The 55,751-nt window shown below is 64.0% G+C and carries 52 protein-coding genes and 2 tRNA genes (2 of these 54 cut by a window edge); 31 read left to right on the forward strand and 23 right to left on the reverse strand.

From position 1 onward, the window contains the following. Positions 1-1,493 carry the 5' portion of an amidase gene (locus IB234_RS04780; RefSeq protein ID WP_192314682.1) on the reverse strand. Its footprint begins 217 nt before the window's first position, so 1,493 of the gene's 1,710 nt are visible here — the first part of the coding sequence; it begins with the start codon at positions 1,491-1,493; the stop codon falls past the left edge of the window. Between the two features lie 228 nt (positions 1,494-1,721). After that, positions 1,722-2,459 carry a sulfite exporter TauE/SafE family protein gene (locus IB234_RS04785; protein ID WP_192314685.1) on the reverse strand — a complete coding sequence of 246 codons (738 nt, stop codon included), beginning with the start codon at positions 2,457-2,459 and terminating at the stop codon, positions 1,722-1,724. A gap of 87 nt (positions 2,460-2,546) precedes the next feature. Between IB234_RS04785 and IB234_RS04790 the strand changes: the two genes are divergently transcribed. Further along, positions 2,547-3,467, forward strand: coding sequence for a LysR family transcriptional regulator (locus IB234_RS04790; protein WP_192314688.1), 921 nt, complete (start codon positions 2,547-2,549; stop codon positions 3,465-3,467). Between the two features lie 189 nt (positions 3,468-3,656). Here the strand turns inward: IB234_RS04790 and IB234_RS04795 are convergent, their stop codons facing one another. Next, positions 3,657-3,938: a hypothetical protein gene (locus tag IB234_RS04795; protein ID WP_225580236.1), complete on the reverse strand. Its 282-nt coding sequence runs from the start codon at positions 3,936-3,938 to the stop codon at positions 3,657-3,659. A 327-nt stretch (positions 3,939-4,265) separates the two neighbouring features. On the opposite strand from IB234_RS04795, the gene IB234_RS04800 reads away from it, so the two are divergent. Both IB234_RS04800 and IB234_RS04805 read left to right on the forward strand, forming a co-directional pair. Next, entirely contained in the window at positions 4,266-6,641 is a 2,376-nt protein-coding gene (locus IB234_RS04800; RefSeq protein WP_318651972.1) for a hybrid sensor histidine kinase/response regulator, read from the forward strand. A gap of 12 nt (positions 6,642-6,653) precedes the next feature. Then, a complete protein-coding gene (locus tag IB234_RS04805; protein WP_318651973.1) occupies positions 6,654-9,008 on the forward strand; it encodes a TonB-dependent receptor in 2,355 nt (784 codons plus the stop codon). Between the two features lie 497 nt (positions 9,009-9,505). On the opposite strand, the gene IB234_RS04810 is transcribed toward IB234_RS04805, so the two are convergent. The 11 genes from IB234_RS04810 to IB234_RS04860 all read right to left on the reverse strand — a co-directional run bounded on the left by IB234_RS04810 (position 9,506) and on the right by IB234_RS04860 (position 18,943). Next, positions 9,506-9,581: transfer RNA gene (locus IB234_RS04810), tRNA-Thr, on the reverse strand. Between the two features lie 345 nt (positions 9,582-9,926). Continuing rightward, positions 9,927-11,132: a methyltransferase gene (locus tag IB234_RS04815; RefSeq protein ID WP_192314694.1), complete on the reverse strand. Its 1,206-nt coding sequence runs from the start codon at positions 11,130-11,132 to the stop codon at positions 9,927-9,929. Between the two features lie 70 nt (positions 11,133-11,202). Then, positions 11,203-11,892 (reverse strand): ABC transporter permease, encoded by a 690-nt coding sequence (locus tag IB234_RS04820; RefSeq protein ID WP_192314697.1) that lies wholly within the window; start codon positions 11,890-11,892, stop codon positions 11,203-11,205. Next, complete coding sequence (locus tag IB234_RS04825) at positions 11,892-12,584, reverse strand: ABC transporter permease (protein ID WP_192314700.1); 693 nt, start codon at positions 12,582-12,584, stop codon at positions 11,892-11,894. Before IB234_RS04825 ends, IB234_RS04820 begins: the two co-directional genes overlap by 1 nt. 56 nt (positions 12,585-12,640) lie before the next feature. Next, entirely contained in the window at positions 12,641-13,393 is a 753-nt protein-coding gene (locus IB234_RS04830; protein WP_192314703.1) for an ABC transporter substrate-binding protein, read from the reverse strand. An 11-nt stretch (positions 13,394-13,404) separates the two neighbouring features. Next, positions 13,405-14,178, reverse strand: coding sequence for an ABC transporter ATP-binding protein (locus IB234_RS04835; protein WP_192314706.1), 774 nt, complete (start codon positions 14,176-14,178; stop codon positions 13,405-13,407). Between the two features lie 267 nt (positions 14,179-14,445). Then, positions 14,446-15,096 (reverse strand): DedA family protein, encoded by a 651-nt coding sequence (locus IB234_RS04840; protein ID WP_192314709.1) that lies wholly within the window; start codon positions 15,094-15,096, stop codon positions 14,446-14,448. 92 nt (positions 15,097-15,188) lie between these two features. Then, positions 15,189-15,264 (reverse strand) — tRNA-Phe (locus IB234_RS04845). Positions 15,265-15,387: 123 nt separating this feature from the next. Continuing rightward, complete coding sequence (locus tag IB234_RS04850; RefSeq protein WP_192314712.1) at positions 15,388-15,660, reverse strand: oxidative damage protection protein; 273 nt, start codon at positions 15,658-15,660, stop codon at positions 15,388-15,390. Continuing rightward, entirely contained in the window at positions 15,657-16,724 is a 1,068-nt protein-coding gene (gene mutY / locus IB234_RS04855; RefSeq protein ID WP_192314715.1) for an A/G-specific adenine glycosylase, read from the reverse strand. Before mutY ends, IB234_RS04850 begins: the two co-directional genes overlap by 4 nt. Continuing rightward, a complete protein-coding gene (locus IB234_RS04860; RefSeq protein WP_192314718.1) occupies positions 16,721-18,943 on the reverse strand; it encodes an AsmA family protein in 2,223 nt (740 codons plus the stop codon). Before IB234_RS04860 ends, mutY begins: the two co-directional genes overlap by 4 nt. 250 nt (positions 18,944-19,193) lie before the next feature. Between IB234_RS04860 and IB234_RS04865 the strand changes: the two genes are divergently transcribed. Beyond that, complete coding sequence (locus IB234_RS04865) at positions 19,194-20,411, forward strand: sterol desaturase family protein (protein ID WP_192314721.1); 1,218 nt, start codon at positions 19,194-19,196, stop codon at positions 20,409-20,411. On the opposite strand, the gene IB234_RS04870 is transcribed toward IB234_RS04865, so the two are convergent. After that, entirely contained in the window at positions 20,408-20,806 is a 399-nt protein-coding gene (locus IB234_RS04870; protein WP_192314724.1) for an acetyl-CoA sensor PanZ family protein, read from the reverse strand. The genes IB234_RS04865 and IB234_RS04870 overlap by 4 nt on opposite strands. A 148-nt stretch (positions 20,807-20,954) precedes the next feature. On the opposite strand from IB234_RS04870, the gene hisB reads away from it, so the two are divergent. The 8 genes from hisB (at position 20,955) to IB234_RS04910 (ending at position 26,767) form a co-directional block, all read left to right on the forward strand. Next, positions 20,955-21,548, forward strand: coding sequence for an imidazoleglycerol-phosphate dehydratase HisB (gene hisB / locus IB234_RS04875; RefSeq protein WP_192314726.1), 594 nt, complete (start codon positions 20,955-20,957; stop codon positions 21,546-21,548). Then, entirely contained in the window at positions 21,549-22,187 is a 639-nt protein-coding gene (hisH, locus tag IB234_RS04880; RefSeq protein ID WP_192314728.1) for an imidazole glycerol phosphate synthase subunit HisH, read from the forward strand. Next, the gene (locus tag IB234_RS04885; RefSeq protein ID WP_061902555.1) at positions 22,188-22,445 is read left to right on the forward strand and encodes a DUF2164 domain-containing protein; all 258 of its coding nucleotides are present in this window, start codon (positions 22,188-22,190) and stop codon (positions 22,443-22,445) included. A 37-nt stretch (positions 22,446-22,482) separates the two neighbouring features. Further along, entirely contained in the window at positions 22,483-23,220 is a 738-nt protein-coding gene (hisA, locus tag IB234_RS04890) for a 1-(5-phosphoribosyl)-5-[(5-phosphoribosylamino)methylideneamino]imidazole-4-carboxamide isomerase (protein WP_192314730.1), read from the forward strand. Positions 23,221-23,231: 11 nt separating this feature from the next. Beyond that, entirely contained in the window at positions 23,232-23,990 is a 759-nt protein-coding gene (gene hisF, locus IB234_RS04895; RefSeq protein WP_192314732.1) for an imidazole glycerol phosphate synthase subunit HisF, read from the forward strand. Between the two features lie 101 nt (positions 23,991-24,091). Continuing rightward, positions 24,092-24,826, forward strand: a complete 735-nt coding sequence (locus tag IB234_RS04900; RefSeq protein ID WP_192314734.1) for a substrate-binding periplasmic protein — start codon at positions 24,092-24,094, stop codon at positions 24,824-24,826. A gap of 257 nt (positions 24,827-25,083) precedes the next feature. After that, positions 25,084-25,839, forward strand: coding sequence for a substrate-binding periplasmic protein (locus IB234_RS04905; RefSeq protein WP_192314736.1), 756 nt, complete (start codon positions 25,084-25,086; stop codon positions 25,837-25,839). A 169-nt stretch (positions 25,840-26,008) separates the two neighbouring features. Continuing rightward, a complete protein-coding gene (locus tag IB234_RS04910) occupies positions 26,009-26,767 on the forward strand; it encodes a substrate-binding periplasmic protein (protein WP_412547902.1) in 759 nt (252 codons plus the stop codon). Between the two features lie 282 nt (positions 26,768-27,049). On the opposite strand, the gene IB234_RS04915 is transcribed toward IB234_RS04910, so the two are convergent. The 3 genes from IB234_RS04915 to gpmI form a co-directional block, all read right to left on the reverse strand. Further along, positions 27,050-28,357 carry a S41 family peptidase gene (locus tag IB234_RS04915; RefSeq protein ID WP_192314741.1) on the reverse strand — a complete coding sequence of 436 codons (1,308 nt, stop codon included), beginning with the start codon at positions 28,355-28,357 and terminating at the stop codon, positions 27,050-27,052. A 41-nt stretch (positions 28,358-28,398) separates the two neighbouring features. Beyond that, positions 28,399-29,643: a murein hydrolase activator EnvC family protein gene (locus IB234_RS04920; protein WP_192314744.1), complete on the reverse strand. Its 1,245-nt coding sequence runs from the start codon at positions 29,641-29,643 to the stop codon at positions 28,399-28,401. A gap of 250 nt (positions 29,644-29,893) precedes the next feature. Next, positions 29,894-31,429, reverse strand: coding sequence for a 2,3-bisphosphoglycerate-independent phosphoglycerate mutase (gene gpmI, locus IB234_RS04925; protein ID WP_192314746.1), 1,536 nt, complete (start codon positions 31,427-31,429; stop codon positions 29,894-29,896). 139 nt (positions 31,430-31,568) lie between these two features. On the opposite strand from gpmI, the gene IB234_RS04930 reads away from it, so the two are divergent. From IB234_RS04930 to secB, 3 genes are read left to right on the forward strand one after another with little or no spacing between them, the layout of a single operon-like run. Then, on the forward strand, positions 31,569-31,982 hold the full coding sequence (locus IB234_RS04930) for a rhodanese-like domain-containing protein (protein ID WP_192314749.1): 414 nt from the start codon (positions 31,569-31,571) through the stop codon (positions 31,980-31,982). 1 nt (position 31,983) lies between these two features. Further along, on the forward strand, positions 31,984-32,238 hold the full coding sequence (gene grxC / locus IB234_RS04935; RefSeq protein ID WP_192314752.1) for a glutaredoxin 3: 255 nt from the start codon (positions 31,984-31,986) through the stop codon (positions 32,236-32,238). 36 nt (positions 32,239-32,274) lie between these two features. Then, complete coding sequence (gene secB / locus IB234_RS04940) at positions 32,275-32,751, forward strand: protein-export chaperone SecB (protein WP_192314755.1); 477 nt, start codon at positions 32,275-32,277, stop codon at positions 32,749-32,751. 46 nt (positions 32,752-32,797) lie between these two features. On the opposite strand, the gene trmL is transcribed toward secB, so the two are convergent. Further along, a complete protein-coding gene (trmL, locus tag IB234_RS04945; RefSeq protein ID WP_192314758.1) occupies positions 32,798-33,259 on the reverse strand; it encodes a tRNA (uridine(34)/cytosine(34)/5-carboxymethylaminomethyluridine(34)-2'-O)-methyltransferase TrmL in 462 nt (153 codons plus the stop codon). A 92-nt stretch (positions 33,260-33,351) separates the two neighbouring features. On the opposite strand from trmL, the gene IB234_RS04950 reads away from it, so the two are divergent. Both IB234_RS04950 and IB234_RS04955 read left to right on the forward strand, forming a co-directional pair. Further along, positions 33,352-33,894 carry a hypothetical protein gene (locus tag IB234_RS04950; protein WP_192314761.1) on the forward strand — a complete coding sequence of 181 codons (543 nt, stop codon included), beginning with the start codon at positions 33,352-33,354 and terminating at the stop codon, positions 33,892-33,894. Between the two features lie 471 nt (positions 33,895-34,365). After that, a complete protein-coding gene (locus IB234_RS04955; protein WP_192314763.1) occupies positions 34,366-35,097 on the forward strand; it encodes a substrate-binding periplasmic protein in 732 nt (243 codons plus the stop codon). On the opposite strand, the gene IB234_RS04960 is transcribed toward IB234_RS04955, so the two are convergent. From IB234_RS04960 to IB234_RS04970, 3 genes are all read right to left on the reverse strand, one after another. Then, on the reverse strand, positions 35,078-36,331 hold the full coding sequence (locus tag IB234_RS04960; RefSeq protein WP_192314784.1) for a diguanylate cyclase domain-containing protein: 1,254 nt from the start codon (positions 36,329-36,331) through the stop codon (positions 35,078-35,080). The two genes, IB234_RS04955 and IB234_RS04960, sit on opposite strands and share 20 nt — an antisense overlap. A 12-nt stretch (positions 36,332-36,343) precedes the next feature. Further along, on the reverse strand, positions 36,344-37,717 hold the full coding sequence (dbpA, locus tag IB234_RS04965) for an ATP-dependent RNA helicase DbpA (RefSeq protein ID WP_318651974.1): 1,374 nt from the start codon (positions 37,715-37,717) through the stop codon (positions 36,344-36,346). A 70-nt stretch (positions 37,718-37,787) separates the two neighbouring features. After that, positions 37,788-38,675 carry an acyltransferase gene (locus IB234_RS04970; protein WP_192314787.1) on the reverse strand — a complete coding sequence of 296 codons (888 nt, stop codon included), beginning with the start codon at positions 38,673-38,675 and terminating at the stop codon, positions 37,788-37,790. Positions 38,676-38,808: 133 nt separating this feature from the next. On the opposite strand from IB234_RS04970, the gene IB234_RS04975 reads away from it, so the two are divergent. The 5 genes from IB234_RS04975 (at position 38,809) to creB (ending at position 43,398) form a co-directional block, all read left to right on the forward strand. Further along, positions 38,809-40,053, forward strand: coding sequence for an HD-GYP domain-containing protein (locus IB234_RS04975; RefSeq protein WP_192315572.1), 1,245 nt, complete (start codon positions 38,809-38,811; stop codon positions 40,051-40,053). Between the two features lie 225 nt (positions 40,054-40,278). Further along, complete coding sequence (locus tag IB234_RS04980; RefSeq protein WP_192314790.1) at positions 40,279-40,422, forward strand: hypothetical protein; 144 nt, start codon at positions 40,279-40,281, stop codon at positions 40,420-40,422. Continuing rightward, on the forward strand, positions 40,419-41,249 hold the full coding sequence (locus IB234_RS04985; protein ID WP_192314792.1) for a hypothetical protein: 831 nt from the start codon (positions 40,419-40,421) through the stop codon (positions 41,247-41,249). Before IB234_RS04980 ends, IB234_RS04985 begins: the two co-directional genes overlap by 4 nt. 118 nt (positions 41,250-41,367) lie before the next feature. Next, the gene (locus IB234_RS04990; RefSeq protein ID WP_192314795.1) at positions 41,368-42,480 is read left to right on the forward strand and encodes a PEP-CTERM sorting domain-containing protein; all 1,113 of its coding nucleotides are present in this window, start codon (positions 41,368-41,370) and stop codon (positions 42,478-42,480) included. 231 nt (positions 42,481-42,711) lie between these two features. Further along, on the forward strand, positions 42,712-43,398 hold the full coding sequence (creB, locus tag IB234_RS04995) for a two-component system response regulator CreB (RefSeq protein ID WP_192314798.1): 687 nt from the start codon (positions 42,712-42,714) through the stop codon (positions 43,396-43,398). A 108-nt stretch (positions 43,399-43,506) separates the two neighbouring features. Here the strand turns inward: creB and IB234_RS05000 are convergent, their stop codons facing one another. Beyond that, entirely contained in the window at positions 43,507-47,319 is a 3,813-nt protein-coding gene (locus IB234_RS05000; RefSeq protein ID WP_192314801.1) for a BTAD domain-containing putative transcriptional regulator, read from the reverse strand. A 253-nt stretch (positions 47,320-47,572) separates the two neighbouring features. On the opposite strand from IB234_RS05000, the gene creC reads away from it, so the two are divergent. From creC to IB234_RS05045, 9 genes are all read left to right on the forward strand, one after another. Then, complete coding sequence (gene creC, locus IB234_RS05005) at positions 47,573-48,997, forward strand: two-component system sensor histidine kinase CreC (protein WP_192314804.1); 1,425 nt, start codon at positions 47,573-47,575, stop codon at positions 48,995-48,997. A gap of 81 nt (positions 48,998-49,078) precedes the next feature. Further along, positions 49,079-49,342, forward strand: a complete 264-nt coding sequence (locus IB234_RS05010; RefSeq protein WP_192314807.1) for a hypothetical protein — start codon at positions 49,079-49,081, stop codon at positions 49,340-49,342. A 7-nt stretch (positions 49,343-49,349) separates the two neighbouring features. Continuing rightward, positions 49,350-50,348: a hypothetical protein gene (locus IB234_RS05015; RefSeq protein ID WP_192314810.1), complete on the forward strand. Its 999-nt coding sequence runs from the start codon at positions 49,350-49,352 to the stop codon at positions 50,346-50,348. Positions 50,349-50,437: 89 nt separating this feature from the next. Further along, entirely contained in the window at positions 50,438-50,872 is a 435-nt protein-coding gene (locus IB234_RS05020; protein ID WP_192314813.1) for a CBS domain-containing protein, read from the forward strand. A gap of 115 nt (positions 50,873-50,987) precedes the next feature. Further along, positions 50,988-52,988, forward strand: coding sequence for a transketolase (gene tkt / locus IB234_RS05025; RefSeq protein WP_192314816.1), 2,001 nt, complete (start codon positions 50,988-50,990; stop codon positions 52,986-52,988). Positions 52,989-53,034: 46 nt separating this feature from the next. After that, positions 53,035-54,081, forward strand: coding sequence for an erythrose-4-phosphate dehydrogenase (gene epd, locus IB234_RS05030; RefSeq protein WP_192314819.1), 1,047 nt, complete (start codon positions 53,035-53,037; stop codon positions 54,079-54,081). Between the two features lie 24 nt (positions 54,082-54,105). Continuing rightward, positions 54,106-55,266: a phosphoglycerate kinase gene (locus IB234_RS05035; RefSeq protein ID WP_192314823.1), complete on the forward strand. Its 1,161-nt coding sequence runs from the start codon at positions 54,106-54,108 to the stop codon at positions 55,264-55,266. Positions 55,267-55,373: 107 nt separating this feature from the next. Next, a complete protein-coding gene (locus IB234_RS05040) occupies positions 55,374-55,568 on the forward strand; it encodes a hypothetical protein (RefSeq protein WP_192314827.1) in 195 nt (64 codons plus the stop codon). 33 nt (positions 55,569-55,601) lie between these two features. Beyond that, positions 55,602-55,751, forward strand: partial view of an MliC family protein gene (locus IB234_RS05045; protein ID WP_192314830.1) — the 5' end (the start) only. Its footprint extends 162 nt past the window's final position; 150 of the gene's 312 nt are visible here — the first part of the coding sequence; it begins with the start codon at positions 55,602-55,604; the stop codon falls past the right edge of the window.

Raw genomic sequence — 55,751 nt, forward strand, 5'->3', positions numbered from 1 at the left:
ACACCATTGCTCCACGCGATGTCGGCAGATGCCGGATTGACGTCCGCATCCGCCGGGCCGACATCGGCCACGGTGGGGAACAGCACGGCGTCGAGCCTCAGATCGTCCATCCAGTCTTCCAGGTCCAGCTTGCGGGTCTGCTCCAGGCCGCGCAGGCCATCTGGCAGTGTCTCGATCTGGTCCCAGGTCTTCAGACCGCGCTGGGCCATATTCACGTACTCGTCCATACCCGCGGCCAGGTCATCCTCGCGGTTCGGCAACGTGCCGGGGTCGTGCGGGAATATCTGCGGGCCGTCGACGTCGGCCAGACGGTTCAGCCTGGGGTCGTTATTGGCCCGCAGGAAATCGTCGAACGCCCAGCCCGATAGCTCCCACAGCTCGTCGTGCAGGAACTCCCTGGAAACGATGCCGCGGTTGAACACGGTCGGGGCGCCAGGGCGATCACCCTCGCAGTTGGATACCAGCGGGAAATCCACCTCGACCACCTCGGCGCCGGCCGCCTCCAGGGCCTGGCGAGTGGCCTCCCAGAGGGCGATGACCGAGGCGCGGGTGTGGATGCGCTGGCCGGTTGGACCGCCGATGCCGGGTTTCTCGCTGGTGCCGGCCAGTTCATCCTTGTTGATGAACATGCGTGGTACGCCGAAACGCTTGCCCTTGAGGGCGTCGGGCTGCGCGGCGAGGTCGAGGTAGGACGCCGGGCGTATCTCGGAAGCCCTGGGGATCGGTACCCAGGGTTGCAGGCGCCAAAGATCGCCACGGCTGTCGGGGTCGTCGGCCACCACCACGTCGAGCACCTCCAGCAGGTCGGCCATGGTCCGCGCGTAGGGCACCACCACGTCCATGGTCGGTGTCAGTGGCCAGTTGCCGCGTACCGAGATCACTCCGCGCGACGGGGTGTAGGCGCACAGACCGTTGTTCGAGGCCGGGCCGCGGCCGCTTGACCAGGTTTCCTCGGCCAGGCCGAAGGCCGAGTAGCTGGCGGCGGTGGCGGTGCCGGCACCATTCGACGAGCCAGAGGCGAAGGGCGCGGTCAGATAGGCAGCGTTGTACGGGCTCTCGGCACGACCATAGACACCGCGTTGCATACCGCCGTTGGCCATGGGCGGCATATTGGTCTTGCCCAGGCAGATGGCACCGGCGGCACGCAAGCGCTCAATGGTGAAGGCGTCGCGCTGGGCAACCAGGTCCTTGAAGGCAGGGCTGCCGGATGCGGCAGTGAGGCCCCTGACCAGATAGCTGTCCTTGGCGGTGTAGGGAATGCCATCCAGCGGGCCGAGGGTCTCGCCGCGGGCGCGGCGGGCATCCGAAGCCTCGGCCTCGCGCAGCGCCTCGGTGTTGCGCACCACCACGGCATTGAGCCTGGTGGTTGTATCGGGGCCGTCGTAGGCATTGATCCGGGTAGCATACGCCTGGACCAACTCGACCGCCGTGGTGTGGCCGGATTCGAGTGCTGCACGCAGCTCGGCGATGGAGACTTCGGTGACTTCGATCATGTCCTCAGCTCCTTTCGGCTAGGATGGGTGAGGGAGTCAGTCGATTTCAGGGCTTTCATGTCGGTCTTCTCGCTGGGCGGCACCGCATGCCGGCCGGATAATCCGGAGCGGTGCTGATGAGTTTCACGGGCGCACTGGCGCCGCAGAACCCTATGATGCCGCGTATCGGAAGCCGCGCCTATGGTGCTCGACCCAGGCGGGGTCCCAGGCTGACGAGGGTAGAGCCACTCACAGAAAAGGGCGCGAGATCAGCTCCAGACCCAGCAGCAACAGCAGTGACAGGAAGCATCGGCGAAAGAGCGCAGGGCTGATTTTCGCTCGGATCCTCTGTCCGAACATCATTCCCACCAAAGCGGGAGCGATGGCCAACGCCGAGACGCCCAGTTGCTCAGTATCCAGGGAGCCGTGGGCGGCCAGGCCAAACGCGAGGGCGACGGTCGATACGGTGAACGACAGGCCGAGCGCCTGCACCAGTTGATCCTTGCCCAGGTTCAGTGCCTGCAGGTAGGGCACCGCCGGGATGACGAATACGCCAGTGGCGCCGGTGAGAACACCGGTCAGCAAACCCGCGATGGGGGAGAGCCAGGTCTCGGCCCTCCTCGGTATGTGCAAAGTAGGTGCCGCCAGTGCATAGATGGCGTACGCAACCAGGCATGCACCTAGCGCGAGCCCTGACCACTGCCCATCGACCTTGGCCATGAAGCCCGCACTGCCGAGTGTGCCTAGTGCTATCCCTGCCATCATCGGCCACAGGCGATACAGCGTCTGCAGGGCGCCGGGGCCGGCCAGCAACTGCCACACATTGGTGACGAAGGATGGAACCACCAGCAATGCTGCGGCGCTGGCGGGTGCCATCAGGCTGCCTAGCAATGCCATGGCCAGGGTGGGAAGGCCCATGCCTGTGATGCCCTTGACCAGGCCGGCAGCCACGAAGATCAGCAGGATGCTCACGATGTATTCATTCATGCCTCCATTGGAGCTGGCACCTGTACCGGTGCACAATGCGGTTTTCTCGCTTTAGCCTTCGGCATTTCCGAAGGCCAGGAGTAGCTGGTGCGGCTGGATGTAGCGGATCTTCGGCTCTTTCTCTGCATAGTCGATGCCGGGAGCATCACGCGTGGTGCATCCGACGCGAACCTTTCACTCGCCTCCGCCAGCGAGCGGCTGCGCAATATCGAGGTCGATGCGGATGTCCCGCTGCTGCGTCGCCACCCACGCGGCATTGCGACCACTGAGGCGGGAGAGGCGCTGGCGCACCATGCTCGTCTGATCCTTCGCCAACAAGCTCTGCTTCGAGGCGAGCTGGCGGCCTTTGCGGCCGGAGAGCGCGGCACGCTCCACCTATATGCCAATACCTCGGCGCTGACGAGCTTCCTGCCTTCCCGGCTCGCGCCGTGGCTGGCCGAGCGGCCCGGACTGCATGTCGAGCTGAAGGAGCGGGCCAGTAACGAGATTGTTCGAGCTATCGGCGCAGGCCTCGCCGAAGCCGGCATCGTTTCCGACGCCGTCGAGGCTGCGGGGCTGCGGCTGGAGCCCGTGGCCAAGGATCATCTGGTGCTGATCGCGCCGCCCGGGCACCCCGTCGTTCGCCTGGGCTGTGCCCGCCTGGCCGATCTACTCGGCGAAGCATTCGTCGGCATGTCTCCCGGAAGCGCGCTGCAGGATCATCTCGATGAGCATGCGAGGTCGGCTGGCCGACCGCTGCAGTTGCGCATTCGCATGAAAACCTTCGAAGGCCTGTGTGAAATGGTCGCTCAAGGCGTGGGCCTCGGTATCGTTCCGCAGGGTATCGCCCTTCGCTACCGGCGTCGCTACGGCTACCAGGTACTGACCCTGGACGAGGAGTGGGCACGCAGGCGCCTGTGCCTGTGTTTCCGTGACTGGGACACCCTGGCGCCGCCCATGCAGAGCCTGCTTGCCTGCTTGTCTGGCCGTCGCCCTGCAGGCCTCAGGGCGCAAACCCGTCCGTCATGATCCGATGGCTTGCAGGCTGAGCCATCCGACGATGAAGAAGAACACGGCCCCGAGGAGGGCAAGAATGAGCATCATGTCCGTGTCTCGATATTGAGCTGCCTCGTGCAGTGACACCTGGAGCGGCCTTCAAACGGCATTGTGTCGTGGTTGGCGCAGACCGATCCGAGGCGATGTCCATGGGGCTGCCGCTCAGTGCTGCTCATGCGATTTCTCCGCGTAGGGCGGATATTGATCGCCCGGTGCTCTTCGCTGCTCCAGCGGATTGGAGTCCGTATCCGGGATGCGAGGGGGCGTCGGCGGATCTATCTGTGGATCGGTCAGGTCGGGAGAGTCCGGGTCGAAATCCAGCTCTCCATCGGGTCGAGTGGGCTTGTCGTGAGCCTTGTGCGGGTAACCGCACAAACCCTTATCATCGTGCACCTGAATATGGTGCCAGCTTGCGCTTCGGGTGTTTTCAGGGTGCGATTTCATGATCGTCTCCGCTGCCGGCCGTTGGCTTCATCGGGCCGCCGTTCGGTATCCGTTTTCCGAGCCGTTTCCGCCTCGGCTGTTTTCGTAGAAAGGTTCGAGCTTGGATTTGTCTCTCCCGAAACCCTCGATGGTCCTGGGCGGCGCTCTGTCGGGGCGTGTCTTTGGCTGTCTGCGCGCTACGGGGTTTCTCTGCGTCGCCCTTGAGTGGATGCCCGGAGGCGCAGGAAGGTTTCAGTCAATTGGCTCGTGCTCGATCTCCCCGGATGCTGGGGGCCAGCCTCTCCGGCAATGGGCCGGGAAGAAGTGCGAACGTGCAGGGGGACCGTGGTGAGGCAATATCTGCAGTGGCTACTGCTGTCGCTCGGGTTGCTGCTTGCCACCTGCGTGACCGCGTCGCCCACCTGTGACACGCAGGAGTTGTCGCTGGCGGACCACACCCTCGCGCTCGAGGACCCGACGGCTGGGCTGACAGCCGACGAGGTGCTCGCCTTGCCTGACAGCGCCTTCACTCCGGCCAGCCAGCAGGCGCTGCCGCCTCGCTACAGTCACTCGGCATTCTGGCTGCGCATACACCTGCAGGGCGCCGCCACGACCTGCAAGCGATGGATGACGATAGGTGACTCGCGCCTGGCCGATATCCAGGTCTACGTGCGTCAGAACCAGGCCTGGCAGATCATGCAGGCCGGCAGCGAATACCCGTTGGCGCAATGGCCCACCCCATCGCGACAGGCCATCTTTCCTCTCGAGCTGCCGGCGTCGGAGGAGCTGACGGTTCTGGTGCGAGTGGCTAGCGAAACGTTGATCATCATCGCCCCTCGGCTCTGGTCGGAGCAGGGGCTGCTCGCTCATCGCCAGACCAGCTACATGGTTGATGGCATGACGCTGGGCATCACCCTGCTGATGGTGCCGTTCAGCTTCGTCGTTGGCTGGATTCTTCGCTCGCGACTTCTGGTCGCTCATGCGTCATCCGTGCTCTGCTACGCGATGCTGGTCAGCGCGGTGAACGGCTATCTCATCTATCTGCCCGGCCTGCTGCCGTGGTCATGGGAGCTGATATGGTCGCTGAGCATGGTGCAGTACACCCTGTTCCTGGCCTATATCCGCGTGCTGCTGCAGGTGCGGCAGCTACCTCCCGCCTGGGGCGTGGCCTATAGCCTGTTCCTGGTCACGATAGTCGCCTGCTATTTCTGGATGTGGGTGGATAATCTGGTCGGTCGCGAGCTGTTCGACCAGGTTCGCAAGTTTTCCTACCTACTCATACCCGCCACTCTACTGGCCGGATGGCGATACAGGCTTGGATATAGCTGGCTGGTCTATCTGGTGTGTGGTCTGCTCATGCTGCAGGGACTCCTTCGGATGCTGGAGCTGGCGGGCATGCCCTGGCAGAGTGCCGACGACAAGTTGAGCCTGGGTTCCACCCTGCCGGGACTGTTGCTGCTGGCGTGTACGCTGATCATGGAGGTCAGTCGGGTTCGCGCGCGGGAGCGCCGTGCTCTCGCCGATCTGGACGGCCAGCAGAGGGCCGAGCATGAGCGGCTGGAGAGTACCGTTGCCATGCGAACGCGACAGCTGCGCGATTCGCTGCATGCTCGCAGCCTGCTGATGGCACGTATCAGCCATGATCTGCGCTCGCCGCTGGTTAGCATCGTCAACTACGCGCGGCTCCTGCCGAAGGATCTGCCCCAGGACTATCCGCGCCGAATAGAGCGCAGCGCCAGCCGGCAACTCGAGCTGATCGATGAGCTGCTGGAGTTCTCGCGCAGCGAACTGCATCAGCTGGAGATAGTTCTGGCGCCTGGCTATCTGTGGGGCTTCCTGCGCGAGATCGAGGAGGAAGGCGGGTTCCTGGCGGCGCAGCAGAACAATCGCTTCGAGTCGCGCCTCGACCCGTCGTTGCCGACGCTGGTGCAGGCCGACTTCCGTCGCTTGCGCCAGATACTGATCAACCTTCTGGCAAACGCTGCCAAGTTCACTCGTGACGGCCGGATACTGTTCGAGGTTCAGAACCTCGACTGCAATGGCGATGCCGTGCGCTTGCGCTTCGGCGTGCGGGATACGGGGATCGGCATTCCCGCGGATGAGCGCAAGCATCTGCTGCAACCCTTCTGGCGCGGGCGTGAAGCGGAGCGCTTCTCCGGAACCGGACTGGGGTTGTCTACCGTCAGCGAACTCCTGCAGCAGATGAGCAGCTGCCTTTCCGTGGACGAGTCGTTGTCTGGGGCAGGCTTCAGCTTCGAGGTGCAGTTCGCGCTCGCCCGTGAGGAGGACCTCGATGTTTCGTTCGACGAAGGCCCCGAGGTTCGGGTGAGCGGCTTCGGCCGCCATGTGCTGCTGGTGGACGATGTCGAGCAGAACCGCGAATGGCTGAGCGATCTGCTTGGTGGCTATGGCTTCGATGTCACGTCGATGTCCAGCGCCGCCGACGCTCTGGACGTCCTGCAGGACAGCGATATCGACCTGCTTGTCACCGACCAGGCGATGCCAGGCATGGATGGCTGGGCTCTGTTGGATGTCGCCCGGCAGCGGTGGCCGTCGTTACCTGTGCTGCTTTATTCTTCCGCGCCGCCGATGCGGCCGCCGGAGTATCCGAGCGATCTGTCGTTCGACGCCGTCCTGCTTAAGCCCTCCGATGCCGCCGAGCTGCTTATGACCGTTGAGCGGGTCGCTCCGGCGCGCATGTTGGCGATGGGGGACGATTCATGACGGAGGTTGAGCGTGGCTTGGGGTAATGGTTTCGGATGGTTAGGCGGCGCCTGTGCCCTTCTGCTGTCCTGTCCTGGGATCGCGCAGGCTGAGCAGAGCCCTGCCGAGAGGGCGCCGGCGGCGCTGGTGCTCGACGAGGTGACGGTCAGTGCACGCCATCGTGAAGAGAACGCCAGGCAGGTTCCCATCGCACTCGACGTGCTGGATGGTGCGCAGCTGAACGATGCCGGCATCTTCCGTATCGGCGACATGCAGCAGCGGGTCCCGAGCCTGCTGGTGTCCGCCCCCAACGAGCGATACACCAGCTACGGCATCCGCGGCCTTGGTTCCAGCTCGTTCAACGATGGTATCGACGGCAGCGTCGGGGTGTTTCTCGACGGCGTCTATCTGGGGCGTCAAGGCATGTCGCTCTCCGACCTCGTCGATCTCGAGAGGGTCGAGGTGCTGCGAGGGCCTCAAGGGACTCTCTACGGCAAGAACACCTCCGCTGGTGCGATCAATATCAGTAGCCGGGCGCCCACGTTCGAGCCGGAGGGGAACGCCGAGGTTTCGGCTGGCGAATATGGCCTGCGCCAGTACCGCGGTACGGTTTCCGGCCCGCTGGTCGATGGCGTGCTGGCGGGTCGCCTGACCGGCTACGACGTCGAGCGCGACGGGCTGGTTGACAATGTGTATGACGGCAACGACCTGCGCGACCAGAACCGCCAGGGCGGACGCGGGCAGTTGCTGTGGACGCCGAGTGACGATTTCAGTGCGCGGCTGATTGGTGAATATGCCTGGCAGGACGAGCACTCCAACGTGTTCACCACCAGCAACCGCAGTGCGTCCACGATCAGTCGTACGGCGTTCCTCGGCTACCGGCAGTTGCCTATCGATCCCTATGGTCGCCAGGTGCGGCAGGACGAAATGAATACCATCAAGACGCTGCAGACCGGCGTCACGCTCGAACTCAACCGTGTGCTGGATGGTGGGGCCACGCTGACCAGCATCAGCGGCTACCGGGACTGGACATACGATGCCGATCAGGATGGTGACGGGACGGCGTTGTCCATCGCCGAGAACGTCTCCGTAAGACTCCCCAACCACCAGTTCAGCCAGGAACTGCGACTTGCCGATTCGCCCAGCGAGCATCTCGACTACGTGGTGGGTCTCTATTACCTGCGCCAGAAACTGAATCGTGAGGTGGTCGCGCGCTTTGGCAAGGATGCGGCGGGTTTTTTCCTGGGTGACCGGCCGGAGATCGCGCTGTTCGGCATTACGCCTGAGATGATCCCCGCATCGTTGCTGGAGGGGGCGCAGCAAACCTTCGATGGAGAACAGCTTACGGACAGTCGTGCGTTATTTGGCCAGGCCACCTGGCATGCTACAGATCGCTTGGCTATCACCCCCGGGCTGCGTTACAGCCGTGATCGCAAGGAAGGCTGGCTTTCGCGCAGTGTGTCGGGGCTCGCGCCACTGGGGAGCGATCTGGTTTCACAAATCGGTGGCGCGTTACTGCGTGATACCGCGCTCGGTACTGAGTACTACCGCCGCGATGCGCTCGAGGAAAACAACCTATCGGGGCAACTGGCAGTCAGCTATCAGCTCCGTGCCGATCTGCTCGGCTATGTCAGCTGGGCACGCGGCTACAAGGCCGGAGGGATCAATCTCGATGTCGTTGGTCCCAGCGTTCAGCCGACATTCGATGCGGAGCAGGTCACCTCGATCGAGGTCGGTTTCAAAAGCCACTTCTGGGACGAGCGGGCCACACTCGATATCGCTCTATACCAGGCCGATGTCGACGATTACCAGGCGCTGACCAACCGCGCTCCGGTGAATGAATACGCACCGCCGATACGTGACAACCTGATCAACGTGGGGCAGGTCAGGCTGCGCGGCATAGAACTGGACGGCCTGTTGCGAGCCAGCGAGCGTGTCGACCTGCGCATGGGCATTGCCTGGAGCGATGCGCGTTACAGGGATTTTCCCAATGCTCCCTGTTCTCCGAGCAGCGCAAAGTGGTCATGCGATTTCGAGGGCAAACGGCTGTTCAACGCACCCGAGTGGAGCGTTACCGCTGGAGCGGACTATCGACACCCGCTGGAGTACGGGCTGGAGCTGTTCGGCGCCATGGATTACAGCTTCCGCAGTGGCTACTACGGCACGCTTGAGGGAGGAGAGGGCAGCTATCAGCCTTCGTACGCCCTGACCAATCTGCGCCTCGGGCTGCGTCGCAATGATAGGCGCTGGGAGGCGGAAGTCTGGGCCCGCAACCTGTTCGACGAAGACTATGTCACCGCCGTATATGCCCAGCTTGCCGCTGGCGACTACGGCGTGCTCACGGGCGATCCGCGCAGTCTCGGGCTGACGCTGCGTACCCGCTGGTAAGGCTCCTTCGGCAAGCTGTTTGCTGTTGCCTGGCGTTCAGGGATTGATTTGGCCAGGCTTGCCAATCATCAGGGCAAAACTCTTCCGAGTTGACCATCTCCAGCAGAGCCGACTGTAGGCTTGGGTGGCGCCGGCGCTTGTCCAGCAACTCCGCATGGCCTAGGTCGCGGTGCAGCAGCAGTCTCCCCAGTTGGGCTAACTTGCCGAAGTTGAGCCTCTTGTTCGGATAGTGTTCGTCATAGAGTTTTTCCAGCGCGACTAGAACTGCCATGGGCACACTCGTTGGCAAGACCGAAAAACGACTTGGCAGAATAGAAGAAGTGTCCCCGATCAGCGACCAATCATTGGGCCTAGGCTGCGGAGGTGTCCCCGCGCTTAACGAACACAGGTGCCTGCACTGAGCTGTGCGTCTGTGCGTCAGATGGTCGGCATGCCCCAACACATCTACTGTCCAGAAATGAAAAAAGGCCCGCATTGCTGCGAGCCTTTCATTCATATGGTGCCGGCACCAGGAGTCGAACCCGGGACCTACTGATTACAAGTCAGTTGCTCTACCAGCTGAGCTATACCGGCGAAGGGCTGCCATTATAGCCATTGCTTTGGTTCTGTAAACCGAGTCCTAGTTTAATGATGAACAGGCCCGGATTTGCAGCCGCTGGCGGGAGCCTGTAACCGTGGCTGGAAGGGGCATGGGTATCAGCAGATCTATCTTTATGCACAAAACGGAGCATGGCGAATTCGTCTTGTACGATTTCTGTGCGCCTTGTCCGCTTTTTTTTATAACACGTTGTTTTGTATGTTTTTTTTTGTGTTGATCAATAAATGGGCAGTTTCGGAAGGGCCTCGAACGGCCTGCTCTGCAGCGAGTTCTGCAGAAACTGCGCACAGAGTTATCCACAGCTTTTGTGGATGAGCGAATCAGCTTCGTTCGGCCAGTAGAAGCAGGTTGCGCGGAGTCAGGCTGCGCGGGCAGAAGGTGCCCAGGCGAACCCGATAACCCTGTTCCTCCAGATACAGGGCCCGATCCAGCAGCAGCCACATTTCCAGTGGCCGGCGGAATAGACCTCGGACCAGTTCTAGGTTGCGAACTTCGGCCAGGCGTCGCCAGCCAGCCGCTTCCAGAGTATGCCAGTCGATGTCGCCGTGGAGTTTGATGCCCTTCAGTTCGGCCAGGTCGCGGCAGTAATCGGAGAAGTCTTTGTTCAGCCAGCTGATCGGCAGTGAGGGCGTCGGCAGGTATTCGTCCGGGCTTCGCTGCTGACGCTGCAACTGGTCGAAGGCCAGTCGCCAGGCCATGGAGTGGTCGCGCTGGCGGCGCTGCCGCTGACCGGCGGTGACGGTCTCCGCCATGGGGAGGCGGAGATCGTCCAAGGACAGCCGCAGCGGCGAATGCTGCGCAGGCATCGACAACGGCTGGTAGTGGCTGTGTCCGGTGCGGTTGTAGCAGCAGGGTGCGATGGCCAGTTGGGTGCAGCCAGCTGCACTCGCTAACTGCATCAATCGCACGTGCAGGTCGCCACAGGCGTGAAGGGCCACGGGGCTGTGTCCTGCACTCAGGTGGGTGGCGGCATCATCGTCCAGAACGTCCTGCAGCATATGCTGCACGCCCATATGGAGACGCTCGCTCAATCGCTGGCCTGCGGCGACCAATTGCTCGTCGTACTCCAGGCAAGTCAGTTGTTGCCCGCCTTGTGCCAGCAAGCGGCCCAGGTGGCCTTTGCCAGCGCACCAGTCCAGCCAATGGTTCGGTACTTTCTGGAAATGCAGGCGGCTGGCGAAGGCTTCGATCTGCTGCCACTTGCGGCCTGGCACGTCGACGTCCAGTCGTGCGTGTCGTGCACCCAGCTCGTGAGCAGGCAGCTCGCCGACGGCCGCCAGCGTGGCTGCGCTGGCGGCCAGCTCTCGAAAGGGATAGGGCGCTTGCAGGTGTTCCGGGTGATTGTGTTCCGCCTCGGCCTGTTCCAGGCTGCGTCCGCGCAACCAGGCGCCCAGCTCGGGATGCTTCGTTTCCCAGGGCAGGACCGGGTTGGAAAATGGCTTGGGGCGCCACAGCTCCTGATGGGTGACGAGAAAGTCGTCCAAGGCCTGGAAGCGTTCGCGCAGGGCGGGGCCGGTGAGGATCATGGCTGTGAAGGCTGGGAGAGATACGGCACATTCTATCCCCCTCCCGCTGCGGGAGAGGGAAAGAGGTGAGTCAGCGACCCTGGCAGGCGTCGACGCGCAGTTTGCGCTCCAGCAGTTTGAAGGCGCGCACCATCACGTAGGCGATGACCAGGTAGAAAATCCCGGCAGCGAAGAATATCTCCACCGGCAGGTAGGTGCGGGCGATGATCGTGCGCGACATACCGGTCAGCTCCAGCAGGGTCACGGTGCTGGCCAGGGCGCTGGCCTTGAGCATCAGGATCACTTCGTTGCTGTAGGCCGGCAGGCCGATGCGCGCGGCGCGCGGAAGGATGATGTAGAGCATCGACTGGGCGCGCGACATGCCCAGCGCCCGGGCTGCTTCGATCTCGCCTGGCGGCACGGCCTGAATGGCACCACGCAGAATCTCGGCAATGTAGGCAGCGGTGTGCATCGTCATGGTGATGACGGTGCACCAGTACGGGTCGCGCAGGTAGGGCCAGAGCGGCCCCTGGCGCACCGCGTCGAACTGAGCCAGGCCGTAGTAGACCAGAAATAGCTGTACCAGCAGCGGCGTGCCGCGGAAAAAGAAAATGTAGCCATAGGGCAGGGCGCGCACGTACCAGTGGCGCGAGGCGCGCGCGATGCCCATGGGCAGGGCGAGGATCAGGCCGGCCAATACGGCGATGGCGACCAGTTCGACGGTCAGCCAAGCGCCTTCGAGCAGCCTGGGCAGGTACTTGTAGATCACTTCCCAGTTCATCAGGTGCTCCGGACGAAGCCGCGACTGGCGCGCTTCTCGAGGAAGTGCATGCCGATCATGGCAATGATGGTCAGGCTCAGGTAGATGAACGCAGCGACCACATAGAAGGTGAAGGGCTCCTTGCTGGCGGTCACGGCGATCTGCGAGCGACGCATGATCTCCTCGAGACCGATCACCGAGACCAGCGCGGTGTCCTTCATCAGGATCATGAACAGGTTGCCTAGGCCGGGCAGGGCGATGCGCCACATCTGTGGAAGGATCAGCTTCCAGAGGACGCGTCCCTTGGACAGGCCCAGGGCCATCCCGGCCTCACGGTGGCCCTTGGGAATCGCCAGGATGGCGCCGCGGAACACCTCGGTGGCGTAGGCGCCGAAGCACAGGCCGAGGGCGATGGTGCCGGCGGCGAACGGGTTCAGTTCCAGGCTGCCGACACCGAGGAGCTCACCGAGGGCAGCCAGGCCCTGGACAGTGCCAAAGTAGATCAGCAGTACCCAGAGCAGCTCGGGAATGCCGCGAACGATGGTCGAATAGGTGCCGCCAAGCCATTGCAGCGGCTTGTGCGACGAAGTCTTGGCCAGTGCGCCGAGCAGTCCCAGCACCAGGCCGAGGGCGAGGGCGGACAGGGCCAGCTGGATGGTCACCAGCGTGCCGGCGACAAGGGCGGGGCCGAAGCCGTGCAGGTCGAAGATCATGGGAGGCTACTGCAGAGGACGGCCGCCGCCGGTGAGGGCGGCGGCGGTCGGACGCATCAGTAGATGCTGAACGGGAAGTACTTGTCGTTGATCTGCTTGTAGGTACCGTCTTCGACGATGGCCTTCAGCGCGGTGTTCAGCTTCTCGCGCAGCGGGTCACCCTTGCGCACGGCGATGGCGATCTTGTCGTTGTCGAACACAGGCTCGCCCTTAAACTCGAAGTCCTTGCCGGCGTCGCTCTTCAGCCATTCCCAGTTGACGAACTTGTCGGCCAGCACGCCGTCGAGGCGGCCCGAGGACAGGTCGAGGTAGGCATTTTCCTGGGTGTCGTACAGCTTGATCTCGACGGTGTCGGACATGTTGTCCTCCAGCCAGGTGCCGGCGATGGTGGCGCGCTGGGCGCCGATCACCTTGCCTTTCAGGCTGGCTTTGTCGGCCTTGAAGTCGGAGCTCTTCGGCGCGATGAACTGCAGCTTGTTGGTGTAATACGCGTCGGTGAAGTCGACGGCAGCCTGGCGCTCTTCGGTGATCGACATGGAGGCCGCCAGGAAGTCGAACTTCTTGGCGTTCAGGGCCGGGATGATGCCGTCCCAGTCAGAAGTGACCACTTCGCACTCGGCGCCCATCTTGGCGCACAGGGCCTGGGCGATTTCGACGTCGAAGCCACCGACCTTGCCACTGGCGTCGATCAGGTTGAAGGGTGGGTAGGCGCCTTCGGTACCGATCTTCAGTTTGTCAGCGGCCATGGCCTGGGTACCGAAAGCCAGAGTGGCGACGGCGGCCAGCAGGATCTTCTTATAGTTCTGCATGCGTGTTGCTCCTAGTGATTGCTGGACATGAATTGTTTACAGCGAGCCGACTGCGGGTTGTTGAACACCTGCTCGGGTGATCCCTGTTCCTCCACCAGACCCTGGTGGAGGAAGACCACTTCACTGGACACCTGGCGAGCGAAGTTCATCTCATGGGTGACCAGCAGCATGGTGCGGCCTTCGTCGGCCAGCGCGCGGATCACGTTAAGCACTTCCTGTACCATTTCCGGGTCGAGTGCCGAAGTTGGCTCGTCGAACAGGATCACTTTCGGCTGCATGGCCAGAGTACGAGCGATCGCGGCGCGCTGCTGCTGGCCGCCGGAAAGCTGATTCGGATAGGCATGGCGCTTGTCGGCGATGCCGACTTTGGCCAGCAGCGCCTCGGCCACCTCGGTGGCTTCGGCACGACTCTGGCCCAGCACACGACGGGGCGCCTCTATGATGTTGTCGAGGATGGTCATGTGCGGCCACAGATTGAAATTCTGGAACACGAAGCCGATCTCGCTGCGCAGGCGATTGATCTGCTTGTTGTCGGTCGCGATCAGGTCGCCGTTCTTCGCGGCCTTCAGCTTGAGCTCTTCACCGGCGACGAATATCTGCCCTTCGTGCGGGTTTTCCAGCAGGTTGATGCAGCGCAGGAAGGTCGACTTGCCGGAACCGGAGGAGCCGAGGATGGAGATCACGTCGCCGTCGCGCGCGGTCAGCGAGATGCCCTTGAGCACTTCGAGTTCGCCGTAGCGTTTGTGCAGGTTGCGGATTTCCAGCGCGGGCGTTGCCTCGGCCATGGGGTGTCCTCTTGTTATGCGGATGCGCTCCGGCTACTGGCCGCCTTCCTAGCGTGCGGCTGAACCTAGCATAGCGTCGGCGGAGCGCCAAGCAGGGTTCCGGCGCCGCTTGCCGCGGCCGCGGCGAGTTGTCGCATCATGACAGTTGTGTGTCGCGCCCAAACAAAAAAGCCCGATGCGCGGATCGGGCTTCAGTCAGGGTGGCCGGATCATTTGTCGGCCGGATCGGAGTTTACTGGACTCACCGTTTCGGGTGAAGTCCGAAGGTCAGGCGCCTTGCGATGCCCTTCGGCGATGGCGGATGACCTCGATTACGCCCGGCAGGATCGAAACGAAGATGATTGCCACGATCAGGTAGTGAAGATTGCTCTGCACCACCGGCAAGTTGCCGAAGAAGTAGCCGGCGTAGCTGAACAAGGTGACCCAGACGACCGCGCCGATCACGTTGTAAGCGGCGAAGCGGCGGTAGGGCATGTGGCCCATGCCGGCGACGAAGGGGGCGAAGGTGCGCACGATGGGTACGAAGCGAGCGAGGATGATGGTCTTGCCGCCGTGCTTGTCGTAGAAGGCCTCGGTGACTTCCAGGTAGCGGCGACGGAAGATCTTCGAGTCCGGGTTGGCGAACAGTTTGGCGCCGAAGAAGCGGCCGATGCTGTAATTGACCGCGTCGCCGAGGATGGCGGCAATGATCAGCAGCACGACCATCAGGTGTACGTTCATCGTGTCCTGGGTGGCGATGGCGCCAGCGACGAACAGTAGCGAGTCGCCGGGCAGGAAGGGCGTCACCACCAGGCCGGTCTCGCAGAAGATGATCAGGAACAGGATGCCGTAGATCCACGGCCCATAGGCGGCGGTCAGCTCCGCCAGATGGCGGTCGATATGCAGGATGAAGTCGATGACAAGCTGGATGAATTCCATCAGGGCTCCACTCGCCGAAGCGTGGGCGCGATTCCTGCGCCGTAGATAGCAAAAACCCCTGAGACCTTGCGGAATCAGGGGTTTCTATATTTTGGTGCCCAGAGACGGAGTCGAACCGCCGACACGGGGATTTTCAATCCCCTGCTCTACCAACTGAGCTATCTGGGCAACGGGGCGCAATTAAACGGATTTGAACGGGTAGTGTCAAGCGAGGGAATGAAAAAATTTCAGTACAGACGGGCTGTTACGAGTATTCGGGGTGGCGCGGGCCGTTTTCGGCCCGCATCCGCATCATGCGCTTGGTGGCACGTAGCCGTCGGCTTTGGCGTAGTCCTCGCCGGAGAGGAATTTGTCCATCTCGGCCTGGAGGAACTTGCGGTCCTCGGCATTCATCATGTTCAGTCGGCGCTCGTTGATCAGCATGGTCTGATGTGCCTGCCATTCGTCCCAGGCCTTCTTCGACACGTTGTCGTAGATGTCCTGGCCCTTGGCTCCGGGGTAGGGTGGGCGGTCGAGGCCAGGCAGGTCTTCGTTGTACTTGCGGCAGTGGATGGTGCGGCTCATGGCTGTTCTCCTGCATTCAGTGCTTCCGCTGCTCGCTTGAGGAGCTTCTTCACCGGGGCGGCCAAGCCCAGGCGTGGCGGGCTGGCGAGGTTATACCAGAGCCAGTCGCCCTCGGCCATGACGTGGCCAGCCTGGTCCACGCGAATCAGCCAGGGCTCGATGGCCAACTGGAAATGGCTGAAGGTGTGTGTGAGTCCGCCCAGCTCATGGCGCTCGCCGACTCGCAGGGCGTGTTGGCTGACCAGCGGCTCGAGACCATCGAGGTCATCCAGCTCCGGCAGGCTCCACAGGCCGCCCCATAGTCCTGCGGACGGGCGGCGGTAGAGCAGGATGGCGCCCTCGTGGTTAGCCAGCAGTGGCATCAGTGTGCGCTTCTGCGGCAGTGCCTTGCGTGGCTTGGATTCGGGGAAGTCGGTCTCGCGACCCAGCAAGTGCGCGCGGCAGCCGTCGCGCACCGGGCACAGCAAGCAACTCGGCTTGCTGCGGGTACAGAGGGTGGCGCCCAGGTCCATCATCGCCTGGGTGTAGTTGTTGACCCGCTGGTGCGGGGTCAGTTGCTCCGCCAGTTGCCAGAGCTGATCAGCAATCTTGGGCTCGCCCGGGTGGCCGTGCTGGGCCTTGTAGCGGGCCAGCACGCGCTTGACGTTGCCGTCGAGGATCGGTGCCCGCAGACCCATGCTCAGGCTGGCGATGGCGCCGGCGGTGGAGCGGCCGATGCCGGGTAGCTCGGCGAGCTGCTCGACCGAGCGCGGAAACTCGCCGCCATGTTGCTCCACCACCGTCTTCGCCGCCTTGTGCAGGTTGCGTGCGCGGGTGTAGTAGCCAAGGCCGGTCCACAGGTGCAGCACCTCGTCTTCCGGCGCCTCGGCCAGCGCCTGTACGGTCGGCAGAGCTTCCATGAATCGATCGAAGTAGCCGAGCACGGTGCTGACCTGGGTCTGCTGCAGCATGATCTCGGAGACCCATACCCGATACGGGGTGATGCCCTGTTGCCAGGGCAGATCCTTGCGGCCGTGCAGGTCGTACCAGGCCAGCACTGCACCATTGAACTGTTCGGGGCTCATCGGTTGAACAGGCCCTTCAGCGCGTCCTTGAGTTCCGGGGTCACCTTGTCGCCGAGCTTCTCTTCCAGCTTCTCGCTGAGCTTGTCGCCGGCCAGCTTGGTGGCGATCTTGCCTAGGCCGTCCTTGTCGAGGCGACAGGCCTTGGCGCCCATCTCCAGCGGACCGCGGCAGCGCAGCGGCCACTCCAGGCCGACATAGCGCTCGTTGACCTGGCAGGCCGGGTCCGGCATGGCGCCTTTGTCGCCCTCGATAACGATACCGACGCGATAGTCCATGCCCAGCACTCGCAGATCGAGGTCGCCGTCACCGTTGACTGTCAGACCGGGGATGCGTGCCTTGAGGTCCGGGTTGCTGGCCACCCCATTGGTGAACTTCAGGTTGCCCTGCAGCTCCTCGAAGGGTGTGTCCATACTGCGCGGCTCTCCGGAGAGCGATTTGCGGTTGAGGGTGGCAATGCCCTGGCACAACTGCTGTTCGAGGTTGGCGTCGACCAGCACGCCATCGCTCAGGCTGAAGCTGGCGGTGCCGTTGAGGGCGTCGATCCAGGCCTTCTGGCTGTTGCCCTGGGTGCGCAGATCGGCGCTCAGATCCAGCTGGCCACGCACTGGGGGCTTCTCGCCGCGTGCCTCGAGCAGCTTCTCCACCGGGATGCGCTTGAGCTGTTTGCTGGCGGTCAGCAGCGGTACGGCCGGGCGTGTGTCGAGTTGCGAGCGTGCGGCGAATTCGCCGCCGTATAGGTCGCCACGCAGTTCCTGCAGGTCGAGCAGGCCGCCCTTGGCAGAGGCCTTGAGGGCAGCGCTCTCGATCGGCAGTTTGCTCAGGATCAACTGACCGAGACTGATGTTCGCTTGCACATCGAGCTTGCGCAGGCTTTCCAGCGGTAGCACCGGCTCGCTGCTCCAGGCCTGTAGGGTCGGTGCGTTTGGCAGAGGGGTACTGCCGCTGCTGCCGGCAGCGGCGACTGCCTCCTTGACCTCGTTCTGGCGTGCCTTGCCGGCCGAGGCCTCCTTGCTCTCCGGAGGCAGGTAGCGGTCGACATCAAGCTTGTCGCCCTTGAGCTGCAGGCGTATTGCCTGCTTGGCGAAGTCGCTGACCGCCAGGCTGCCGGTGAAGGCGCTGTCGTCCAGTTTCAGACTCAGGTCGTTGAAACTCAGGCTATTAGTGGTGCCAGCCAGTCGGCTGGACATTTCGACACGGGACAGGGTGCTGGTATCGCGCATGGCTGGCAGGGCCACGCCGAGGCCTTCCAAGAATTCGCGGAGATTGAACTGGGCCAGCGAGAGATTGCCTTCCAGTTGCGGGTTTTTCTCCAGGTCACGTAGCTTCAGCTCGCCAAGGACCCGCAGCTGGTTGGCGGATAGTTTGATTCCGGTCCACTCGGCCACCTGCGCGGATTGGTCGACCAGCAACTGGCCCTGACTGGCGAAGGTCAGGGTCTTGCCGTTGAGCGGCTCGCCAGAGGCCTCACCGGCCAGCTTGATGTCCTGTAGCTGGTAGCGCTTGAGGTCGCGATCGAAGCGCAGCAGACCTTGAAGTTCGGTCTTGGCGCGCAGCACCGGCTGGTTGGTGCCGAGGAATGCCAGCAGCTTGACCGGGATGTCCGCGCCCTCGCGGATGGCGCCGGTGGACAGCTCGATGCCCTCGGCGCTGAATTGCTTGCCGCTCTGACCGTCCTGATAGTCGACGCGCGAATTGCTGATCGTCAGGCTGTCGATATCCAGCTTGACCGGCTTGCCACTCTCTTCGGTGGTCTGCGCGGTGGTTGCGTTCGGCTCGGCCGGTGCGGTCGGCGCAGGTTCGCTCGATGCGGGTTTGGCGGGCTGGCCGACGCCTTCCCAGTTGCTGCGGCCCTTCTCGTCGCGCTGCAGGGTCAGATCGAGACCGTCGACGCGGATGTCGCTCATCTGCACTTCCTTGTACAGCAGCGGCAGTACGCGTACCGACAGGCCGAGCAGGCGCAGATTGGCGAAGGGTTTTTCCGGGGTGTCGGCACTAGCCAGGGTGGCGTCGGTCAGCTCCAGGCCGAGCCAGGGGAACAGGCTCCAGCCGATATCGCCGTTGAGTTTCAGCTCGAGATTGGCCTTGTCGCGGGCCAGTTGCTGGATCTCGTCCTTGTAGTCGTTGGGATCGAATAGATGGGTCAGGGCGAAGCCGAGGCCGACGAGGATCAGCAGCAGTCCGAGAAATACCAGACCCAGGATTTTGCCAAAGGCTTTCATGGACCAGTCCTTGTGAGGGTTCTTCATGTAGGGGCGGGAGTATACCGCCGCCGGGCTTGCGGCGAGCGCCAGGTTGGCGTCGGGCCGGCCGCGTTCGGCAGGGCTTTGGATGGTCAGGTCGACGAGCGGTTCCCCTGATACCGGAGACGCCCGCCCGTGGCGCGCGGAGAAAGCCGATTTGGCAGCGGCGGCCCATCCATCTGGGCGGCAGAGAGGTAGGCTGCTCACATAACTACAAGGATAGGTCTTGATGAATATCGTCGTGATGGCCGTGCCGCTGTACATCCTGCTGATGCTGCTGGAGCTTGCCTATGAGCGCTGGAGCGGTCGCCACACTTATCGCCTGGCCGACGCCACCACCAGCATCAACACTGCAGTGCTGCGCGTGCTGCTGGAGGGCCCGCTGCGCCTGCTGCTGGTGATCCCCTACGCCTGGCTGTACGAGCATGCGCGGTTGTGGACGCTCGACCCGAGCTCGCCTTGGACCTGGCTGCTCGGCTTCATCGCGGTGGACTTCTGCTTCTACTGGGCGCACCGCAGCCTGCATCGCTACAACCTGCTGTGGGGTGCGCATCAGCCGCACCATTCCAGCGAGGACTTCAACCTCTCCACCGCGCTGAGCAAGGGCGCCTTCCAGACCGCCTTCGACTGGCCCTTCTACCTGCCGCTGGCGCTGCTCGGCCTGCCGTTGCCGCTGTTCCTGGTGTTGCTCGGCGCGCAGCTGGTCTACCAGTTCTGGATTCACAGCCAGCATGTCGGGCGGCTGGGAATTCTCGAGTGGTTTATGGTCACGCCGACCAATCACCGCGTGCACCATGGCCAGAACGATCGCTACATAGACCGGAACCACGGTGGCGTATTCCTGATCTGGGATCGCCTGTTCGGCACCTATGCCGACGAGGACGAGCCGGTGCGCTACGGCGTGACCACCCCGGTGCGCACCTTCGACCCGATCCGCCTACAGTTCTCCTGGTGGCGCCTGCTCTGGGCCGACGCCGTGGCGACCCGCTCCTGGTGGGACAAGCTGCGCCTGTGGTGGATGCCCACCGGCTGGCGCCCGGCGGATGTGGCCGAGCGGCCCTGGCCGAAGATGGGCGCGGACAAGTTCGACTGCATCTATCCGGCTGGTCTGAAGTGGTATGCCTTCGTCCAGTTCGTGGCGATCAACGCCATGGCTCTGTGCTACCTGGCGGCGGTCAAGCGCGCCGAGCTGTGGCAGGCGCTGCTGCTTGTGCCGCTGGTGCTGGCCGGCTGCGTCGGCCTCGGTCTGCTGTTCGAGGGCAAGCGCGCCTTGTGGAAGGTGGAGGCGGGGCGCCAAGTGGTGATGGCGAGTGCGGCGCTGGCCTGGGCGCTGTGGCTGGCGCCGCAGCAACTGGTCGTGGGGCTCGGGCTGGTGGGGCTGTGTCTGGCCAGCCTGCTGTGGCTGGTCTGGTTGGCGGCCAGGCCGCAGCTGGCGCAGACGTCCTAAAGGCTATCCAGCGGCAGGCCGGTGCGTGCAGCCAGGGCCTGGCTTTCCAGATGATCCTTCGGCGCTGCCAGGCGCAGCGGCTTGCCGGCCTCGGACGCCAGGCGCTTGGCTTCGTCGAGGATGCGCCGGGCCACGCCGCGCTTGCGGGTGACCTTGCGCACGCACAGGTGCGACAGGTGCCAGCAGTCTTCGCCGCGCACCAGCAGGGCGGCGCCGAGCAGGCGGTCGTTGAAGCGCCCGGCGATCAGCTTGCCGTGGCCTATGCCATCGGCAAGCAAGGCGTCGACGCTGGCGTAGGGCTCAAGCAGCCAATCCGGCGCGTCGGCGTAGACCTTGCCCAGGTCGGTGTGGTCCTGGGTGGACGGGCGGCTGACGATTTCGACCAGAACGGGCATGGTGATTCCTCGCAAGAGCAGGCTGCGCAGTGTAAGGCCGAGTCGATTACACCGATAGCCACGGCTCCGACCACCGCCGGTAGCCGTGAAAGCCACGGCCCGCCTATAATGGCGGCCTTTTCCCGTGAGCAGCCTTGGAGCTGGAGAGATGGCCGAACGTACGGCGTCCGTCGAGCGCAACACCCTGGAGACCCAGATCAAGGTCTCGATCAACCTGGATGGTACTGGCAAGGCCAAGTTCGATATTGGCGTGCCGTTCCTCGAGCACATGCTCGACCAGATCGCCCGTCATGGCCTGATCGACCTGGACATCCATTGCAAGGGCGACCTGCATATCGACGACCACCACACCGTGGAAGACGTCGGCATCACCCTCGGCCAGGCCTTCGCTAAGGCCGTCGGCGACAAGAAGGGCATGACCCGCTACGGCCACTCCTATGTCCCGCTGGACGAGGCGCTGTCGCGCGTGGTGATCGACTTCTCCGGCCGTCCCGGCCTGCAGATGCACGTGCCGTTCACCCGCGCGGTGGTTGGCGGCTTCGACGTGGACCTGTTCCAGGAGTTCTTCCAGGGCTTCGTCAATCATGCCTTGGTGTCTCTGCATATCGACAACCTGCGTGGCAGCAACACCCACCACCAGATCGAGACCGTATTCAAGGCCTTCGGCCGCGCCCTGCGCATGGCCGTCGAGCTGGATCCGCGCATGGCCGGGCAGATGCCGTCGACCAAGGGCTGCCTGTAAATGCAGACAGTTGCAGTAATCGACTATGGCATGGGCAACCTGCACTCGGTGGCCAAGGCTCTGGAGCACGTTGGCGCCGGGCGAGTCATCGTCACCAGCGACGCCAATGTGATCCGCGAGGCCGACCGCGTGGTGTTCCCCGGCGTCGGCGCGATCCGCGACTGCATGGCCGAGATCAAGCGCCTGGGCTTCGATGAGCTGGTACGCGAAGTCAGTGTCGATCGCCCGTTCCTCGGTATCTGCGTCGGTATGCAGGCCCTGCTGGAGCGCAGCGAGGAGAACGGCGGCGTCGACTGCATCGGCCTGTTCCCCGGCCAGGTGCGCTTCTTCGGCAAGGATCTGCATGAAGACGGCGAGCACCTGAAGGTGCCGCACATGGGCTGGAACGAAGTCGCCCAAGTGGTCGATCACCCGCTCTGGCACGAGATTCCGGACAACGGTCGTTTCTACTTCGTGCACAGCTACTACATCGAGGCCGGCAACCCGGCGCAGGTGGTTGGTGGCGGTCACTACGGCAAGGATTTCGCTGCGGCGCTGGCCGATGGCTCGCGTTTCGCCGTGCAGTTCCACCCGGAGAAGAGCCATACCCATGGCCTGCAGTTGCTGCAGAACTTCGTCGGCTGGGATGGTCGCCGGTAAATGAGCCGGGGCAAGAAGGTCGCGCTGCTGGAGCTTGAGGGCGGTCAGCAACAGGCCGCGTTGCAGGTGCTGAAGAACTTCCTGGAAGACCGTTTCGAGCTCGAGCTGGGCTCGTTCGAGGTGCAGGAAGTGCTCGACCTGATCGGCCGCGAGATCGCCCCGCACTACTACAACAAGGCGATTGCCGATACGCAGGCCCTGCTGGCCGAGCGTTTCGCCAGCCTGGAAAGCGATTTGTGGGCGCTCGAGAAGAGCTGACCCATCTACGAATTCACGATTTGAGCAGGTTCACGCGATGCTGATTATCCCCGCTATCGATCTCAAGGACGGCGCCTGCGTACGTCTGCGCCAGGGCCGCATGGAAGACTCCACCGTGTTCTCCGATGACCCGGTGAGCATGGCTGCCAAGTGGGTCGAGGGCGGCTGCCGTCGCCTGCACCTGGTCGACCTCAACGGCGCCTTCGAAGGCCAGCCGGTCAACGGTGAGGTGGTTACCGCCATCGCCAAGCGCTACCCGAGCCTGCCGATCCAGATCGGTGGCGGCATCCGTACCCTGGAAACCATCGAGCACTATGTGCGCGCCGGCGTCAGCTACGTGATCATCGGTACCAAGGCGGTTAAAGAACCGGAGTTCGTCACCGAGGCGTGCAAGGCCTTCCCGGGCAAGGTCATTGTCGGCCTGGACGCCAAAGACGGCTTCGTCGCCACCGACGGCTGGGCCGAAGTGTCCAGCGTGCAGGCCACCGACCTGGCCAAGCGCTTCGAGGCCGACGGTGTGTCCGCCATCGTTTATACCGACATCGCCAAAGACGGCATGATGCAGGGCTGCAACGTCGAGGCCACCGCAGCCCTGGCCGCCGCCAGCAAGATCCCGGTGATCGCCTCCGGCGGCATCCACAACCTCGGCGATATCGAGAAGCTGCTGCTGGCTCGTTCGCCGGGCATCATGGGCGCCATCACCGGTCGCGCGATCTACGAAGGCACCCTGGACGTCGCCGAGGCCCAGGCCTTCTGCGACTCCTATAAAGGCTGAGGGCTGCTGACATGGCGCTGGCGAAACGCATCATTCCTTGCCTCGACGTGGACAACGGCCGCGTGGTCAAGGGCGTCAAGTTCGAGAACATCCGCGACGCCGGCGACCCGGTGGAGATCGCCCGCCGCTACGACGAGCAGGGCGCCGACGAGATTACCTTCCTCGACATCACCGCCAGCGTCGACGGGCGCGACACCACCCTGCACACGGTGGAGCGCATGGCCAGCCAGGTGTTCATCCCGCTCACCGTCGGTGGCGGCGTGCGTACCGTGCAGGACATCCGCAACCTGCTCAATGCCGGTGCCGACAAGGTATCGATCAACACCGCTGCGGTGTTCAACCCGGAATTCGTCGGCGAAGCCGCCGCGCGTTTCGGCTCGCAGTGCATTGTCGTCGCCATCGACGCCAAGAAGGTTGCACCGGGTCGCTGGGAAATCTTCACCCATGGCGGGCGCAAGCCGACCGGCCTGGATGCCGTGGCCTGGGCCAAGAAGATGGAGGACCTCGGCGCCGGCGAGATTCTGCTGACCAGCATGGATCAGGACGGCGTGAAGAGCGGCTACGACCTCGGCGTGACCCGCGCCATCAGCGAGAGCCTGAGCATCCCGGTGATCGCCTCCGGCGGCGTCGGCAACCTCGAGCACCTGGCCGCCGGCATCCTCGAAGGCAAGGCCGATGCCGTGCTGGCTGCCAGCATCTTTCACTTCGGCGAGTACAGCGTGCCGGAAGCCAAGGCCTATCTGGCCAGTCGCGGTATCGTGGTGCGCTGAGCCAGGTGTGCGCGAGATGCTAACTGCCGCTGCGCTGGCCGGCTAGAATATCGGGGTTAGTTCGCCGCCGGCGAACCCCCTTTGTTCGACAAGGAGTCTCTATGCTGCTCCCCAGGCTGCTGGCCCTGTTCCTGCTGTTGGTCGGCACCACTCAGGCGCGCGCCGAATCACTGGTGCTGCTCACCGAAAACCTTCCACCCTTCAACATGGCTGTCAGCGGCGGCAACTTCGCGCGTGACGACGGCATCAGTGGCATCAATGCCGAAACCACTCGCCTGATCTGCCAGCGTGCCGGCATCGAGTGCCAGCAGATCCTGCGTTTCCCTTGGGAACGGGTCTACACCCAGGCTCTGAGCGAGGCTGGCTACGGCCTGTTCTCGGTTGCCCGCACGGTCGAGCGTGAGGGCCTGTTCAAATGGATCGGCCCCATCGCCAGCGAGGATTGGGTGCTGCTCGCCCGTGCCGATTCGCCGATCCAGCTGAACAGTCTGGATCAGGCCAAGCCGTACCGACTGGGTGGTTACAAAGGAGATGCGCCGACCGACAAGGTGGTCGAGTCCGGTCTCGATGTGCAGCAGTCGTTATACGACAAGGAAAACCCAGTACGTCTGGCCGAGGGTCAGATAGATCTATGGGTGACCTCGTCGATCGCGGGCCAGTATCTGGCCCGCCAGCAGGGCTACAAGGACTTCCGTGTGGTGTTGACCTTCGGTCGTGGCGATCTATACCTGGCGCTTAACAAGCAGACATCCGATGCCACCGTGGACAAGCTACGCACCGCCTTGGAGCAGCTGCGCAGTGAAGGCCAATTACAGGCCATCGCGCAGAAGTACTGAGAAACGTCGCCTACACTCGAGTAGGCGCCAAACCGCTGGATATGGTTCGCTTCTTGCGTGATCTGCACGGCGAGCGACCTGTCCGCGCTGGCCGGCGTGACGCAGTTCAACGTAGTTGGCCGATGGCGTGGCACTATGCCCGCTTCCCACTGCGCCGGTCTGCGTGCCGGTCGGAGACCGCCCCGAGCGCAAGGCTCGAGGGGCGGCCATTTGCAGAGAAGTCGCCCAAACAACCACAATTCTGGAGCTGTACTGCAATGTTGAAGTATCTGCACAAGGCGCTGTTTTTCGGCCTGCTGGTCTTGGCCGGCAGCGCGCGAGCCGAAGTCTCCGAAGACTACAAGATGATCCTGCTGACGGAGAACTTCCCGCCGTTCAACATGGCCATCGATGACAAGAACTTCGCTCGCGACGACAGCATCGACGGCATCAGCGCCGACATCGTGCGCGAAATGTTCAAGCGTGCAGGCATTGGCTATAACCTGAGCCTGCGCTTTCCCTGGGACCGCATCTACCGTCTGACGCTGGACAAGGCCAACTATGGGCTGTTCTCCACTACCTTCACCGAAGAGCGCAAGCCGCTGTTCAAGTGGGTTGGTCCGCTGGCCAAGAGCGAATGGGTGCTGCTCGCCGCACCGGGTAGCACCATCAAGGTCAACAGCCTGGAAGAGGCGCGCAAATACAACATCGGCGCCTACAAGAACGATGCAGTGAGCCAGCATCTGGAGAGCAAGGGGCTAAAGCCGCTGAACTCCCTGCGTGACCAGGAGAACGTGGCCAAGTTGATGAGTGGCAAGATCGACCTGTGGGCCACCACCGATCCAGTCGGCCGCTACCTGGCCAAGCAAGAAGGCGCCAGCGGCCTGCAGGTGGTACTGCGCTTCAACAGTGCCGAGCTGTTCCTGGCGCTGAACAAGGAGACGCCAGACGAGGTGGTCGAGCGTCTGCAGAAGGCCCTGGATGAGTTGCGCGGCGAAGGTTTCGTCGACGAGATCACCAACAACTATCTATAAAGCCCTCGCGGGGCGCTATTCGGGCCCCGAAACCGAGCAGTGGCGGCACACCGCCACTGTCTTCTGGTTCGTGCTAACCTTTTGCCGCCCCGAGGCCGGTTAGCTGCCTTGAGCGGGTACCGGAGGGCATGCCCTCCCGCCTCTCCCGACTGTCAAGGAAACGGATATGTTGTTGAAGCGACTGACCATGGTGTTGCTAGGCATTGGCCTGCTGTTTTCCACCCTGGCGCGAGCCGAACTGCCTGCCGACTACAAGGTGGTGCTGCAAACCGAGAACTTCCCGCCATACAACATGGCTACTAACGGCAAGAACTTCGCCCGTGAGGAGAACCTCACCGGTATTGCTGTGGACGTGGTGCGTGAAACCTTCAAGGCAGCCGGTATTTCGTACACCATGACCCTGCGTTTTCCCTGGGCGCGAGTCTACAAGATGGCCCTGGAGACGCCGAACAACGGTGCTTTCGTAATGGCCAAGCTGCCGGAGCGCGAGAAGCTGTTCAAGTGGGTCGGCCCCATCGGTCCGGATGACTGGGTGATGCTGGCTCGTGCCGATAGCACCATCAACCTGATCAGCCTGGAGCAGGCCAAGTCCTATCGGGTTGGCGCCTACAAGGGCGACGCCATCGAGGAGCATCTGGTCAAGCAGGGGCTGGAGCCGATCAGCTCACTTCGCGATCAGGAAAACGCGCATAAATTGCAGGAAGGCAAGATTGACCTGTGGGCCACTGGCGACCCCGCTGGCCGCTATCTGGCCAAGCAGGAAGGCGTCACCGGCCTGAAGACCGTGCTGCGTTTCGACAGCGCCGAACTGTTCCTCGCGCTGAACCCGGATACCCCTGATGAGGTGGTCGAGCGTTTGCAGAAGGCTCTGGATGACCTGCGTGCGAGTGGCAAGGTTGACCAGATCTTCCAGAGTTACGTGCAGTAAGTTGGGTCTGCATCAAAAAAACCGGGCTTGCCCGGTTTTTTTACGGTTTGCCCTAGAGGCTGCTTGCGAGCTTTGCGCTAGAGCCATGCGAGGCGCAACGGCCAGCTGGAGCAACAGCAGCAGGCTGGCCAAAAAGGGTGAGCAGTAGCGAATAACTCAGACCAGGGCGCGCAGTTTACATGCGGTAAATGAGCAGCCGGAGACTGGTTGACCAGTCTCCGGCTGCTAGTTAGTGCGTTGCAACGCGGCATGACCGACGATCAAGAGATCGTCGGCGGGCGATCAGTCGCCGCGGGTGACACTCAGGCCTTTCAGCAGATTGAGCGCCTGGCTCAGCTGATAGTCGTCGTCTTGTGGGCGTGGGGCGCTCTTGACCTTCTTGCCACTGGGCTTGTCCTCACCACCGTTGCCGTTACCCAGGTGGCCAGCCAGATCGGCCTCCTTGATCAGTTCGCCGCCTTCCTCGCGGGTCAGCTTGGCGCGGGCTACCTCGATATCCGGCACGATGCCTTGAGCCTGAATGGAGCGGCCGTTGGGAGTGAAGTACAGGGCGGTGGTGAGCTTGAGGGCACGGTCGTTGTTCAATGGCAGCACGGTCTGCACCGAGCCTTTGCCGAAGCTGTCCGTGCCCATCAGCACGCCGCGCTTATGGTCCTGCAGGGCGCCGGCGACGATCTCCGAGGCCGAGGCGCTGCCACCATTGATCAATACCACCAGTGGCACGCCCTCGCTGGCGTCGGCCGGGTCGGCGTTGAAGCGCAGCTCGGAGTTGGCGATGCGGCCCTCGGTGTAGACGATCAGACCCTTCTTGAGGAAGTGATCGGAAACTTCGACCGCGGCCTGTAGCACGCCGCCTGGGTTGTTGCGCAGATCCAGAATCAGACCGCGCATCTTTTTGCCGTTGTCCTTGCGCAGCTTGGCCAGGGCCTTACCGACTTCCTCGCCGGTGTTGACTTGGAACTGGGAGATACGGATCAGGCCGTAGCCATTCTCCAGCATCTGGCTCTTCACGCTGCGAACTTTGATCACTGCGCGAGTCAGCTCGACATCGAACGGTCGGCCGCCCTCGCGCACCAGGGTCAGGTTGATCTTGCTGCCGGCTTTGCCGCGCATCTTGTCCACCGCCTCCATCAGCGACAGGCCCTTGGTTGGCTGGCCATCGATCTTGACGATCAGGTCGCCCGGCTGAATGCCGGCCTTGGAGGCGGGAGTATCGTCGATCGGCGAGACCACCTTGATGAAGCCGTCTTCGGTGCCAACCTCGATGCCGAGGCCGCCGAACTCGCCGCTGGTGCTTTCCTGCAGCTCGGCGAAGGCTTCCGGCTCCAGATAGGCGGAGTGCGGGTCGAGGTTGCTGAGCATGCCCTTGATGGCATTCTCCAGCAGGGTCTTGTCGTCCACCGGCTCGACGTAGGCGGCCTTGATGCGGTCCATCACCTCGGCGAAGGTGCGCAGCTCGTCCAGTGGCAGCGGCGCCTTGCCCTCGGTGGCGGCTGGCGCCTCGACGACGTCGGCGGCCAGGCTGACAGGGCTGCCGAGCAGCACGCCAAGGGCCAGGGCGATGGGGGTGAGACGACGGAACTGCTGCATGTGAACTCCCAATGTAATGAGGCGCTGACAGCGTCGGGCTGTCATCCCTGTGCGCGGCACCATTGTGCAGGGTCGCTTGGGCGACCCTGCTGGCGGATGGCGAAGTACAGCGCCGGGGTATCCTGGCCACCGCTGGTACCGACCGTGGCGATGGCTTCACCGGCCTTGACGATGTCGCCAGCGTCCTTCAACAGGCTCTGATTGTGACCATACAGGCTCAGGTAGCCGTTACCGTGGTCGAGGATGACCAGAAGCCCGGCGCCGCGCAACCAGTCGGCGAACACCACGCGTCCGCCATGTACCGCATGCACCTGGCTGCCAGCGGAGGCGCCGATCAGCACGCCGTCCCATTTGGCCCGGGAATCGCCATCGCGGGTGGAGCCAAAGCGTGCCACCAGCCGGCCATTGACCGGCCACGGCAGCTTGCCCTTGGCCTTGGCGAAGGGGCCGCCGAAGCTGGCGCCATCGCTCGAGACCGCAGGGCCTGGCGGCAGCGTTCTGCTGTTGGGGTTGCGGGCCTGCTGGGATTCCAGAGCGGCCAGACGTTTTGCTTCCTCAGCTTCGCGGGCCTGGCGGGCCAGGGTTTCCTCGATTGTCTTGAGAACACGAGCGAGCTCGATCTGTTCCTGTTCTCTTGCCTTGAGCTTCCGGTCGCCTGCGCCGTAATCCTTGTTTAGCTTGGCCAGTGCTGCCTGACGCTCCTTGCGCGCGGCGGCGAGCTCTTTGCGGCGGTTGTCCAGCGTGCCTTTCTGTTCGAGCAACTGTGCCTGCTGGCTGGCGATGTCGGTTTCCACGTTGGCCAATTGGCGCAGGGTTTCGTTGAAGGCGCTGAGCTGTTCCAGGCGTGCCTTGCCGAGGTAGTCGTAGTAAGTGAGGGTGCGCGAGAACTGTTCTGGCTGTTGCTGGTTGAGCAGTAGGCGCAGCGGTTCCTGCTGGCCACTCTGGTAGGCGGCGCGAGCCTGCAGAGCGATCAGGCGCTGCTGTTCAAGGCGCGATTGCTGGAGTTTTTTTTTCTCCTGGTCGAGGCGCTTGAGCTCCTCCTCGCTCTTCTTCAGGTCGCCTTCCAGGCCCTTGACCTGTTTCTCCAGGCCGCCCATTTCCTTCTCGGTGCGCTGCAGTTCTTTCTGCACGCCGGATTTTTCCTGCTGCAGCTTCTCCAGCAGCTTCTTCAGCTCGGCCACGTCGGCGCGGGCAGCATCCAGCTGCTTCTGGGCTTCCGCCTTTTCATCGGCGAAGGCCGGGATGGCAAGGCAGGACAGGAGAACGAAGGCGAGGGCGCGAAACATGGGCGATGCGGCACCTGGAGCGGGGGAGGGCCTAGTATGCCCGTGGCGCAGCGCAAAAAAAACGCCCGCCGGCGGCAGCCGGCGAGCGTTTCGCGGATTGCTTCGCTTAAGAGCCTGTTCGCGATCTCGCGAGCTAGAGAAAAACAAGGCGAAAGTGGCTGAGGAAGCGCAGTTTACGAATGGTAAATGAGCATCCCGAAGCCGCTTCCAGCGCAGTTTTTCCGACGCGCAGCAGGTCGCGGGCGGGCTCTTATTGCAGTTCGACGATGGTCTTGCCAGTCATCTCAGCCGGTACCGGCATGCCCATCAGGGTCAGCAGGGTCGGTGCCACATCGGCCAGTACGCCACCGGCGCGGATGGTCGCCGGGCGCTTGCCGACATAGATGAACGGCACCGGCTCACAGGTGTGGGCGGTGTGCGCCTGGCCGGTGCACTCGTCCTCCATTTGCTCGACGTTGCCGTGGTCGGCGGTGATCAGCGCTTCGCCGCCGACCTTGTCCAGCGCCTCGACGATGCGGCCGACGCAGCTGTCCAGGGTCTCGACGGCGGCCACGGCAGCGGCGAACACGCCGGTGTGGCCGACCATGTCGCCGTTGGCGTAGTTGACGATGATCACGTCGAAGCGCTGGTTCTCGATGGCGTCGACGATCCTGTCGGTGACTTCCGGCGCGCTCATCTCCGGCTTGAGGTCGTAGGTGGCGACGTTCGGCGACGGGATCAGGATGCGTTCTTCGCCGGCGAAGGGTTCTTCACGGCCGCCGGAGAAGAAGAAGGTGACGTGGGCGTACTTCTCGGTCTCGGCGATGCGCAGCTGGCTCTTGCCGTTGTTGGCCAGGTACTCGCCGAGCACGTTGGTCAGCGGTTCCGGCTTGTAGGCGCTGGGCGCCGGGATGCTCGCCGCGTACTGGGTGAGCATGACGAAGCCGGCCAGTTGCGGCACGCGCTTGCGCTCGAACTCCTTGAAGTCGGCCTCGACGAAGCTGCGGGTCAGCTCGCGTGCCCGGTCGGCGCGGAAGTTCATGAACACCACGGCGTCGCCGTCTTCGACTTTTACCGGCTCGCCGATGGTGGTGGCCTTGACGAATTCGTCGCTCTCGCCGCGCTCGTAGGCGGCAGCCAGGCCTTCCACGGCGTTGGCGGCGTTGAATTCGCTCTTGCCGTCGACGATCAGATTATAGGCCTGCTCGACACGGTCCCAGCGGTTGTCGCGGTCCATGGCGAAGTAGCGGCCGGTGAGGCTGGCGATGCGGCCCTTGCCGAGCTTGGCGAAGGTGGCGTCGAGCAGTTCGATGGACGGCTGGGCGCTCTTCGGTGGGGTGTCGCGGCCGTCGAGGAAGGCGTGCAGATAAATTTTCTCGGCGCCACGCTGGGCGGCCAGTTCGGCCATGGCCACGAGGTGATCCTGGTGGCTGTGTACTCCGCCGTCGGAGAGCAGGCCAAGAATGTGCACGGCTTTGCCGGCACCTGCGGCCTTGTCCACTGCGCGGGTGATCTCGGCGTTCTCAAAGAACTCGCCATCGCGAATCGCCTTGGTCACCCGGGTGAAGTCCTGGTACACCACGCGGCCGGCGCCGAGGTTCATGTGGCCGACCTCGGAGTTGCCCATCTGCCCGTCCGGCAGGCCTACGTCCATTCCGCTGCCGGAGATCAGGCCGTGCGGATAGGTCGCACGCAGGCGGTCGTAGACCGGAGTCTGGGCCGCGTAGATGGCGTTGTACTCGGGGCTGTCGCTGTGGCCGAAGCCGTCGAGGATGATCAGGACCAGGGGTTTGGGCGTGGCGCTCATGAAGACTGGCTCGCTGTGGGTGATCAAAAAGGTCGGGCATTCTACCGGCGCAAGCCCGCTGAGTCACCGCTGGGCGGGGCTTGGCCCGATGGGCGTGCTGTGTATACTGGCCGCCATTTTAAGGCTTTGGAACCTCCCGATGTTGGCCCAACTGATTGAATTTGCCACTAACCACTATGCATTGGCCGGCTGCTTCGTCGTGCTGGCGGTGCTGCTGTTGGTCACCGAGCTGCGCAAGGGCGGGCAGAGCCTGTCCAGCCGCGAGCTGACCGCGCTGGTCAATCGCGACGAGGCGGTGGTGCTGGATATCCGCAATAGCAAGGATTTCTCCAGTGGCCATATCGTCGACGCCCTGAATATTCCGTTCGACAAGGTTGCCAGCCGCATCGTCGAGCTGGAGAAGCACAAGGCCAAGACCATCATCGTGGTCGACGCCATGGGCCAGCATGCCGGTGGTGTCGCTCGTGACCTGAAGAAGGCCGGTTACACCGCGGCCAAGCTGGCCGGTGGCATCGCCAGCTGGCGTGGTGACAACCTGCCTGTGGTCAAGTGACATGGCTGAGGTGGTCGTCTATTCAAGCGACTGGTGCCCCTACTGCATTCGCGCCAAGCAGCTGTTGAATGGCAAAGGTGTGGCCTTCCGGGAAGTTCGTGTGGACGGCAAGCCCGATGTGCGCGCCGAGATGACCCGCAAGGCTGGCCGCACTTCGGTGCCGCAGATCTGGATCGGCGCCACCCATGTTGGTGGCTGCGATGACCTCTTTGCCCTGGAGCGTGCCGGCAAGCTCGACGTGCTCCTCGGCCAGTGAATTCCTTTCAGAAACCCCTAGTACAGAAGAACTGCCATGACTGAACAAGCGAACAACGGCGCTGCCGCCGAGCAAGAAGGCCCACAATTCTCCCTGCAGCGCATCTACGTGAAGGACCTGTCCTTCGAAGCGCCGAAGAGCCCGGAAATCTTCCGTCAGGAATGGGCCCCTAGCATTACGCTGGACCTGAATACCAGGCAGCGCCAGCTGGATGGCAACTTCTGCGAGGTGGTGCTGACCCTGTCGGTCACCGTGAAAACCGGTGAGGAAATCGCGTTCATCGCGGAAGTTCAGCAGGCCGGTATCTTCCTGATCCAGGGGCTGGATGCGGCTTCCATGAGCCACACCCTCGGTGCCTTCTGCCCGAACATCCTGTTCCCGTATGCCCGTGAAACGCTGGACAGCCTGGTAATCCGTGGCTCGTTCCCGGCGCTGATGCTTTCTCCGGTGAACTTCGACGCCCTGTACGCGCAAGAACTGCAGCGCCAGCAGCAGGCAGCCGCCGAGGCGTGACTCTCACGTTTTGCGCCGAAGGCCGCCGTAAGGCGGCCTTTTCGTTTCAGGCTCCGGCGAAATCCAACTGGCGCCAGCCTTCGTAGACGACCACGGCCACCGCGTTGGAAAGATTGAGACTGCGGCATTGGGGCCGCATGGGCATGCGCAGGCGCTGCTCGGCTGGAATCTGCCCCAGCACATCGGCCGGCAGTCCCCGGCTTTCGGGGCCGAATAGCAGCATATCGCCAGGACGGTAACTCATCTGTGCGTAGCTGTGACTGGCCTTGGTGGTAAAGGCCAGCACCCGATCAGGTCCGACATCCGTGATACAGTCGGTCAGCGACGAATGGCGCTTCAGTGTCGCGTACTCGTGATAATCCAGGCCGGCCCTGCGCAGGCGCTTGTCGTCCAGTTCGAATCCCAATGGCTCGATCAGGTGCAGGTGGCAGCCGGTATTGGCGCACAGGCGGATGATGTTGCCGGTGTTTGGCGGGATTTCCGGCTGGAAGAGTACGACATGAAACATGGAATGGGCTCGCTGATACCTGAGCCCTCATTCTACAGTGCTGCCACTATCAGTCAGTGGGCTGATGGTCCTTTCCCTGCTTAGGAGCAGTCTTGGCCTGGTTTCCCCGAAATTCTGAAGAGCGGAAGCCGGGGGAGGACTCGCAGGCGCAGGCGGACGCACGTATCGCCCGCATTGAGCGCATCGAGCGCCTGCGTCGGGCTTCATTCTGGTACTTGTCCGTGATGCTGACGGCCACGCTTATCGGCGTGATGATCGGGCGAGTGGTCAATGGCCAGATTCCCTGGGGCGGTGTGCCGCCCAAATCTGAAGCCGGCATTGTGAGCATCGCGGCCGACGCTCGCGACGGTGTGCTGCGGCTCCGGCTGACGGCTGACAGCCCGGTGGTGTACCGGCGTGTCGAGTCGCATGGCGCGGTGAGCCTTCAGTTGGCGGGTGTTCGGCTGGCCGGCGCCGCTGAAAGTGGGCGGGTTTCGGGGCCAGGCGGGGCGCTGTCCTGGCGTATCGAGCCGCGAGGGTCGGATGTTCAGGTGTTGCTGGTAGGGTTGGGCGAGGATCTGCAGGTGAAAGCGAGGGCGAACCCGAGCTCCGATCAGTGGGCCTTGGAGGTTGAGGCGCAGGTCCTGCCGCGCTGACCCACGGTGCTCTCAGCTGGTGTGATAGCTAAGGGGTAGCTCGGACCAGCCTGTCGTGGTGCATCGGTTTTGGGCGCTCTGCACTGGTTGGGGTCATTTCTCGGGGGCGGCGGCTTTTAGCCGAGGAGGGCATGGAGCGGCCGAATGATCGCATTGCGGAGTCATTTGTCATGCTAAAGGCGTGTAAAAGCACAAAGGCCACCGCGAGGGGTGGCCTTTGTGCCTGGCTTGTAAAAGAGGGGATTCCCCGGCCTGCCTGTACCAAGGTCCCCAAAACTGGAGTTGTCTGATACTAAGCATGAGGTGTGCCAATTTTGTTACGGCCGCTTCAGAATGCGTTGTAGCAGATCGTTCTGTGCTAGCGGAACTCACAGTACGGGCGTCTGATTTCGTCTATCGCCATTGAATCTCGGCCAAAGGGAGCGGTGCGGGCTAGTCTCTGATATCCCTGTACGCATCCGGATGTCATGCATGAAAGGGCTGTACGGACTCGCACTGGTCATCGCGCTTCTTGCCCAGGCCGCCATCGCGGAGTCGCTGCGGCTGGCTGGTGATTCCTGGCCGCCATTCACCGACCGGCGTCTGCCCGGCAATGGCCTGGCGGTGGAGCTGGTGAGCGCCGCCCTGAAGCGCGCAGGGCACACCAGTGAGTACGTGGAGGTGCCTTGGGCGCGCGTTCTTCGCGGGTTGCAACAGGGCGACTACGACATAGTGGTGGCCGCCTGGTACAGCCCGGAGCGAGCCCGCTATGCGCTGTTTTCCGACACCTACCTGATCAACCGTATTCGATTCTTGCGTCGAGTCGGTGCGCCTATCGAATATGAGGGGCTGGGGAGTCTGCGCCGGTTCAGCATCGCGGTAGTGCGTGGGTACAGCTATGACCCCGCATTCGACAGCGCCCAGGATTTGACCCGGGTGCCGGTGCTGGAGTTCGCCATGGGGGCGCGCATGCTGGCGGCTGGGCGTGTGCAGCTGACCCTGGAAGATGAGCTGGTTGCCCAATACCACCTGAGCCGCGGCTTACGGGAGATTCGTGATGCGGTGGAGTTCGTCGATGCGCCGCTGAGCGAGAACGGCCTGCATATCCTGGTGCGTCGCAGCCATCCGCTACACCAGCAGATCGTTCGCGAGTTCGACGAGAACATCTCGGCGATGAAGGCTGACGGTACCTACCGACAGATCTTCAAGCGTCATGGCCTGTGAGGCTGGTGACGGTACGTCCGCGTCCGCTGCGCTTGGCCTGGTACAGACGGATGTCGGCCAGGTGCAACAGACTCTCCAGATCATCCGGTGCGCCATGGTAGATGCCAGCGCTGAAATCCAGAGGTGGCGCGCCCATGGCGTACTTGAGAGCAGAGCACTGGCGGCGCAGCAGTGCCAGGCACTTCTCGACCGTCTCTCCATCGAGCCGGCTGACCAAGGCGAACTCCTCTCCACCCAGGCGGCCGAGCAGGGTGTCCGGGAATGCCTGGCGCAGCGTGCGTGAGAACTGCACGAGAGCGGCGTCGCCGCTGGCATGGCCATGCTCGTCGTTGATCGCCTTGAAGTGGTCCAGGTCGATCATTGCCACGCTGAGGTCCTGGCCACCCTTCTGGGCCTGGCGGATCATGTCGATACCTTGCTCGTAGAAGGCGCGGCGGTTGTACAGGCCGGTCAGCGAGTCGAACAACGCCGCCTGCTTGAGGGCGCGGAGCATGTCGCGTCGCTCCAGGCAGGACATGACCCGGCAGTTGAGCTCTTCGGGGCAGAAAGGTTTGCGCAGGAAGTCGTCGGCACCGTGCTTGATGAACATGGCACTGAGCGACCCCTTGGCGTCGGCCGACAGGCCCAGGATGATCAGCTCATTGCGTTTCATCTTCTGCCGTAGCAGCTTGACCAGGTCGAAGCCACTGATGCCCGGCATGCTGTGGTCTACCAGGAAGAGGTCGATGTCGGGCTGCTCGCGCAGGATGCGTAGCGCCTCGTCGCCGTCGCAGGCGTCGATGATCTGGTACAGGTGGGGCGTGAGCACGCGGCGAATGAAATGGCGGGTAGCCTCGGAGTCTTCCGCCACCAGAATCTTCACGTGGCTGTTGCTCTCCAGTCGGTGCAGCAGGCGGAAGGCGTACTCGTAGGAGTGCTGGCTCTCCTTCAGTACGTAATCCACCACGCCCTTGAGCAGCAGTTCGTCGCGGCGATGCTCGTCGTAGGAGCCGCTGAGCACGATGCAGGGCAGACCGAATTGCATCACCAGGTCGACGATCTCGCCACGCGGAGCGTCCGGCAGGTTGAGGTCGACGATGGCGGCGAAGAACAGCGACGAGGAGGTCTCGAGCAACACCTGGGCTTCGCCGAGAGACGCGCAGAACAGCGGCTGTAAGTCCGGCTCCTGGCGGAACAGGTGTTCGAGTATCTTCAATACCAGCGGGCTGTCTTCGACCACCAGAATGTTGCGCATCGTCGTCTCGCTCTAAATCATCCGTACCTTGACCGCCCGGCCCTTGATCTTGCCGCTCTGCAGGCGTTGCAAGGCCTGCCTGGCAACGCCGCGGTCCACGGCGACGAAGGCCTGATAATCGAATATAGCGATCTTGCCCACCTTGTCTCCGGGAATGCCAGCGTCGCCGGTCAGCGCCCCGAGGATATCGCCTGGGCGCAGCTTGTCCTTGCGCCCGGCTGCCAGGCAGAGGCTGTGCATCGGCGGCAGCAGCGGCTCGCCCTTGTCCTTCAGCTCGCCGAGCAGTTGCCAGGTCAGCGGGCTGCCCTGCAGTTCTTCGACGGCCTGCGCGCGCCCGGCCTCGCTGGGCGCCACCAGGCTCAGGGCGAGGCCCTTCTCTCCGGCGCGGCCGCTACGGCCGATACGGTGGATGTGCACCTGGGCATCACGCGCCAGCTCGACGTTGATCACCAGTTCCAGGCCGGCGATGTCCAGGCCGCGGGCGGCCACGTCGGTGGCCACTAGCACGCTGAGGCTGCGGTTGGAAAACAGGGTCAGCACCTGGTCGCGATCGCGCTGTTCTAGGTCGCCGTGTAGCGCGGCGGCGGAAATCTTCTCCGCCTCAAGTATCGCTGCCAACTCATCGCATTGCTGACGGGTGGCGCAGAAGGCCACCGCCGGCTGTTTGCGGAAGTGGCGCAGGAGGCGGATCACCGCGTCCATGCGCTGCTTGGGCTCGATCTCGTAGAAGCGCTGCTCGATCTGCCCGTCATCGTGCAGGGCTTCGACCTGAACGCGCTCCGGATCGCGCAGGAAGCGAGCGGCCAGTTGCTCGATGCCACTCGGATAGGTGGCCGAGAACAGCAGGGTCTGGCGGCGTGTCGGGGTCTGCTCGATGACTTCAGCGATGCTGTCGAAGAAGCCCATGTCGAGCATGCGGTCGGCTTCATCCAGCACCAGGGTGTTGAGGCTGTCGAGCTTGAGGGTGCCCTTGCGCAGGTGCTCCTGAATGCGCCCCGGCGTGCCGACGATGATGTGCGCGCCGTGCTCCAGCGAGCCGATCTGCGGGCCGAAGGGTACGCCGCCGCACAAAGTCAGAATCTTGATGTTGTCCGCCGCGCGGGCCAGGCGTCTCAGCTCCTTGGCTACCTGGTCGGCCAGCTCGCGGGTAGGGCACAGGATCAGCGCCTGGCAGCCGAAGAAGCGCGGGTTGAGCGGGTGCAGTACGCCGATGCCGAAGGCCGCGGTCTTGCCGCTGCCGGTCTTGGCCTGGGCGATCAGGTCGCGGCCCTTGAGGATCAGTGGCAGGCTGGCAGCTTGGATCGGCGTCATCTCGGCATAACCGAGGGCGGCGAGGTTATCGCGCATGGCGGCGGACAGCGGCAGGGTGGCGAAGGCGGTGGTCACGGGGTGAGCCTGGCAGAGGAATAGCCGCAGATTGTAACAGGCCGCGCCCGGAAGCTGGCCGGTCGCAGCGTCACACCTGCTGCTTCAGCTCGGCGATGCGGGAGTCCTTGTCCTGCCACAGTTGGGTGACCCAGTCCTGCACCTGTTGGCGGAATTGAGGGTCACTCTCGTAGTTGCCGCCCCAGAGGGCCGCATCGAGCTCGCGGATCTGGATATCCATGATCACCTTGGGCACCTGGCCGCTGATCAGTTTCCAGAATCCGGGTGGCGTCTGGCCCGGATAGACCAGGGTGACGTCGAGCAGAGCGTCCAGTTGCGGCCCCAGGGCCGCCAGGGTGAAGGCCACGCCACCGGCCTTGGGTTTGAGCAGGTGGCGATAGGGCGAGCCTTGCTGGGCCTGCTTGGCTGGGGTGCATCGGGTGCCTTCCAGATAATTGACCACTGTCACCGGCAGGTCCTTGAAGCGTTCGCAGGCGCGCTTGGTGATTTCCAGATCCTTGCCGGCCATCTCTGGGTGCTTTGCCAGGTAGGCCTTGGAATAGCGCTTCATGAAGGGGTAGTCGAGCGCCCAGAAGGCCAGGCCCAGGAGCGGTACCCAGATCAGCTCCTGCTTGAGGAAGAATTTGAAATAGGGAGTCTTGCGGTTGAAGGCCTGGACCAGCGCGGGGATGTCTACCCAGGACTGGTGATTGCTCACTACCAGATAGGAGCGATCGCGGCGCAGGCCCTCGCCGCCGCGGATGTCCCATTCGGTCGGGGTCAGCAGGGCGAATATCAATTTGTCGATCTCGGCCCAGGTCTCCGCCACCCACATTACCCCGCGCGAGCAGGTGTTGCGCAGCGATCTGCCGGGCAACACCAGCTTGAGCAGGGCGATCAGTAGCAGCGGGCCGATCAGGGTCAGCGTGTTGAGCAGCAGTAGCAGGACCACGCTGCAGGCGATGAGCAACCGACGCATGGGGACTCCTTGTCTCAAGGTGGCGCCATCATAGCCGCAGACGGAAAAATAAAGTCGCTAGTGGCAATGTGCCCGGTCTTGTCCTGGCGTATTCTGCATGGCAGAAATCAAACAAAGCAGCGGCCCATCCATCGTGCTCAAGCGTATCGCCGTTTCCGAGCTGATTCTCGGTATGTATATCCATGAGTTCTGCGGTTCATGGATGGACCATCCATTCTGGAAGGGACGCTTCCTGCTCGACAACGAACGTGACCTGCAGCGCGTGCGCGACAGTGATGTGCACGAGGTATGGATCGACGTCAGCAAGGGGTGCGACGTGGCACCGGGCCAGGCGAGTCGCAGCGTCGAGGAAGTCGAGGCGGAAACCGAGGCTCGCCTGCTGGCTGCCGACAGCCGCACGCCGCCGCCGCGTGCCAGCCTCGATCAGGAAGTGCAGCGGGCCCTCAGGCTGTGTTCGCAGTCCAAGGCCGCGGTGGTGGAGATGTTCAGCGATGCGCGCATGGGGCAGGCCATCGCCCTGGAGCATGTGGCTGAGCTGGTGGAGGAAATCTCCGACTCGGTACTGCGCCATCCCAATGCCCTGATCAGCCTGGCTCGTCTGAAGACCAGCGACGAATACACCTACATGCACTCGGTGGCGGTCTGTGCCCTGATGATCGCCCTCGCCCGCCAGCTGGGCCTGCCGGAAGAGCAGGTGCGGGAGGCTGGAGAGGCTGGCCTGCTCCATGACATCGGCAAGATGGCGATTCCCGACACCATCCTCAACAAGCCGGACAAGCTCACCGACGCCGAGTTCGGCACCATGCGCCGTCATCCCGAGGCGGGCGCGCGGATGCTCCTGGATTGCCGGCAGATCAGTGCGCTGGTGCTCGACGTTTGCCTGCATCACCATGAAAAGTACGATGGCTCGGGCTACCCGCATCGCCTGGCCGGCGAGCAGATCAGCCTGTTTGCAAGGATGGGGGCAGTGTGCGACGTGTACGACGCCATCACCTCCGATCGTCCCTACAAGAAAGGCTGGGATCCGGCCGATTCGATCCGCAAGATGGCGGAATGGAAGGGGCATTTCGACCCCCAGGTATTCCAGGCCTTCGTCAAGTCTGTCGGCATCTATCCGGTCGGCGCTCTGGTGCGTCTGGAGAGCGGTCGTCTCGGCGTGGTGCTGGAGCAGCATGAGAAATCCCTGCTCACTCCGCGGGTGAAGGTGTTCTTCTCCGCCCGCTCCAAACTGCCGATACCCCAGGAAATCATCGACTTGGCCAAGCTGGTCGGGCACGACAAGATAATCGCCCGCGAGTCTGCCGATGACTGGGGCTTCAAGAATATCGAAGAGCTCTGGTCGGGTATTCCGGCCGGCAAGGCGTCCCTGTTCGGCTGATACCCCATCCACCGGCAGCTCGCCGGTGTCTTCTCCCCCTCGTTGTCGCGACGAGCCCCTCGCCGCTCGTCGGCGCGTGCCCTACCGCTCTTCCGGGCGAACGAATCGCGAACGCTGCCTGCACAGAGTGCCCCCGTGTCTCCATGGTCCTGCCGGGCCGTTGAGGCACGGCTAACCACCAGGCGGGAAGTCGGTGGCTGATCCTTCCGGAACGAGGAACTCATCATGCACAAGCAACTGATCGCCAGCCTGTTGGCCCTGATCTTCTCCAGTGCCTGCCTGGCCAGCGGAGCATCGAGCGAAACCGCCAGCAAACCGGTGGTGAAGCCGCATCAACCCACCTCGGTGCATGCGCCGGACCGACAATGACCCGCTCGGGCTTCTCCAGGCTTCTGCTCCTGCCGTTGCTGGCCTGCGCTTCTTTGGTGCAGGCCGGCGAAGGGGCGAGGATGTTCGAGGGGGCTCCGTTCTACGCCCAGTACATCGTCGACTACTGGCGCCAGGCGCGTGAGCCCGAGTCTGCCGATCCGTCCCGCTCTGCGCCGGGGTGGACTACCGACCAGATCCACACCGGCGGTGGCCCGACCAGTGGGCCCGGTGTGCAGGCGCTGCGTGCCAAGCTCGGACGTCTGCAGGGCGAGTTGCTGCGTCATCCGCTGCTCCGTGATCCCCGTGGTTTCAGCATGACCACCAGCGGATCCATGGGGCCGGTGCGTGGAGGCCCCATGCCCGTGCCAGCCACTGGCGGTATCGGTGTCGGTGCCTACCCACTGAACCTGAGCGATACGGCGACCCGCCGACGGGCGGATGGGCGGTATCACACGCCGGGAGAAGCGACGTTCCTCGAGGTCCGCGCCAATGAGCTGGACGACCTGCGTCATCGCCAGCCGGTCGGGCGCTGGAACGATATCGCTCTGGTCGGCCGTGGTGACGGCTACATGCTGGTGCTGAACAACAGCGGTCGCCCCCTCTATCTGGCCGATCCGCCCTATGGCTACCGGCTCAATCCGAAGTTATTGGATTCCAGTCGCCCCGCGGAGGAAATCCAGTTCCTGACGGCGCGGGTCACCGGAGAGTGGCGCGGCGTGCCGCAGAAGCGGATGGACCCGGGCGGTACCGTGGGACGAATGATCGGCGTGCTATTCCTGACCGACTGGAAAAAATTATTGAAAGAAATAGAGCCTTCGTCCCGCTAGCGAACGCTGGGCGAACGTTGCTCGGGATGATGGCAGGGGCAGGTGGCGCCTTCGTGTCGGGAGAGCGTGTGAAGGGAGGCGCCACCTGCGCTTGCGGATAAATGGAGTGGTGAGCGGGATGAACGACATGAACTACCAGGCACGGCCGGTCGGCCCCCGGCTGACGGCCAGGCTGCTCGCGGCGGAGCCAGAGTTCGTTGGCCTGGAGCGCATTTCGGGCCTGGCCGGTGATGGCTACCTGCGTGTGGCAGCGGTCAGTGCGGACGGGCTGCACGTGGTGGGCATGCTGGCCGACCCGGGCGATGCGTTGAGCATGCATGCGTTCATGTGGACGCGGAGCGGAGGGCTGCGGCAGCTCGGAGGTCTCAATGGCGGTCGGTACTGCTCGGCCGAGGCTATCAGCGCCTATGGTCGCGTGGTCGTAGGGACCGCCGAAGACGGTGCGGCCGACGAGGCCGACCGAGCCTTCCGCTGGACGCGGCAGGGCGGCGTCTTCAGCCTTGGGACCCTCAACTATGGGCGGTACTCCCAAGCCTATGCCTGTAGCGCGGATGGTCTTGTGGTGGTGGGCGACGCTGCGGATGGCGCGGCGAATCATGCTTGTCGTGGGTTCTACTGGACCTTCGCCACCGGCATGCGCAGCATCGGCATGCTCAACGGCGGCATGACCAGTCACGCCTGCGCCGTCAGTGCCTGTGGGCGCGTGATCGCCGGTTACGCGGACGACGGGAGCCGGGCGAATGCTCGCTGTGCGGTGCGCTGGAGCGAGGCAGATGGTTTGCGCAGTCTCGGCACTCTCAATGGCGGGCACTATTCCGCTGCCTCCGCGATCAGTGCCGATGGCAGCACCATCGTGGGCGTTGCTACCGATGGTCAGGCTGGTGAGGCCCTGCGCGCTTTCGTCTGGCGCGAGGATACCGGCATGCGCAGCCTGGGTGGCCTCAATGGAGGCCAGGTATCCAGAGCGAATGCCGTCAGTGCTGATGGCAGCGTGGTGGTGGGGGTTGCGAGCGACGGCCGAGCGGGTGACGAGGATCGCGGCTTCGTCTGGACCGCCGACAGCGGCATGCGCACGGTAGAGTCGTGGCTGTACGAGAACTCCCTGGCCGCGGCTGCCGTACCGGTGGTCCAGGCCAGCGGTATCAGTGCCGATGGACAGGTGCTGGTCGGCCAGCTGGAAGGAGAGCGTGCCTTCATCGCCAGCATCAGGCCGCGTTGGCTTCTTTTCTGATTTGGGTGCCATGGACGGCGCCCTTCCTAATTTATCGAGTTGTCATGGGTCCACAGGGATGTGGCCCACCCTTTTTGATGGAGCAGATCATGCAGGAATGGCTGATCGTGGGAGGTCTGCTGCTGATCTACTGCAGTGGCCTGTATGTGGCCGGACTCCCCCGGCACGATTGACGCGGCAAAGGGCTTGGGGCACCGTGCCGGGCACCATACGACTGCCTGCACGGATGCCATGCCGCACATTCTTATCGTCGAAGACGAAGCCGCCATCGCCGACACTCTGGTGTTCGCCCTGCAGGGCGAGGGCTTCACTACCACCTGGCTGAGCCTCGCCGAGGCGGCGCTGGAGTTTCAGCAGCGCACCCCCGCCGACCTGTTGATCCTCGATGTCGGCCTGCCCGATATCAGTGGCTTCGAGGCCTGTAAACGATTGCGGCGTTTCTCCGAGGTGCCGGTGATTTTCCTCACCGCCCGCGATGCCGAGATCGATAGGGTGGTGGGGCTGGAAATCGGCGCGGACGACTATGTGGTCAAGCCGTTCAGTCCGCGTGAGGTGGCGGCGCGGGTCAAGGCCATCCTCAAGCGTATGGCACCGCGCTCATCCGAGGCCGTCGCGGAGGCGGGCGGTCCGTTCCGGGTGGATGCCGAGCGGGTACAGATCCACTACCGCGATCAGCTGCTGGTGCTGACCCGCCATGAGTTCCGGCTGCTGCAGGCGCTGCTGGCGCAGCCAGAGCGGGTATTCGCCCGCGAGCAGCTGCTCGATGCGCTGGGTGTGCCGGCGGATGCCGGCTACGAGCGCAACATTGACAGTCATATCAAGAGCCTGCGGGCGAAGCTGCGCCAGGTAGTTGTAGATGCCGAGCCGATTCAGACCCATCGGGGCCTGGGTTACAGCTACAGCCCCCGTCACGCCTGAGAGCCCACGGCCTGCTGCGCGTCGGCAAGCTGCGCTGAAAGACTTCGGAATACTCCTCTACTACTCGCAGACTCCGCTTCCTCAGTCCTCGCCTTGGTTTTCTCCGACTCACGATACATCGGGCAGGCTCTGAACCAGCAGGCTCGATGCGATGCGACGATCAGTACATTCGCCGCCGTCACCCTCGTTCAGCAATACCTGCAGTTGTTGGTGTGACTGTCGTGAGGGCTGTCTGCGCAGGCGACTGATGGCCAGCCGTAGGCGCAGGGAGCCGGCGCCGAGCGACTCCGCCAGAGCCTGTGCTTCCTCCAGCACGCTGGAGGCCCTGCCATCTTCACCCGTGTCGTACAGGGCCTCTGCCTGCAGCCGCATGGCCTCAGGCAGCAGATAGCGATCACAGCGCTCATGCGCCGTCTGCACAACCAGTTCGGCGCGCTGCAACAGCTCTTCATGTTGTCCGAGGCGGGCCAGCGCATCGAGTTGCAGGGTCGCCAGCGTCACCCCGATCACCGGCATGCTCTGGCGATTGGCGTCGATGCCCCTCTGCAGCTCCCTCAGCCCGTCGGCATCGCCGAGTGCCACGCGGGACCAGCCGACCATGACCGTCGCGATGTCTTCCCAGAGCTGCAGCCCCTTGCCTCGGCTGTGATTCAGCGTTTCCTGCGCCATCTCGGCGACGGCCGGCGCATCGTCCAGGAGGCAGTGCAGCATGCTCGCGAACACCAGCGCATGGCTGATGGCATTGGCGGAGCCCTGGGTGCGCACGTCGGACAGCAGCTCGGCGCATAGCTGACGGGCCCGCTGCGGGAAACCCTCTACCCAGAGCCCCAGACACAGGTAGGCCCGGCTGTTGACCAGTGGATCTTCACCGAAGCCGAGCATGCAGGCCTGGCGGGCGGGAGTGTCGCAAAGGGCGACTATGGTCTCGGCGATGGCTCTCGACTCGGCCAGTGGACGGCTCCAGAAGGCCCCTCCCAGGTGGCACATGTGGCCGAGCAGGCGGAGCGGCAGTTGCCCGCTCTGTTCCGCCGCCGCCAGGACCTGCTGCCCCAGCACGGTGGCCTTGTCGAACGAGTCGCAGCAGCCCCATACGCCCACGAGCGCTCTGAAGCTAGCCTCGGGCTGCTGCAGCTGCTGCCCCAGCACCAGTGCTCGCGAGAATGCCGCTTGGGTGCTCGCCGCACCGTAGCCCGCCGACGAGTTGAGGGCGGCTCCCAGTACCAGTTGGAGTGCCAGTTCTTCCCCGTCGCGCCAGGGAGAGGTGGGAAGACGGTCCAGGCAGCCCAGGGCTCGCTGGAAGTGGTCGGCGGCCTCGCGATTGGCCGAGAAGCGCTGTGCGCTCTCGCCGGCCTGCTTCCACAGCGGCAGGGCCTGCTCGAAGCGGCCGGCTTCGGTCAGATGGTGGGCCAGCTGCCCCGGGGCATGCTGGCAGCGTGCGGGGAATCGTTCCTGCAGCACTTCGGCGATGCGCTGGTGCGTCTCGCGGCGTTGGGCCTTGGGCTGGGCCTGATAGGCTGCCTGCTGGATCAGTGCGTGCTTGAACTGGCGCAGGCTGGCCTGGCTGCCTGGCTCGATCAGGCCGGCACGTAGCAGGGTTTCCAGATCGTGCCCCAGGGCCTGCTCGCCTTGTGGATGAAGCGCCTGGATCAGCTCCAGATGAAACTCCCTGCCGATGCACGCTGCGAGCTGCGCGGTGGTACGTGCATCCTCGAGCCCATCGATGCGCGCCATCAGCAGATCATTGAGGGTCAGTGGGATATCGCCCTGGGTGTTGTTCTCGGAGACCCACTGGACCAGCTCCTCGATGAACAGCGGGACGCCGTCGGCCAGCGCCAGCACCCGGCGCAGCTGCGGTTCGGCCAGTGCCTGTGGCAGCCCTTCGACCAGCATGCGCGCCATGTCCTGGCTCAGATGCGGCAACTCCAGCACCTGCATGCCGAGTGGCTCCAGAGCTTGCGTGGGGAACTCGGGGCGGGCGCTGAGCAGCAGAAGGAGCGGGCGACGTTCCGGCTCGCGAAGCAGCCGTTCGATCAGTTGTACGGTCGATGCATCGGCCCAGTGCACGTCCTCCATGACCAGCAGCAAAGGCTGGCTCCGGTTGGCGCGGACGATGGTCAGGAGGGTCTCCAGCATCCTTGCCCGCCAGATATCCCGGGGCATGTCGGTTACCGGTGAGCCCTGCGGCAGCGGGAGGCCGAGCAGGTCGGCAATCAGGTCACGTGCCTCGTTGTCCAGGGTGAAGATGCGCCGCAGCACATCGCTCAGTTTGAGATAGCGCTGCTCCGCGCTGCTACCGGGGGCGAAGGCGCAGAGATGGGCGATCAGCTCCGCCACCGGGAAGAAGGGGTCGCTGGTGTGCTGCTCCAGGCAGCGCAACACGACCTGTTGCCCCGGGTGGGTGGCATTCAGGCGCTTGCCCAGCTCGTGGAGCAGGCGCGACTTGCCCACGCCGGGGTCGGCACGCAGCAGTGCGCAGATGCTGGTGCGGCTTTCGCGAACCTGGGTCCAGATGGTCAGCAGTCGATCCAGCTCCGTATCGCGCCCCACCAATGGAGTGAGTCGTGGTTGCACGGCGAGACGGTGCCGGGCACCGCTGGCTTCCTCGACGTGGTACAGCGCGCCGGCGCCTGGCAGGCTGGCAGGCAGCGGCAGGCAGCGGAAGTAGCCCTCTAGCAGGCGATGGGTCGCGGTGCCCACCACTACCTGTTGATAGTCGGCGTGCTGGCGCACCTGGACGGCGATGTCGGAGGTGATGCCGGTGGCATCGGGCAGCAATTGGCCGGCCGCGGTCACGATCAATCCGGTATGCAGGCCGCATCGCACTTGGGCCGGTGCACATGCCTGCGGCAGCGCCAGGGCTGCCTGGGCGGCGAGACGCGCCGCGTTTTCCCGCGCGCGCGGATAACCGAAGTATGCGAGCAGCCCGCCGCCGTGGGCCTGAACCACATGGCCGCCATGGGCACGGATTACCTGCAGGCATTGGGCCTGGGGTGCGCCGAGCTGCTCCAGAGCCTCTTCGGGGTCGGCACAGCCGGGTATGGATATTTCGCAATAAAGAACGGTGACCTGGCGACGTTCTGCCGGAGGAGGCGGTACACCCACGGCACAGGCCTCTGCCAGCGGGATCTCCGCACGCAGCTGGCCATCACGAATCCTCTGCTGCAGCTCCTGGCAGTCCTTGCCGGGGTGAACGCCCAGCTCCTTCCACAGCTGGTTGCGGAAGCTCTCGTACTGGGACAGCGCCGCTGCGCTCTGGCCGTTCTGCGCCAGCAGGCGCATCAGGCGCAGCTGGCCGCTTTCCTGCCAGGGGTCGAGTTCGACCAGGCGCCGGGCATGGGGCAGAGCGCGTTGTCGCTCGCCACGCTGTTCGAACAGGTTGCTCAGATGCTCCAGCAGGGCGAGCGCATGGCAGCGCAGCGACTCGCGCTGCAGCAGCAACCAGTCCTCGAAGTCGGGGCAGTCCGGCAGGTCGAGGCCGGCGAGAAAGTCTCCTCGGTAAAGCGTGGCGGCCGCCTCCAGCTCTTCGATGCAGCTCGGGCATTGCTGGCAGGCCGGATGGCTGGTACAGCGCTGTGGGCCGCGGCGAAAGCGCAGCACGTCGATATGCCCGTCAGGGACGAAGCGCAGGCTGTTCTTGCTGGCCTCGAACAGGTCGAGGCCGGTAGGTGTCTCCAGCACGCGGCGCAGGTCGGACAGGGTGCGTCGCAGGTTGCCGCGCCAGGTCTCGGCTGGGCTGGACTCCCAGAGCAGCGCCGCAAGGGTCTCGCGGCTATGTTCGCGATGATGCTCCAGGCTCAGGTAGGCGAGCAGAGCGCGCATCTTGTCGTAGTTGAAACCGTCCAGTGGCTCGTTGTGCCAGGCAACGGAAAAGCCACCGAGCAGGGTCAGTTGCAGCGGCGCGATGGGGCGGGAAGCTTCCATGTTGTTTCCCGGCCTGCTCGGCACGGGCTCTTTGCGAGTTGGGCAGATCCGGTTCGGTTGTGCGGTATGCTGGCCTTGTCGTTCGAGCGTTCCGGCGCCTCTGGGGGCTGCGGGCCATGACCGCCGCGCCATTCTGCCATCCTTGCGTGGCGGCGGCGATACCCGCTCGGGTCGCTCGATGCTCGCCTCAACCAGCCTTACAGGGATGTGCCTCCATGCTTCAGCGCTTTACTCGTCACCCGGGAGGGCGGTCATGCCGCTAGGCGTGCGCATTTTCCTGGTGTACTTCCTGTTCGTCGGCCTGGCCGGCTGGTTCGTGCTCAGTACGGTAATGGACGAGATCCGCCCAGGCGTGCGCCAGTCCACCGAAGAGACGCTGGTGGACACTGCCAACCTGTTGGCCGAGATACTGCGCGAAGACGTCAAGCATGGGCGTCTGCAGCAGAGTCACTGGCCGGAACTGCTCAAGGCCTACGGCCTGCGCCAGCCGCAGGCGCGAATCTGGGGTGTGGAGAAGAGCGCGGTGAGCCATCGCATCTACGTCACCGATGCCAAGGGTGTGGTCCTGCTCGATTCCAGTGGCGTTGCCGTCGGCCAGGATTATTCGCGCTGGAACGACGTGCTGCTGACCCTGCGCGGCGAGTACGGTGCGCGCTCCACCCGCGAGGACCCGGCCGACGAGGACAGCTCGGTGATGTATGTGGCGGCGCCGATCCATGATGGTGAACAGATCATCGGCGTGGTCTCGGTGGCCAAGCCGAACAAGTCGCTGCAGCCTTATATCGAACGCTCGCAACACCGGCTGGGCTGGCTGGGTGCTGGCCTGATCGTGCTCGGGCTGCTGATTGGCGGGATGCTGTCCTGGTGGCTGAGTGGCTCCCTGCGCAAGCTCACCCGCTACGCTCAGGCAGTCAGCCAGGGGCAGCGCGCCGAGTTGCCGGCATTGCGTGGCGGCGAGTTGACGCAGCTGGCCCAGGCGGTACAGAAGATGCGCACTGAGCTGGAAGGCAAGGACTATGTCGAGCGGTACGTGCATACCCTGACCCACGAACTGAAGAGCCCGCTGGCAGCCATCCGCGGTGCCGCCGAGCTGCTCGAGAGCGAAATGCCTGTGGAGCAGCGCCAGCGCTTCGTGGCCAATATCGCCAGCGAGGGCGCCCGCCTGCAGCAACTGATCGAGCGTCTGCTCAACCTGGCGCTGGTGGAGCAGCGGCAGGGCTTGGAGGAGCGCGTGGCGGTGGACCTGCATGCACTGGCCGATGAGCTGCTGCAGGCCCAGGCGGCGCGAATCCAGGCCGCCGGGCTGCGTGGCGTGAATGCCATTCCCTCCGACCTGTTCGTGCAGGGTGAACGCTTCCTGTTACATCAGGCGCTGGCCAACCTGCTGGACAACGCCCTCGACTTCACTCCTCCGGGTGGCGAGCTGCGCTTCGACGCGGAGATCGATGCGCAGCGGGTGGAGCTGAGTCTGTTCAACCAGGGGGAGGCCATTCCCGAATACGCACTGCCTCGCCTGACCGAGCGCTTCTACTCTCTGCCGCGCCCCGCCAGCGGGCGCAAGAGCACCGGCCTGGGGCTGAATTTCGTACAGGAGGTGGCGCTGTTGCACGGTGGCGAGCTGGCCCTGAGCAACCTGTCCGGCGGAGTACGCGCCTGTCTGCGCCTACCGCTGGCCTGAACGATCCGCGAACGCTGCCGCACCATGCTGTGGCTCCCGACTGCGCCGGACTCGACCGGTGCCAATTTCAGGAGCCTCCAAATGATCCGCTCGCTGTTATCTGCCCTTGTTTCTTCCTGCCTGCTTGCCGGTTGCGCCGGCAACGGGCAGAACGCTCTGCTCGGCGATGTGCTCAGTCGCGCTATGCAGGAAACCTCGCTCAGCAGCGCCGATCAGGGTTTGGCGGTCAAGGCCGTTGAGGTGGCGGCGCAGAGTGCCGGACAGCGTCGCGAACGTTCGGGCGATGTCTCCAGTCCTGCGCCTGGTAATGGCGAGCCGGCGGCCGAAGACGTCGAAGTGTGGTGAGGTCGCCATGTACTCAGCTAAATGCATAGGTCTTTTGCTGGGACTGGGTTTTGCTTCCCAGGCATTGGGCAGCGAGCTGAGCAGCGCTCGTGGCGCCGTGGCTCCGGTGGGCTTCGATATTCAGGGCACGCCCTTGCCACGGTCTCAGGTGCCGCAGCTGCGTGGCCGTCTGGATGACATGCTGGTGCGCCTGCGCCAGACCCCTGCGCTGGCGCCTCTGCAGGGCTTCGCCATCAATCAGAGTATTCGCCTGTTCGAGCAGCCGTCCGCGCTAGGTTCTGCGCCTGCCGCTGGCTGGGCTCATCTGCTGGTGCGCCGGGTCGACCCGCAGCGCAGCGAGAGAGACGCGGCCAGTGGCGCGTTGCGGGGCGTTGGCGAAGGGCCTGCCATCGAGGTGCGGGCCAACGATCAGGGTGCGCTGTTCGGCTACCCGGTAGGGAAGGACGAGCAGGGCGACTATTACCAGGTCCCGGTCATTCCCCGTCGGTTGCAGGGGTTCCCTGTGTTGCAGATCGGTAGCAAGGACGTGGTGGTGCTGCACAAGGCCGGGCGTCAGCCGTTTGCTCACATCAATCGCGAGCGTTATCTGAAAGGGATTCTCGCAGATGCCCGCGAGCATCTGGCGCTGCTGCGGGACATGTTGAACGACACCGGTGATGAGCAGTTGCGTGCCGGACTGCAGGGCAATATCGCTGACTGGCAGCGAACGGTGGCTGCGCGCCAGACCGAACTGGAGGGCATGAGCGAGGCGGAGCGGCGTTCGCCTACCTGTCAGAGCAGCGATCAGCGTGGTGCAACTTTCGCGTCCTGCCGCACGCCGGGTGCGGTGTACTACGTCACCTTCTCTCCTGAGTATTTCGACCCGGCCCTGCCGCCCAGCAGCGTACAGCTGATGAGCATCAGCGTGGCCAACAAGGGTTTCCTCAACGACAGGGTGCTTGGGCAGAAGGTGCGCCAGGCGGTGGCTGAACTCGATCTCGCCGCATTGCGGGAGACCCTCGACTGAGCTGCGCTATTCTTCGTCTCAGTTCCTGCTGGCGCCGTGGCTGGCAGAGAACCTGCAAGATGGAGAAAACAATAGCCGGGAGGGGACACATGAAGACCGTTGCGGAGCTGCTCAGAACAAAGCCCAGTGCCTACGTGCACCACATCGCACCGGAAGCCTCGGTACTCGATGCGGTAAAACTGCTGGCCGAGCGGAAGATCGGCGCCTTGGTGGTGCTGGCTGGTGGGCGCCTGGTGGGCATCGTCAGCGAGCGTGACTATGTGCGCAAGCTGGCAGAGATGGAGCGAGGGGCGTTCGAGGCCAGGGTCAGCGAAATCATGACCGCCGAAGTCATCACCGTTGGCCCGCGCGACAGCGTGCAGCACTGTCTGCAACTGATGACAGACCATCGCTTGCGCCACCTGCCGGTGCTGGCTGAGGGTGAGCTGATTGGCATGCTGTCGATCGGCGACCTGGTCAAACAGACCATCGCGGACCAGGCAAGCCTGATCCTGCAGCTGGAGCAATATATACGCGGTGAATAAGGGGAAGCCTCCGGGGCGATCATCTGTCATTGCCCCTGAGTGCCCGGCTGGGCGAAAATACGCGCCTTTTTCGCCCCCCCTTCATCTAGAAGCAGCCCCCGCAGGAGATTCAGCGATGCCCAGCCGTCGTGAGCGAGCCAATGCCATTCGTGCCCTCAGCATGGATGCTGTGCAGAAAGCCAACAGCGGCCACCCGGGTGCCCCCATGGGCATGGCGGACATCGCCGAAGTCCTGTGGCGCGACTACCTGCAGCACAACCCGCAGAACCCGAACTGGGCCGACCGTGACCGCTTCGTGCTGTCCAACGGCCACGGCTCGATGCTGATCTACTCGCTGCTGCACCTGACCGGCTACGACCTGGCTATCGACGACCTCAAGCAGTTCCGTCAGCTGCACAGCCGCACTCCGGGCCACCCGGAATACGGCTACACCCCGGGCGTCGAGACCACCACCGGCCCGCTGGGCCAGGGCATCGCCAACGCCGTTGGTTTCGCCATTGCCGAGAAAGTGCTGGGCGCGCAGTTCAACCGCCCGGGCCACGACGTGGTCAACCACTACACCTACGCCTTCCTCGGCGACGGCTGCATGATGGAAGGCATCAGCCACGAAGTCTGCTCGCTGGCCGGCACCCTGGGCCTGGGCAAGCTGGTCGCCTTCTACGACGACAACGGCATTTCCATCGATGGCGAAGTCCACGGCTGGTTCACCGACGACACCCCGGCGCGCTTCGAGGCCTACGGCTGGCAGGTGATCCGCAACGTCGACGGCCATGACGCCGACGAGATCAAGACCGCCATCGAGACCGCGCGCAAGTCCACCGACCGTCCGACCCTGATCTGCTGCAAGACCGTGATCGGCTTCGGTTCGCCGAACAAGGGCGGCAAGGAAGAGTGCCACGGCGCTCCGCTGGGCAACGACGAGATCGCCGCCACCCGCGCCGCGCTGAACTGGAACCACGGCCCGTTTGAAATCCCGGCTGACATCTACGCCGAGTGGGACGCCAAGGAAGCCGGCGCCGCCCGTGAGGCCGACTGGGACGTGCGCTTCGCCGCCTACGCTGCCGCGCATCCGGAACTGGCCGCCGAGCTCAAGCGCCGCCTGGCTGGCGAGCTGCCGGCCGACTTCGCTGAGAAGTCCGCTGCCTACGTTGCTGAAGTTGCTGCCAAAGGCGAGACCATCGCCAGCCGCAAGGCCAGCCAGAACGCGCTGAACGCCTTCGGCCCGCTGCTGCCGGAATTCCTCGGCGGTTCCGCCGACCTGGCTGGCTCCAATCTGACCCTGTGGAAGGGCTGCAAGGGCGTGGAGGCTGGCGATGCCGCCGGCAACTACCTGTTCTACGGCGTGCGCGAGTTCGGCATGAGCGCGATCATGAACGGCATCGCCCTGCACGGCGGTTTCATCCCGTACGGCGCGACCTTCCTGATCTTCATGGAATACGCGCGCAACGCCGTGCGCATGTCTGCGCTGATGAAAAAACGCGTGCTCTACGTGTTCACCCACGACTCCATCGGCCTGGGCGAAGACGGCCCGACTCACCAGCCGATCGAGCAACTGGCCAGCCTGCGCGGCACGCCGAACCTGGACACCTGGCGCCCGGCCGATGCCGTGGAATCCGCGGTGGCCTGGAAGTACGCCATCGAGCGCAATGACGGCCCGTCCGCGCTGATCTTCAGCCGCCAGAACCTGCCGCACCAGGCGCGTGACGCCCAGCAGCTGGCCGATGTGGCCCGTGGTGCCTACGTACTCAAGGACTGCGCCGGCGAGCCGGAACTGATCCTGATCGCCACCGGTTCGGAAGTCGGCCTGGCCGTACAGGCTTTCGACACGCTGACCGAGCAGGGCAAGAAGGTCCGCGTCGTCTCCATGCCGTCGACCAGCGTGTTCGACCAGCAGGACGCCGCCTACAAGCAGGCTGTACTGCCGCTGCAGGTCGGTGCGCGCATCGCCATCGAGGCCTCGCACGCGGACTACTGGTACAAGTACGTCGGCCTGGAAGGTCGCATCATCGGCATGACCACCTTCGGTGAGTCCGCCCCGGCCGCGCAGCTGTTCGAGGAGTTCGGCTTCACCGTCGCCAACATCCTGGAAACCGCCGCCGAGCTGCTGGACGCCTGATGCGCCCGGCCCCCTCGCCACGAGGGGGCCACGCCGAGACCCCGCCATGGCCAAACGCCCGCTTAAAGTCGCCCTCAACGGATACGGCCGCATCGGCCGTTGCGTGCTGCGCGCTCTGCACGAGCGCGGCGCTGCGGCCGGCTTCGAGATAGTCGCGCTGAACGATCTGGCCGACCAGGCCAGCATCGAGTACCTGACCCGCTTCGACTCCACCCACGGCCGCTTCCCCGGCGAGGTGAAGGTCGACGGCGACTGCCTGCACATCAATGGCGACTGCGTGAAGGTGCTGCGCCAGAGCGAGCCCGAGGCTATCGACTGGGCTGGCCTGGGCATCGACCTGCTGCTGGAGTGCTCCGGCGTCTACCACAGCCGCGCCGATGGTGAGCGCTTCCTCAAAGCCGGTGCGCCACGGGTGCTGTTCTCCCAGCCGATGGCCGGCGAGGCGGATGTCGACGCCACCGTGGTGTTCGGCGTCAACCAGCAGCGTCTGACCGGCGCCGAGAAGCTGGTGTCCAACGCCTCCTGCACCACCAATTGCGCGGTACCGCTGCTCAAGCTGCTCGACGAGGCGGTGGGCCTGGAGTACGTCTCCATCACCACCATCCACTCGGCGATGAACGACCAGCCGGTAATCGACGCCTACCACCACGAAGACCTGCGCCGCACGCGCTCGGCCTTCCAGTCGGTGATCCCGGTATCCACCGGCCTGGCGCGCGGTATCGAGCGTCTGCTGCCGGAACTGGCCGGGCGGGTGCAGGCCAAGGCCATTCGCGTGCCGACGGTCAACGTCTCCTGCCTGGACATCACCCTGCAGGTGGCGCGCGACACCAGTGCTGCCGAGATCAACACGGTGCTGCGCCAGGCCGCAGAAAACGGTCCGCTCAAGGGCCTGCTGGCCTACACCGAGTTGCCCCACGCCAGCTGCGATTTCAATCACGACGCCCATTCGGCCATCGTCGACGGCAGCCAGACTCGGGTTTCCGGCCCGCGCCTGGTCAACCTGCTGGCCTGGTTCGACAACGAATGGGGCTTCGCCAACCGTATGCTCGACGTCGCGGAACACTTCCTCGCCGTCTCCAACCCATCCAAGTAACCAGCCCCCTTTGAAGGACTGACCATGACCGTTCTGAAGATGACCGACCTCGACCTCGCCGGTAAGCGCGTGCTGATCCGCGAAGACCTCAACGTGCCGGTGAAGGACGGTGTGGTGAAGAGCGATGCGCGCATCCTCGCCTCCCTGCCGACCATCAAGCTGGCCCTGGAGAAGGGCGCGGCGGTCATGGTTTGCTCGCACCTGGGCCGCCCGACCGAGGGCGAGTTCTCCGAGGAGAACAGCCTGGCCCCGGTCGCTGCCTATCTGTCCAAGGCCCTGGGCCGCGAAGTGCCGCTGGTCAAGGACTACCTGGGCGGCGTCGAAGTCAAAGCCGGCGACATCGTGCTGTTCGAGAACGTGCGCTTCAACAAGGGCGAGAAGAAGAACGCCGATGAGCTGGCCCAGCAATACGCCGCCCTGTGCGACGTGTTCGTGATGGACGCCTTCGGTACCGCCCACCGCGCCGAGGGCTCGACCCACGGCGTAGCCAAGTTCGCCAAGGTTGCCGCCGCCGGCCCGCTGCTGGCCGCCGAACTGGACGCCCTGGGCAAGGCTCTGGGCAACCCGGCCCGCCCGATGGCCGCCATCGTTGCCGGCTCCAAGGTGTCCACCAAGCTCGACGTACTCAACAGCCTGAGCCAGATCTGCGACCAGCTGATCGTTGGTGGCGGCATCGCCAACACCTTCCTCGCCGCTGCCGGTTTCCCGGTCGGCAAGTCGCTGTACGAGGCCGATCTGGTCGACACCGCCAAGGCCATCGCGGCCAAGGTCAGTGTGCCGCTGCCGGTCGATGTGGTAGTGGCCAAGGCCTTCGCCGAAGACGCCGAAGCAACCGTGAAAGCCATCGCCGACGTCGCCGACGACGACATGATCCTCGACATCGGCCCGCAGACCGCCGCGCAGTTCGCCGAGCTGCTGAAGTCGTCGAAGACCATCCTGTGGAACGGCCCGGTCGGCGTGTTCGAGTTCGACCAGTTCGGCAACGGCACCAAGGTGCTGGCCCAGGCCATCGCCGAGAGCCCGGCGTTCTCCATCGCCGGCGGCGGCGACACCCTGGCGGCCATCGACAAGTACGGCGTGAACGAGCAGATCAGCTATATCTCCACCGGTGGTGGCGCCTTCCTCGAGTTTGTCGAGGGCAAGGTGCTGCCGGCTGTGGAAGTGCTGGAGCAGCGCGCCAAGTAAGGCCCTGCCGACGATCATATCGTCGGCAGCTTGAGAGCATCGGCGCTAAACCAAAGGCCTCTCGGCGCGGTCCCTTGCACAGGAACCCCGGAGAAAGGAGCACGGTCATGCGCCAGCTCGCGATACTGTTACTCTGTGCCGGCCTCGCCGGTTGTAGTGGCAAGGGCTCGACCCCCAGCACCTGCGAGGTGTTGAGCCCGCCGGAAATCATCCTGCCGACCACTCAGGACGATCAGCGGGTCGAGGCGCAGAGCAGCGGCGACCCTACGGTGAGCGGCAGCGGGCAGCAGAACTGCCCCTGACGCCCTTGATAGGGCCCTGACATGGAGTGTGCGATGAGAGCTGTGATCCTGATGTTGTCCGCCGTGTTGCTGAGCGCCTGCGCCAGCCAGCCGGAGCCTGCCGACCAGTGGACCCGCTGGGTCTGCGATAGCCAGGCCGAAGTGCTGTGGCGGCCGGTGGGCGACGATGCGGTCGATCTGCGT

Source organism: Pseudomonas sp. PDM16 (assembly GCF_014851865.1).
Classification (GTDB): Bacteria; Pseudomonadota; Gammaproteobacteria; order Pseudomonadales; family Pseudomonadaceae; genus Aquipseudomonas.

What these genes read in the sequence shown, in the direction of transcription:
- IB234_RS04960 (WP_192314784.1), bottom strand. Translation starts at nt 36,331, where the DNA reads ATGCGCAACATTCTGGTGGTCGAAGACAGCCCGCTGGTATTGAAGATA.
- IB234_RS04980 (WP_192314790.1), top strand. Translation starts at nt 40,279, where the DNA reads ATGCACAAGCAACTGATCGCCAGCCTGTTGGCCCTGATCTTCTCCAGT.
- IB234_RS04795 (WP_225580236.1), bottom strand. Translation starts at nt 3,938, where the DNA reads ATGAAATCGCACCCTGAAAACACCCGAAGCGCAAGCTGGCACCATATT.
- grxC (WP_192314752.1), top strand. Translation starts at nt 31,984, where the DNA reads ATGGCTGAGGTGGTCGTCTATTCAAGCGACTGGTGCCCCTACTGCATT.
- IB234_RS04915 (WP_192314741.1), bottom strand. Translation starts at nt 28,357, where the DNA reads ATGCAGCAGTTCCGTCGTCTCACCCCCATCGCCCTGGCCCTTGGCGTG.
- hisA (WP_192314730.1), top strand. Translation starts at nt 22,483, where the DNA reads ATGCTGATTATCCCCGCTATCGATCTCAAGGACGGCGCCTGCGTACGT.
- secB (WP_192314755.1), top strand. Translation starts at nt 32,275, where the DNA reads ATGACTGAACAAGCGAACAACGGCGCTGCCGCCGAGCAAGAAGGCCCA.
- IB234_RS05020 (WP_192314813.1), top strand. Translation starts at nt 50,438, where the DNA reads ATGAAGACCGTTGCGGAGCTGCTCAGAACAAAGCCCAGTGCCTACGTG.
- IB234_RS04900 (WP_192314734.1), top strand. Translation starts at nt 24,092, where the DNA reads ATGCTGCTCCCCAGGCTGCTGGCCCTGTTCCTGCTGTTGGTCGGCACC.
- IB234_RS04885 (WP_061902555.1), top strand. Translation starts at nt 22,188, where the DNA reads ATGAGCCGGGGCAAGAAGGTCGCGCTGCTGGAGCTTGAGGGCGGTCAG.
- IB234_RS04990 (WP_192314795.1), top strand. Translation starts at nt 41,368, where the DNA reads ATGAACGACATGAACTACCAGGCACGGCCGGTCGGCCCCCGGCTGACG.
- epd (WP_192314819.1), top strand. Translation starts at nt 53,035, where the DNA reads ATGGCCAAACGCCCGCTTAAAGTCGCCCTCAACGGATACGGCCGCATC.
- IB234_RS04930 (WP_192314749.1), top strand. Translation starts at nt 31,569, where the DNA reads ATGTTGGCCCAACTGATTGAATTTGCCACTAACCACTATGCATTGGCC.
- hisH (WP_192314728.1), top strand. Translation starts at nt 21,549, where the DNA reads ATGCAGACAGTTGCAGTAATCGACTATGGCATGGGCAACCTGCACTCG.
- IB234_RS04970 (WP_192314787.1), bottom strand. Translation starts at nt 38,675, where the DNA reads ATGCGTCGGTTGCTCATCGCCTGCAGCGTGGTCCTGCTACTGCTGCTC.
- IB234_RS04870 (WP_192314724.1), bottom strand. Translation starts at nt 20,806, where the DNA reads ATGCCCGTTCTGGTCGAAATCGTCAGCCGCCCGTCCACCCAGGACCAC.
- IB234_RS04865 (WP_192314721.1), top strand. Translation starts at nt 19,194, where the DNA reads ATGAATATCGTCGTGATGGCCGTGCCGCTGTACATCCTGCTGATGCTG.
- IB234_RS04840 (WP_192314709.1), bottom strand. Translation starts at nt 15,096, where the DNA reads ATGGAATTCATCCAGCTTGTCATCGACTTCATCCTGCATATCGACCGC.
- IB234_RS05015 (WP_192314810.1), top strand. Translation starts at nt 49,350, where the DNA reads ATGTACTCAGCTAAATGCATAGGTCTTTTGCTGGGACTGGGTTTTGCT.
- IB234_RS04835 (WP_192314706.1), bottom strand. Translation starts at nt 14,178, where the DNA reads ATGGCCGAGGCAACGCCCGCGCTGGAAATCCGCAACCTGCACAAACGC.
- IB234_RS05035 (WP_192314823.1), top strand. Translation starts at nt 54,106, where the DNA reads ATGACCGTTCTGAAGATGACCGACCTCGACCTCGCCGGTAAGCGCGTG.
- mutY (WP_192314715.1), bottom strand. Translation starts at nt 16,724, where the DNA reads ATGAGCCCCGAACAGTTCAATGGTGCAGTGCTGGCCTGGTACGACCTG.
- IB234_RS04985 (WP_192314792.1), top strand. Translation starts at nt 40,419, where the DNA reads ATGACCCGCTCGGGCTTCTCCAGGCTTCTGCTCCTGCCGTTGCTGGCC.
- IB234_RS05000 (WP_192314801.1), bottom strand. Translation starts at nt 47,319, where the DNA reads ATGGAAGCTTCCCGCCCCATCGCGCCGCTGCAACTGACCCTGCTCGGT.
- IB234_RS04860 (WP_192314718.1), bottom strand. Translation starts at nt 18,943, where the DNA reads ATGAAAGCCTTTGGCAAAATCCTGGGTCTGGTATTTCTCGGACTGCTG.
- IB234_RS04825 (WP_192314700.1), bottom strand. Translation starts at nt 12,584, where the DNA reads ATGATCTTCGACCTGCACGGCTTCGGCCCCGCCCTTGTCGCCGGCACG.
- hisB (WP_192314726.1), top strand. Translation starts at nt 20,955, where the DNA reads ATGGCCGAACGTACGGCGTCCGTCGAGCGCAACACCCTGGAGACCCAG.
- gpmI (WP_192314746.1), bottom strand. Translation starts at nt 31,429, where the DNA reads ATGAGCGCCACGCCCAAACCCCTGGTCCTGATCATCCTCGACGGCTTC.
- IB234_RS04955 (WP_192314763.1), top strand. Translation starts at nt 34,366, where the DNA reads ATGAAAGGGCTGTACGGACTCGCACTGGTCATCGCGCTTCTTGCCCAG.
- IB234_RS05040 (WP_192314827.1), top strand. Translation starts at nt 55,374, where the DNA reads ATGCGCCAGCTCGCGATACTGTTACTCTGTGCCGGCCTCGCCGGTTGT.
- hisF (WP_192314732.1), top strand. Translation starts at nt 23,232, where the DNA reads ATGGCGCTGGCGAAACGCATCATTCCTTGCCTCGACGTGGACAACGGC.
- IB234_RS04830 (WP_192314703.1), bottom strand. Translation starts at nt 13,393, where the DNA reads ATGCAGAACTATAAGAAGATCCTGCTGGCCGCCGTCGCCACTCTGGCT.
- IB234_RS04905 (WP_192314736.1), top strand. Translation starts at nt 25,084, where the DNA reads ATGTTGAAGTATCTGCACAAGGCGCTGTTTTTCGGCCTGCTGGTCTTG.
- IB234_RS04785 (WP_192314685.1), bottom strand. Translation starts at nt 2,459, where the DNA reads ATGAATGAATACATCGTGAGCATCCTGCTGATCTTCGTGGCTGCCGGC.
- IB234_RS04815 (WP_192314694.1), bottom strand. Translation starts at nt 11,132, where the DNA reads ATGATCCTCACCGGCCCCGCCCTGCGCGAACGCTTCCAGGCCTTGGAC.
- IB234_RS04850 (WP_192314712.1), bottom strand. Translation starts at nt 15,660, where the DNA reads ATGAGCCGCACCATCCACTGCCGCAAGTACAACGAAGACCTGCCTGGC.
- creB (WP_192314798.1), top strand. Translation starts at nt 42,712, where the DNA reads ATGCCGCACATTCTTATCGTCGAAGACGAAGCCGCCATCGCCGACACT.
- tkt (WP_192314816.1), top strand. Translation starts at nt 50,988, where the DNA reads ATGCCCAGCCGTCGTGAGCGAGCCAATGCCATTCGTGCCCTCAGCATG.
- IB234_RS04920 (WP_192314744.1), bottom strand. Translation starts at nt 29,643, where the DNA reads ATGTTTCGCGCCCTCGCCTTCGTTCTCCTGTCCTGCCTTGCCATCCCG.
- trmL (WP_192314758.1), bottom strand. Translation starts at nt 33,259, where the DNA reads ATGTTTCATGTCGTACTCTTCCAGCCGGAAATCCCGCCAAACACCGGC.
- creC (WP_192314804.1), top strand. Translation starts at nt 47,573, where the DNA reads ATGCCGCTAGGCGTGCGCATTTTCCTGGTGTACTTCCTGTTCGTCGGC.
- IB234_RS05010 (WP_192314807.1), top strand. Translation starts at nt 49,079, where the DNA reads ATGATCCGCTCGCTGTTATCTGCCCTTGTTTCTTCCTGCCTGCTTGCC.
- IB234_RS04820 (WP_192314697.1), bottom strand. Translation starts at nt 11,892, where the DNA reads ATGAACTGGGAAGTGATCTACAAGTACCTGCCCAGGCTGCTCGAAGGC.